The 56,981-nt window shown below is 57.5% G+C and carries 56 protein-coding genes (1 of these 56 running past the window's edge); 27 read left to right on the top strand and 29 right to left on the bottom strand.

Translation table 11 applies throughout. From position 1 onward, the window contains the following. A protein-coding gene (locus tag BLU89_RS00285; protein ID WP_074733521.1) for a pyridoxal phosphate-dependent aminotransferase crosses the window boundary here: on the top strand, positions 1-469 show its end. 641 nt of this gene lie to the left of the window's left edge; 469 of the gene's 1,110 nt are visible here — the last part of the coding sequence; its start codon lies beyond the left edge, outside the window; the stop codon is at positions 467-469. 79 nt (positions 470-548) lie between these two features. Here the strand turns inward: BLU89_RS00285 and BLU89_RS00280 are convergent, their stop codons facing one another. The 6 genes from BLU89_RS00280 to BLU89_RS00255 form a co-directional block, all read right to left on the bottom strand. Further along, complete coding sequence (locus tag BLU89_RS00280) at positions 549-1,739, bottom strand: pyridoxal-phosphate-dependent aminotransferase family protein (RefSeq protein ID WP_074733519.1); 1,191 nt, start codon at positions 1,737-1,739, stop codon at positions 549-551. A 51-nt stretch (positions 1,740-1,790) separates the two neighbouring features. After that, on the bottom strand, positions 1,791-2,423 hold the full coding sequence (locus BLU89_RS00275) for a bifunctional 4-hydroxy-2-oxoglutarate aldolase/2-dehydro-3-deoxy-phosphogluconate aldolase (protein ID WP_074733517.1): 633 nt from the start codon (positions 2,421-2,423) through the stop codon (positions 1,791-1,793). Between the two features lie 4 nt (positions 2,424-2,427). Continuing rightward, entirely contained in the window at positions 2,428-4,233 is a 1,806-nt protein-coding gene (gene edd, locus BLU89_RS00270; RefSeq protein WP_176797640.1) for a phosphogluconate dehydratase, read from the bottom strand. A gap of 2 nt (positions 4,234-4,235) precedes the next feature. Beyond that, on the bottom strand, positions 4,236-5,681 hold the full coding sequence (zwf, locus tag BLU89_RS00265) for a glucose-6-phosphate dehydrogenase (protein ID WP_074733515.1): 1,446 nt from the start codon (positions 5,679-5,681) through the stop codon (positions 4,236-4,238). Between the two features lie 248 nt (positions 5,682-5,929). Further along, positions 5,930-8,173: a phosphoenolpyruvate--protein phosphotransferase gene (ptsP, locus tag BLU89_RS00260; RefSeq protein WP_074733513.1), complete on the bottom strand. Its 2,244-nt coding sequence runs from the start codon at positions 8,171-8,173 to the stop codon at positions 5,930-5,932. Between the two features lie 45 nt (positions 8,174-8,218). Then, on the bottom strand, positions 8,219-9,457 hold the full coding sequence (locus tag BLU89_RS00255; protein ID WP_074733511.1) for an aspartate kinase: 1,239 nt from the start codon (positions 9,455-9,457) through the stop codon (positions 8,219-8,221). Positions 9,458-9,611: 154 nt separating this feature from the next. On the opposite strand from BLU89_RS00255, the gene BLU89_RS00250 reads away from it, so the two are divergent. Next, positions 9,612-9,968 carry a hypothetical protein gene (locus BLU89_RS00250; RefSeq protein WP_074733509.1) on the top strand — a complete coding sequence of 119 codons (357 nt, stop codon included), beginning with the start codon at positions 9,612-9,614 and terminating at the stop codon, positions 9,966-9,968. Here the strand turns inward: BLU89_RS00250 and BLU89_RS00245 are convergent. From BLU89_RS00245 to BLU89_RS00225, 5 genes are all read right to left on the bottom strand, one after another. Further along, positions 9,962-10,600: an SDR family NAD(P)-dependent oxidoreductase gene (locus BLU89_RS00245; RefSeq protein WP_074733507.1), complete on the bottom strand. Its 639-nt coding sequence runs from the start codon at positions 10,598-10,600 to the stop codon at positions 9,962-9,964. The two genes, BLU89_RS00250 and BLU89_RS00245, sit on opposite strands and share 7 nt — an antisense overlap. A gap of 3 nt (positions 10,601-10,603) precedes the next feature. Beyond that, a complete protein-coding gene (locus tag BLU89_RS00240) occupies positions 10,604-11,059 on the bottom strand; it encodes a DUF1178 family protein (protein ID WP_074733505.1) in 456 nt (151 codons plus the stop codon). Positions 11,060-11,130: 71 nt separating this feature from the next. After that, entirely contained in the window at positions 11,131-11,565 is a 435-nt protein-coding gene (locus BLU89_RS00235; protein WP_074733503.1) for an NUDIX hydrolase, read from the bottom strand. Between the two features lie 132 nt (positions 11,566-11,697). Further along, positions 11,698-12,453, bottom strand: a complete 756-nt coding sequence (locus tag BLU89_RS00230) for an EcsC family protein (RefSeq protein ID WP_074733501.1) — start codon at positions 12,451-12,453, stop codon at positions 11,698-11,700. 53 nt (positions 12,454-12,506) lie between these two features. Continuing rightward, positions 12,507-13,001 (bottom strand): GNAT family N-acetyltransferase, encoded by a 495-nt coding sequence (locus tag BLU89_RS00225; RefSeq protein WP_074733499.1) that lies wholly within the window; start codon positions 12,999-13,001, stop codon positions 12,507-12,509. A gap of 72 nt (positions 13,002-13,073) precedes the next feature. Here BLU89_RS00225 and BLU89_RS00220 point away from each other — a divergent pair, with 72 nt between their 5' ends. After that, positions 13,074-13,679: a flavin reductase family protein gene (locus tag BLU89_RS00220; RefSeq protein ID WP_074733497.1), complete on the top strand. Its 606-nt coding sequence runs from the start codon at positions 13,074-13,076 to the stop codon at positions 13,677-13,679. Positions 13,680-13,820: 141 nt separating this feature from the next. Here the strand turns inward: BLU89_RS00220 and BLU89_RS00215 are convergent, their stop codons facing one another. Beyond that, the gene (locus tag BLU89_RS00215) at positions 13,821-15,485 is read right to left on the bottom strand and encodes a SulP family inorganic anion transporter (protein WP_074733495.1); all 1,665 of its coding nucleotides are present in this window, start codon (positions 15,483-15,485) and stop codon (positions 13,821-13,823) included. Between the two features lie 205 nt (positions 15,486-15,690). Here BLU89_RS00215 and BLU89_RS00210 point away from each other — a divergent pair, with 205 nt between their 5' ends. Then, a complete protein-coding gene (locus BLU89_RS00210; RefSeq protein ID WP_074733493.1) occupies positions 15,691-16,563 on the top strand; it encodes an S-methyl-5'-thioadenosine phosphorylase in 873 nt (290 codons plus the stop codon). A gap of 2 nt (positions 16,564-16,565) precedes the next feature. Here the strand turns inward: BLU89_RS00210 and BLU89_RS00205 are convergent, their stop codons facing one another. Then, positions 16,566-17,423 (bottom strand): alpha/beta hydrolase, encoded by an 858-nt coding sequence (locus BLU89_RS00205; protein WP_074736234.1) that lies wholly within the window; start codon positions 17,421-17,423, stop codon positions 16,566-16,568. Between the two features lie 223 nt (positions 17,424-17,646). On the opposite strand from BLU89_RS00205, the gene BLU89_RS00200 reads away from it, so the two are divergent. Then, positions 17,647-18,663 (top strand): DUF418 domain-containing protein, encoded by a 1,017-nt coding sequence (locus tag BLU89_RS00200; RefSeq protein WP_083347653.1) that lies wholly within the window; start codon positions 17,647-17,649, stop codon positions 18,661-18,663. Positions 18,664-18,715: 52 nt separating this feature from the next. Next, positions 18,716-19,345: a LysE family translocator gene (locus tag BLU89_RS00195; protein ID WP_074733489.1), complete on the top strand. Its 630-nt coding sequence runs from the start codon at positions 18,716-18,718 to the stop codon at positions 19,343-19,345. Between the two features lie 2 nt (positions 19,346-19,347). Here BLU89_RS00195 and BLU89_RS21465 read toward each other — a convergent pair whose 3' ends face one another. Then, positions 19,348-19,521 (bottom strand): hypothetical protein, encoded by a 174-nt coding sequence (locus BLU89_RS21465; RefSeq protein WP_176797639.1) that lies wholly within the window; start codon positions 19,519-19,521, stop codon positions 19,348-19,350. A 294-nt stretch (positions 19,522-19,815) separates the two neighbouring features. Between BLU89_RS21465 and BLU89_RS00185 the strand changes: the two genes are divergently transcribed. Both BLU89_RS00185 and BLU89_RS00180 read left to right on the top strand, forming a co-directional pair. Continuing rightward, the gene (locus BLU89_RS00185; protein ID WP_074736232.1) at positions 19,816-20,355 is read left to right on the top strand and encodes an adenine phosphoribosyltransferase; all 540 of its coding nucleotides are present in this window, start codon (positions 19,816-19,818) and stop codon (positions 20,353-20,355) included. Between the two features lie 172 nt (positions 20,356-20,527). Further along, entirely contained in the window at positions 20,528-21,010 is a 483-nt protein-coding gene (locus tag BLU89_RS00180; protein ID WP_074733486.1) for a fasciclin domain-containing protein, read from the top strand. Positions 21,011-21,046: 36 nt separating this feature from the next. On the opposite strand, the gene BLU89_RS00175 is transcribed toward BLU89_RS00180, so the two are convergent. The 11 genes from BLU89_RS00175 to coxB form a co-directional block, all read right to left on the bottom strand. Then, positions 21,047-22,462 carry an FAD-binding oxidoreductase gene (locus BLU89_RS00175; protein WP_074733484.1) on the bottom strand — a complete coding sequence of 472 codons (1,416 nt, stop codon included), beginning with the start codon at positions 22,460-22,462 and terminating at the stop codon, positions 21,047-21,049. A gap of 38 nt (positions 22,463-22,500) precedes the next feature. After that, positions 22,501-23,319, bottom strand: a complete 819-nt coding sequence (locus tag BLU89_RS00170) for an MBL fold metallo-hydrolase (RefSeq protein ID WP_074733482.1) — start codon at positions 23,317-23,319, stop codon at positions 22,501-22,503. 155 nt (positions 23,320-23,474) lie between these two features. Beyond that, the gene (locus BLU89_RS00165) at positions 23,475-24,059 is read right to left on the bottom strand and encodes a GNAT family N-acetyltransferase (RefSeq protein WP_074733480.1); all 585 of its coding nucleotides are present in this window, start codon (positions 24,057-24,059) and stop codon (positions 23,475-23,477) included. Further along, positions 24,059-25,321, bottom strand: a complete 1,263-nt coding sequence (locus tag BLU89_RS00160; protein ID WP_074733478.1) for a M16 family metallopeptidase — start codon at positions 25,319-25,321, stop codon at positions 24,059-24,061. The genes BLU89_RS00165 and BLU89_RS00160 overlap by 1 nt, the downstream gene beginning before the upstream one ends. Beyond that, positions 25,318-26,706, bottom strand: a complete 1,389-nt coding sequence (gene thrC, locus BLU89_RS00155) for a threonine synthase (RefSeq protein ID WP_074733477.1) — start codon at positions 26,704-26,706, stop codon at positions 25,318-25,320. The genes BLU89_RS00160 and thrC overlap by 4 nt, the downstream gene beginning before the upstream one ends. Next, positions 26,703-27,380 carry an SURF1 family protein gene (locus BLU89_RS00150; protein WP_074733475.1) on the bottom strand — a complete coding sequence of 226 codons (678 nt, stop codon included), beginning with the start codon at positions 27,378-27,380 and terminating at the stop codon, positions 26,703-26,705. Before BLU89_RS00150 ends, thrC begins: the two co-directional genes overlap by 4 nt. A gap of 166 nt (positions 27,381-27,546) precedes the next feature. Further along, positions 27,547-28,362: a cytochrome c oxidase subunit 3 gene (locus BLU89_RS00145; protein ID WP_074733473.1), complete on the bottom strand. Its 816-nt coding sequence runs from the start codon at positions 28,360-28,362 to the stop codon at positions 27,547-27,549. 22 nt (positions 28,363-28,384) lie between these two features. After that, positions 28,385-28,960 (bottom strand): cytochrome c oxidase assembly protein, encoded by a 576-nt coding sequence (locus BLU89_RS00140; RefSeq protein WP_074733472.1) that lies wholly within the window; start codon positions 28,958-28,960, stop codon positions 28,385-28,387. Continuing rightward, the gene (locus tag BLU89_RS21460; RefSeq protein ID WP_010441671.1) at positions 28,960-29,121 is read right to left on the bottom strand and encodes a hypothetical protein; all 162 of its coding nucleotides are present in this window, start codon (positions 29,119-29,121) and stop codon (positions 28,960-28,962) included. Before BLU89_RS21460 ends, BLU89_RS00140 begins: the two co-directional genes overlap by 1 nt. Next, positions 29,118-30,074 carry a heme o synthase gene (cyoE, locus tag BLU89_RS00135; RefSeq protein WP_074733470.1) on the bottom strand — a complete coding sequence of 319 codons (957 nt, stop codon included), beginning with the start codon at positions 30,072-30,074 and terminating at the stop codon, positions 29,118-29,120. Before cyoE ends, BLU89_RS21460 begins: the two co-directional genes overlap by 4 nt. A 73-nt stretch (positions 30,075-30,147) precedes the next feature. Continuing rightward, positions 30,148-31,059 (bottom strand): cytochrome c oxidase subunit II, encoded by a 912-nt coding sequence (gene coxB, locus BLU89_RS00130; RefSeq protein ID WP_074736230.1) that lies wholly within the window; start codon positions 31,057-31,059, stop codon positions 30,148-30,150. A 176-nt stretch (positions 31,060-31,235) separates the two neighbouring features. Between coxB and tldD the strand changes: the two genes are divergently transcribed. The 5 genes from tldD (at position 31,236) to BLU89_RS00105 (ending at position 38,225) form a co-directional block, all read left to right on the top strand. Then, a complete protein-coding gene (tldD, locus tag BLU89_RS00125) occupies positions 31,236-32,657 on the top strand; it encodes a metalloprotease TldD (protein ID WP_074736229.1) in 1,422 nt (473 codons plus the stop codon). Positions 32,658-32,895: 238 nt separating this feature from the next. Then, positions 32,896-34,020, top strand: coding sequence for a DNA-processing protein DprA (dprA, locus tag BLU89_RS00120; RefSeq protein WP_074733469.1), 1,125 nt, complete (start codon positions 32,896-32,898; stop codon positions 34,018-34,020). A gap of 169 nt (positions 34,021-34,189) precedes the next feature. Beyond that, positions 34,190-36,802 (top strand): type I DNA topoisomerase, encoded by a 2,613-nt coding sequence (topA, locus tag BLU89_RS00115; protein ID WP_074733467.1) that lies wholly within the window; start codon positions 34,190-34,192, stop codon positions 36,800-36,802. A 92-nt stretch (positions 36,803-36,894) separates the two neighbouring features. After that, complete coding sequence (locus BLU89_RS00110; protein ID WP_074733466.1) at positions 36,895-37,599, top strand: CoA transferase subunit A; 705 nt, start codon at positions 36,895-36,897, stop codon at positions 37,597-37,599. Then, a complete protein-coding gene (locus BLU89_RS00105; RefSeq protein ID WP_074733464.1) occupies positions 37,599-38,225 on the top strand; it encodes a 3-oxoacid CoA-transferase subunit B in 627 nt (208 codons plus the stop codon). The genes BLU89_RS00110 and BLU89_RS00105 overlap by 1 nt, the downstream gene beginning before the upstream one ends. A 44-nt stretch (positions 38,226-38,269) precedes the next feature. On the opposite strand, the gene BLU89_RS00100 is transcribed toward BLU89_RS00105, so the two are convergent. Beyond that, positions 38,270-39,136, bottom strand: coding sequence for a lytic transglycosylase domain-containing protein (locus tag BLU89_RS00100; RefSeq protein WP_074733462.1), 867 nt, complete (start codon positions 39,134-39,136; stop codon positions 38,270-38,272). A gap of 353 nt (positions 39,137-39,489) precedes the next feature. Here BLU89_RS00100 and BLU89_RS00095 point away from each other — a divergent pair, with 353 nt between their 5' ends. The 14 genes from BLU89_RS00095 (at position 39,490) to pdeM (ending at position 54,735) form a co-directional block, all read left to right on the top strand. After that, entirely contained in the window at positions 39,490-39,684 is a 195-nt protein-coding gene (locus tag BLU89_RS00095; RefSeq protein WP_074733461.1) for a hypothetical protein, read from the top strand. A gap of 454 nt (positions 39,685-40,138) precedes the next feature. Then, positions 40,139-41,020, top strand: a complete 882-nt coding sequence (gene cpaB / locus BLU89_RS00085) for a Flp pilus assembly protein CpaB (RefSeq protein WP_074733459.1) — start codon at positions 40,139-40,141, stop codon at positions 41,018-41,020. Positions 41,021-41,215: 195 nt separating this feature from the next. Beyond that, positions 41,216-42,622 (top strand): type II and III secretion system protein family protein, encoded by a 1,407-nt coding sequence (locus BLU89_RS00075; protein WP_074733456.1) that lies wholly within the window; start codon positions 41,216-41,218, stop codon positions 42,620-42,622. A 16-nt stretch (positions 42,623-42,638) separates the two neighbouring features. After that, positions 42,639-43,262 (top strand): OmpA family protein, encoded by a 624-nt coding sequence (locus BLU89_RS00070; RefSeq protein ID WP_074733455.1) that lies wholly within the window; start codon positions 42,639-42,641, stop codon positions 43,260-43,262. Positions 43,263-43,463: 201 nt separating this feature from the next. Next, complete coding sequence (locus BLU89_RS00065; protein ID WP_074733453.1) at positions 43,464-44,696, top strand: CpaE/TadZ family protein; 1,233 nt, start codon at positions 43,464-43,466, stop codon at positions 44,694-44,696. A 17-nt stretch (positions 44,697-44,713) separates the two neighbouring features. After that, positions 44,714-46,153, top strand: a complete 1,440-nt coding sequence (locus BLU89_RS00060) for a TadA family conjugal transfer-associated ATPase (RefSeq protein WP_074733452.1) — start codon at positions 44,714-44,716, stop codon at positions 46,151-46,153. 12 nt (positions 46,154-46,165) lie between these two features. Continuing rightward, positions 46,166-47,134, top strand: a complete 969-nt coding sequence (locus BLU89_RS00055; RefSeq protein WP_074733450.1) for a type II secretion system F family protein — start codon at positions 46,166-46,168, stop codon at positions 47,132-47,134. A 10-nt stretch (positions 47,135-47,144) separates the two neighbouring features. Then, positions 47,145-48,122 (top strand): type II secretion system F family protein, encoded by a 978-nt coding sequence (locus BLU89_RS00050; RefSeq protein ID WP_074733449.1) that lies wholly within the window; start codon positions 47,145-47,147, stop codon positions 48,120-48,122. Positions 48,123-48,192: 70 nt separating this feature from the next. After that, a complete protein-coding gene (locus BLU89_RS00045) occupies positions 48,193-48,720 on the top strand; it encodes a tetratricopeptide repeat protein (RefSeq protein ID WP_074733447.1) in 528 nt (175 codons plus the stop codon). Between the two features lie 25 nt (positions 48,721-48,745). Further along, positions 48,746-49,597, top strand: a complete 852-nt coding sequence (locus tag BLU89_RS00040; RefSeq protein WP_074733446.1) for a tetratricopeptide repeat protein — start codon at positions 48,746-48,748, stop codon at positions 49,595-49,597. 3 nt (positions 49,598-49,600) lie between these two features. Further along, complete coding sequence (locus BLU89_RS00035; protein ID WP_074733444.1) at positions 49,601-50,146, top strand: prepilin peptidase; 546 nt, start codon at positions 49,601-49,603, stop codon at positions 50,144-50,146. A 116-nt stretch (positions 50,147-50,262) separates the two neighbouring features. Further along, positions 50,263-51,570 carry an ATPase gene (locus tag BLU89_RS00030; RefSeq protein WP_074733443.1) on the top strand — a complete coding sequence of 436 codons (1,308 nt, stop codon included), beginning with the start codon at positions 50,263-50,265 and terminating at the stop codon, positions 51,568-51,570. 49 nt (positions 51,571-51,619) lie between these two features. After that, positions 51,620-54,031 (top strand): ligase-associated DNA damage response DEXH box helicase, encoded by a 2,412-nt coding sequence (locus BLU89_RS00025; protein WP_074733441.1) that lies wholly within the window; start codon positions 51,620-51,622, stop codon positions 54,029-54,031. 41 nt (positions 54,032-54,072) lie between these two features. Further along, the gene (gene pdeM, locus BLU89_RS00020; protein WP_074736226.1) at positions 54,073-54,735 is read left to right on the top strand and encodes a ligase-associated DNA damage response endonuclease PdeM; all 663 of its coding nucleotides are present in this window, start codon (positions 54,073-54,075) and stop codon (positions 54,733-54,735) included. Between the two features lie 3 nt (positions 54,736-54,738). Here the strand turns inward: pdeM and BLU89_RS00015 are convergent, their stop codons facing one another. From BLU89_RS00015 to BLU89_RS00005, 3 genes are all read right to left on the bottom strand, one after another. Continuing rightward, the gene (locus BLU89_RS00015; protein ID WP_074733440.1) at positions 54,739-55,476 is read right to left on the bottom strand and encodes a LytTR family DNA-binding domain-containing protein; all 738 of its coding nucleotides are present in this window, start codon (positions 55,474-55,476) and stop codon (positions 54,739-54,741) included. 228 nt (positions 55,477-55,704) lie between these two features. After that, positions 55,705-56,595 carry a bifunctional methylenetetrahydrofolate dehydrogenase/methenyltetrahydrofolate cyclohydrolase FolD gene (gene folD, locus BLU89_RS00010; RefSeq protein WP_074733438.1) on the bottom strand — a complete coding sequence of 297 codons (891 nt, stop codon included), beginning with the start codon at positions 56,593-56,595 and terminating at the stop codon, positions 55,705-55,707. A gap of 50 nt (positions 56,596-56,645) precedes the next feature. After that, the gene (locus BLU89_RS00005) at positions 56,646-56,951 is read right to left on the bottom strand and encodes a chorismate mutase (RefSeq protein WP_143030495.1); all 306 of its coding nucleotides are present in this window, start codon (positions 56,949-56,951) and stop codon (positions 56,646-56,648) included. Positions 56,952-56,981: the final 30 nt, after the last annotated feature.

Below are 56,981 nucleotides of genomic sequence, written 5' to 3'. Positions count from 1 at the left end.
ACTGGTTCGGATGCGGACATTTTCCAAGGGGTATGGCATGGCCGGGGCCAGAGTCGGCTATGCGATTGGTGCCCCGGACCTGATCCTGGCCTTCAACAAGGTGCGCAACCATTTCGGTATGAACCGGGTCGCACAGGCCGGTGCACTGGCCGCATTGAAGGATCAGGAATGGCTGGCACTGGTGCAGCAGCGGATCATTGAGGCGCGCGCCCGGATCAACAGGACTGCACGCGAGAATGGATTGATCCCCCTGCCCTCGGCCAGTAATTTCGTGACCATTGATTGCGGACGCGACGGCGCGTTCGCCAAGGCCGTTCTGGGCTCGCTGGTTGAACAGGGCGTGTTTGTGAGGATGCCGTTTGCCACCCCGCAAAACCGGTGTGTCCGGGTAAGTTGTGGGGGAGAGGTGGAGATGGCAGCCTTTGAGGCCGCTTTGCCCAAGGCTTTGGCAAAGGCGAGGGCCGTTTAGGGGGCTGTCTGCCCCCCATCGCGCCAAAGCGCGATTCCCCCCGAAGGTATTTTTTGCCAGATGAAGCGGCGGATCTGGATCAGGTGATCAGAGTCGCGGCGGCGGCTTCCAGCGCACCACGGCCACGGGGGATGTCGAGAGCGGCCATGGCTGTTTCGACGCCGCCCAGCATGGCCATGACCATCTGCGCATTGACGTGGCCCATGTGGCCCAGGCGGAAACAGCTGTCCCAGTCCTCCATCCCCAGACCAATGCCAAGGGTCAGGCCGAGCTGAGATTCGGTGAATTGACGCAGGGGAGTGCCGCGGCCTTCGGTCAGACGCAAGGCTGTGACGGCATGGCTTCGGTGGGCGCGATCGGCAACGTTGAATTGGAGCGCCTGACCTTCTGACCAGACCTCGCACGCAGCCCAGATGGCATTGGCAAGGCATTCATGGCGCGCCCAGACATGCTCGATCCCTTCAGCGTGGATCAGGTCCAGCGCAGCGCGCAGGCCGTAAAGGTGGTGGGTCGGCGCAGTGCCGTTGAAATACTGATAGAACAGTTCGGGGTTGGCGCGCGGCTGCCAATCCCAGTATTGCGAGCCCCGGGGCATCGTTGCGCGTTTGGCCTGCGCTTTTTCGTTGAAGAAGACAAAGCCCATCCCCGCCGGGGTCATCAGCCCTTTCTGGCAGGCAGTGACCGTAACGTCGACGCCCCATGCATCCATCTCGAACCGATCGCAGCCAAGTGAGGCGATGCAATCAGCCATCAAAAGCGCGGGGTGATCCAGATCATCGAGCAGCGCGCGCAGAGCCGGAACATCGTTTCTGATCGAAGTGGAGGTGTCCACATGAACGGCGAGGATAGCCTTGATTCTGTGGCTTGTATCGGCGCGCAAAGTGTCTGCGATACGCTCGATATCCCAAGGTGAGGACATGCCAAAGTCGATCACTTCGACCTTTGCACCGATCCCTTCGGCCATCTCCGCCCAGCCATGGGTGAAGCGGCCCGACGCTGGCGCCAGAACCGTTTCACCGGGGGCGATAACGTTGGACAGGGCGGCCTCCCATGTGCCGTGACCGTTGGCGATGTAAATGGCGACACTGTGGTCGGTGCGCGCCACGCGACGCAGGTCCTGCAGCAGCGCAGGCATCATCTCGATCAACTCACCGTCATAGATGTTGGGCGACGGGCGATGCATCGCCTGCAGCACCGCATCCGGCATCACCGAGGGGCCGGGAATGGCCAGATACTCGCGTCCCTGCGCAAGTGATAGTTGGTTTGTCATGAGGGCAACCTGTTTGAATTGAGGCCTACCCTAGCGTCTTGCCCTGCGGCGTCAATCCATCAGGCTGGCGGCCTCACGGGCGAGTGTTTCGATCCCGGACCAATCGCCGTTTTGCACCATCTGCTTGGGCGCGACCCAGCTGCCACCGGCGCAGATCACATTCGAGAGCGACAGATAATCGCGCGCGTTTGTTGGCGACACACCACCCGTGGGACAGAAGGTGATCTGAGGCAAGGGCGCGCCGATGGCTTTCAGGGCGGGTGCGCCGCCCGAGGCCTCGGCAGGGAAGAACTTCAGCATGTCATAGCCCTTTTCAAGCAAGGCCATCGCTTCGCTGGCAGTTGCAGCGCCGGGCAGCAGAGGCAGGTTTTCAGCCTCGCAGGCGGCGATCAGCGCGTCAGTCGCGCCGGGAGAGACGCCAAACTGTGCGCCCGCCGCTTTGGCTGCGCGGACATCTTCGGGAGTGACCAGCGTACCAGCGCCGACAACACCGCCGGGGACCTCGGCCATAGCGCGGATAGCGTCCAGCGCGGCGGGTGTGCGCAGGGTGACTTCCAGCGCCGGAAGACCACCGGCGACCAGAGCTTCGGCCAGCGGGCGGGCCTGCGAGGCGTCATCGACAACCAGAACCGGAACGATGGGGGCCAGCGCGCAAATCTCGCGGGTGCGTTGGGATTCAGACATAGGCTTACACTCCGAAAATACTGGCGCCGGTGTCCGCTGAACCGACATTCTGGCGGAACGCACCGAAGAGGTCTCGGCCGACGCCGTGTTGATTTGCCGTCAGGTCAGTGGTGACCGGAGAGCGGTCGAGAACACCGGATGTGAGGATTTCGAGCTCGCCTTTGACCGCATCGACGCGCAGCAGGTCTCCATCCTTAAGATATGCGATGGGGCCGCCGTCAAGCGCCTCGGGGCAGATATGGATGGCAGCGGGAACCTTACCTGACGCACCGGACATGCGGCCATCAGTTACCAGTGCAACCTTCTGACCCCTGCCTTGCAGGATCGAGAGGATCGGCGTCAGCGAATGCAGTTCGGGCATACCATTGGCCTTGGGGCCCTGGAAGCGGACGACAACGATGACGTCATCCGTGAACTCTCCGGCCTTAAATGCCGCTTTCACATCGCCCTGATCGTGGAATACACGAACTGGGGCTTCGACCACCTGATGCTCGGGTGCGACGGCTGAGACCTTCATGACGCCAGTGCCCAGATTACCGGACAGACGCGACAGACCACCGGTGGGTTGGAACGGGTTTTTGGCGGGGCGCACGATCTTTTCGTTCAGGCTGCGGCCAGCGCCTTTTTCCCAGACCAATTCACCATTTTTCAGCTTGGGTTCTTTAGTATAGTTGTGCAGGCCCTGCCCCGCGACGGTCAGCGTATCAGGGTGCAGCAGACCTTCGTCCAGCAGTGTACCAATAGCAAAGCCCAAGCCGCCTGCGGCGTGGAAATGGTTCACATCGGCCAGTCCGTTGGGATAGACCCGCGCGACTAACGGGACCACGGCGGAGATGTCAGAAAAATCCTGCCAATCCAGCACGATACCACCTGCGCGTGCCATGGCGATGAGGTGGATCAGCAGATTGGTAGAGCCGCCCGTGGCCATCAGGCCGACGATACCGTTGACGAAGGCGCGTTCGTCCAACACCTGACAGACCGGAGTGTAATGATTGCCCAACGCGCTGAGCGACAGAGCACGGCGCGCGCCCTCTTCAGTCAGCGCGTCACGCAGGGGCGTGTTGGGGTTGACAAAACTTGAGCCCGGAAGGTGCAGACCCATGAACTCCATCAGCATCTGGTTGGTGTTGGCGGTGCCGTAGAAGGTGCAGGTACCGGGGCCGTGATAGGCGGCCATCTCCGCCTTCATCAGCTCTTCGCGACCGACTTCTCCTGCTACGAATTTCTGGCGGATCTTGGCTTTCTCGTCATTCGGCAGGCCGCTGGTCATGGGACCGGCGGGCAGGAACACAGCGGGCAAATGACCAAAGGCCTGAGCGCCGATGATCAGACCGGGCACGATCTTGTCACAAACGCCAAGGAACACGGCGGCATCATAGGTGTTGTGGCTGAGCGCCACGCCGGTGGCCAGCGCGATCACGTCGCGCGAGAACAAAGAAAGCTCCATCCCCGCCTCGCCTTGCGTAACCCCGTCACACATGGCGGGAACACCGCCCGCAACCTGAGCAGTACCGCCTGCAGTACGGATCGCCTGACGGATCAGTTCGGGATAGCGTTCGAATGGTTGGTGGGCGGACAGCATATCATTGTAGGCGGTAACAATCCCGAGGTTCCCGGCAGTCCCGGTTGCCATGTATTGCTGATCTTCACCCGCCCCCGCATAGGCATGGGCCTGACCGCTGCAGGACAAATGCGCGCGGGCGGGACCTTTGGAGCGGGCCTGCTCCATCCGCTCCAGATGCGGTCCGCGCAGATCGGCGCTGCGGTCGATGATACGTTGGGTTACGTTGGTGATCTCTGAATGAACCATGATTAACCTCCGATCTGGCGCCAGCGGCGGCCATCGCGATGCATCAGCATCAGGGCTTCTTCGGGGCCTGAGCTGCCCTGATCGTATTTCGCGGGCCGGTCGCCGCGCTCTTCCCAACCGTGAATAATGGGATCGACCCAGGCCCAGGCGGCCTCGGCCTCATCCCCGCGCATGAACAGGGTCTGGTCGCCGCGGATCACATCCATGATCAGGCGTTCATAAGCATCCGGAGATTGTGAATCGTCACCCAGCGCATCAGCAAAGCTCATATCCAGCGCAACATCGGAAAGGCGGAAACCACCTTGTCCGGGCTCTTTTATCGTGGTGCGCAGGGTGATGCCTTCGTCCGGTTGCAGGCGTATCACCAGCACGTTGCCGTGCAACGGGCCGACATTGGGAAAGATCGTATGGGGCGGGTCGCGGAAGAACACGGCGATTTCGGATTCGCGGGCGCGCAGGCGCTTACCCGTGCGCAGATAGAACGGCACCCCGGCCCAGCGCCAATTGCCAATATGGGCCTTTAGCGCAATGAAGCTTTCGGTGCGGCTGGCGGGGTTGCCAACGTGATCGAGATACCCGTCACCACCCTTGTCGGTGCGGTACTGGCCGCGGGCGATATCAGTTGATGCAATGGGTTCTAGTGCTTCTATCACTTTTACCTTTTCATCGCGCACTGCATTGGGGGCAAATTTGGAAGGCGGTTCCATTGCGGTCAGGCAGAGCAGTTGCACCAGATGGTTTTGGATCATGTCCCGTATCGCACCGGACTGATCATAATAGGCGCCGCGCCCCTCGACGCCCACGGTCTCGGCAACGGTGATCTGAACATGATCGATATGGGTGGCGTTCCACAGCGGCTCGAACAGAGAATTGGCAAAGCGCAGCGCCATCAGGTTCTGCACGGTTTCCTTGCCCAGATAGTGATCGATCCGATAGATTTGATGTTCTTCGAAACAGGCGCGCAGACCTTCGTTCAGCGCCTTGGCCGAGGCCAGATCATGGCCGAATGGTTTTTCGACAACGATACGGCTGTCCGGCGTGGCGAGCCCATGATCGTTCAGCCGTTGCGCTATGCCCGAGAATAGGCTCGGTCCGACAGACAGGTAAAAGGCGCGCACAACGTCAGGGCGCAGCGCTTTGGCCAAATCGGACCAGCCCGCATCACCCAGCGCATCAACCGGCACATATTCTATACGGGACAGAAAGCGATTCAGCGTGTCTTTCTTGAATTGCGGCGCGAACTTCTGCATCGAGGCGCGCAGTTGGTCGCGAAACCCGTCGCTGTCCATGTCAGAGCGCGCCGTGCCAATAATCCGAGCGTCGTCCGGCATCTGACCCATTTCGAAACGGTGATAGAGCCCGGGCAGGATTTTGCGCTGCGCCAAATCACCGGTCGCACCGAACAGCACGAGGTCGAATGGGGCCACCGGAATTACGCGTGAGACCATGGCGAGGCTCCTTGTCGGGGTCCCCGCCGGTTTAGCAGGGTGTAACCCGGATTTGTAATATAAAGGCTGCGCGATAAGTGTTATCGCTAACATTCATCGTGTGGATAAGAAAGTTGGATGTAAAAATCAAGACCGGAATCGAGAACAATCATGCGCGCGGACCATCACGACAAGCAATTCCCCCAAACCGGGCCGGACCTTAAGAGAGCGGCGCAAGCGGTTTCTTTGACAGTTTCAGGGGTCGGCGCTCAGGTCTGTGTTCGCAGCCAATCCATCACGGCCGGGCGTACGGACTGTTCGCCGCGATGACGGGCATCAGCGATGATCTTGCGCACCTCCTGAAGGTTCGACCTCAGCAATAGGCTTTTGACTGGTCCGATCGAGGCCGGACGCATCGAAAGCGAGCGGATACCCATGGCGGCAAGGCACAGCGCCTCAACCGGGCGACCAGCATCTTCACCACAGAAGCTGAGCGGTGTGTCCGAGATCGCGCACCGTTCCACGATACGTTCGATGAAACTCAGAAAGCTGACATTCAGCGTGTCATATCGACGGCGCACCAGTTCATTCTCGCGGTCGGCAGCGAAGAAGAACTGTTTCAGGTCATTGCCCCCGATCGAGATAAAGCCCACCTCGTCAAAGAATTTTTGCGGCGCAAAACCCAGCGAGGGCGTTTCCAGCATCGCGCCAACTTCAAGCGTTTCAGGCAGGACATGGCCTAACCGCCGTTCACGTTCGATGGTTTTCTTGACTTCCCAGCGCGCTTCGCGGAATTCATCCGCCTGCGCGACAAAGGGGAACATGACGGTCAGCGGGCGACCCTCAGCGGCGCGGATCAATGCCTGCAACTGCATCCGCATAACGCCGCGTTTGTCCAGACCAACGCGGATCGCCCGCCAACCCAACGCCGGGTTCGGCTCTTCCACGTGTTTCATGTAGGGCAGAACCTTGTCTGACCCGATGTCCAGCGTCCGGAACACCACGCGTTTTTCGCCCGCTGCGTCCAGTACCCGCTTGTATTGCGTCACAAGCTCGGATCGTTTCGGCATCTTGTTACGGATCAGGAATTGCAGTTCGGTGCGGAAAAGCCCCACACCCTCAGCGCCCGAGTTGTGCAGCGATGGCAGATCGGCCATCAGACCCGCGTTCATGACCATGTTTATGCGCGCGCCATCTTGCGTGACTGTGGGCGTTTCACGGATCGAGGCGTAGCGTTCCTGCGCCTTGGCCTCCATCGCTATCTTGTCGCGAAATGCGCTGACAACGGTGTCTTCGGGGCGCAGATGCACGACCCCATTATCGCCATCGACCAGAATGTGGTCGCCGTTCAGCGCTTCGGTGGTGATCCGGCCCACATGCACCACCAACGGGATCGCCAATGCGCGCGCCACGATGGTGGCATGGCTACCGACCGAGCCCTCTTCCAGTATGATACCTTTGATCGAGCGACCGTATTCAAGCAGATCACCGGGGCCAATATTGCGCGCAACCAAAATCGGATCGGGTGGCAGGTCGGCCCCATTGCCATTCCCCTGACCGGTCAGAATTCGCAGCAGCCGATTGCTGAGGTCATCCAGATCGGCCAGCCGTTCGCGTAAGTACGGATCGGTGACCTGCCCCATCCGCGCGCGCGCCTGAGACTGTTCTTTTTCGACCGCCGCCTCGGCGCTGAGGCCCAGAGCGATGTCTTCCTCCATCCGGCGCATCCAACCCTTGGAGTTGGCAAACATCCGGTAGGCTTCCAGAACCTGAAGCTGCTCTTTGTCACCGCCTTGTGAAATCTCGAGCATCTTGTCGACACCGACGCGCAGCTCTTCAACCGCTTCATTCAGCCGCTCACGCTCGCGATGCGGGTCTTCGGCAATTGGATTGGTGACGACGACGCGGGGCTCGTGCAACCAGACATGACCTTCGGCAGATCCTTCCTGCGCCGGACCACCCGTCAGCTGCACAGATTGCTGGTGCAAAGGCGACAGGGCCGCCCCTTCGCCCACGAACGCCCCAAGTTCGGCCATTTCGGCCAGCACCATGGCGACAACTTCCAGCGCATAGACCTCATCTGCAGAAAATTCGCGCGCCTCGCGGGATTGCACCACGAGAACGCCCAGCTTTTCCCCCAGACGCTGCACCGGCACACCCAGGAACGACGAATACCGTTCCTCGCCGGTTTCCGGCATATAGCGAAAGCCTTTGGCCGAAGGCGCATCAGCGGTGTTGACCACCTTACCGTATTTGGCGACGCGGCCCACAAGACCCTCGCCCATACGCATCCGGGTTTGGTGCACGGCTTCGGGTGACAGACCTTCGGTGGCACAAAGCTCAAGCGTCTCTTCATCCCGAAACAGATAGATCGAGCACACCTCGCGCCCTGTACTGTCCGCAATCAGATGCGTGATCCGGTCAAGACGTTCCTGACCGGCGGCTTCGCTTGCCATTTCCTCGCGCAGCCGCCCCAGCAGCTTACGGGATTCTGTTTCCGTGCCTTCTGCCATGGCCCACCCACGTTACGGTTTCAGACGGGACACGTGGCTGAATGCTCAGGCCGCCTTGTCCAGCTCAAACGCATCATGCAGTGCCTGAACCGCAAGTTCCATGTATTTCCTGTCGATCAGGACGGAAATTTTAATCTCGGAAGTTGTAATGACCTTGATGTTGATACCCTCATCCGAGAGAATCTTGAACATCTTGGCCGCAACACCGGATTGCGAACGCATACCGATGCCCACAACCGAAACCTTGCAAACGTCTTCGTCGGCAACCAGTTCGGCATAGTTCAGTTCACCCTGCTCTTTGATCGCAAGCAGCGCCTTTTCTGCGCGGGTGACCTGATTGGTAGGGCACGAGAAGGTCATATCCGTGCGACCTTCGTCCGAGATGTTCTGGACGATCATGTCGACATTGACGCCTTCATCGCTGAGCGCGGTAAAGATGATCGAGGCGATGCCGGGTCGGTCCGCCACCGAAACAACAGTCATCTTGGCTTCGTCGCGGGAATAGGCCACACCGGCCACAACATTGGATTCCATGATATCCTCCTCATGGCAGACCAGAGTACCGGCCTCGTCGGATTGTTCCTCAAAGCTTGAGAGAACGCGCAGTTTCACTTTGTAGCGCATCGCCAGCTCGACCGAGCGGGTCTGCAGCACCTTTGCCCCCAAAGATGCCAGTTCGAGCATTTCCTCGAACGAAATTCTGTTCAGCTTGCGCGCCTTTTTACAGATGCGCGGGTCAGTGGTATAGACGCCATCCACATCCGTATAAATGTCGCAGCGCTCGGCCTCGAACGCCGCGGCGAAAGCCACCGCCGTAGTATCCGATCCACCGCGACCCAGTGTGGTAATGCGTCCTTCGGGGCTGATGCCCTGAAAACCCGCGACAACCGCAACGCGCATCCCTTCGCCAAATTTCTGAGTGATATTCTCAGGCGGGATGTCTTCAATCCGGGCAGCAGAATGCGCGCCATTGGTGATCAAAGGTACTTGCCAGCCTTGCCAACTGCGTGCGGGGATGTCCATTTCCTGCAAGGTCAGCGCCATCAGACCGGCAGTGACATTCTCACCCGATGAGACAACCGCATCGTATTCGCGGGCGTCATAAAGCGGAGAGGTTTCATCAACCCAACCGACCAGCTCGTTGGTCTTACCCGACATGGCCGAGACGATGACGATGACGTCATAGCCCTTTGCGACCTCGACTCCGACTCGCTTGGCAGCTCGGCGGATGCGGTCCAGATTGGCGACCGACGTGCCGCCGAATTTCATCACGAGTACGGGCATGAGGCCAAAGTCTCCGCGCCTTGAATTTCTGATCCCGTGCCTCTTATGCGAGGGGGGGCGCAAGGGCAAGGGCGCAAAGACGACGCGGCGGTGCTTTACTTTGGTCGCGCGTGGTGTAAGCGTGCGGTCAACATCTTATTCCAAGAGGATTTCCATGTTTCGCTTTGCCCTTGCCCTTACCCTGATTTCAACCGCTGCCAATGCGCAGGTCGCTACGCTATCAGGAACGGATGGCCAGAACTCTTTGGGTACGGTCCCCTGTGCCGCACTTGCGGGCGAACCGTTAGACAGTTGCCCCGCGGAACTGCGCAAGCGCGAAGACGGCACGGCAACGCTGGCCGTGCAACTGAACACGGGCGAAGTGCGCCGCGTCTATTTCACCAAAGGCGTGCCGGATTCCAGCAGCTCGACCTCGAAACTGACTTATGAGACGCGCGGCGATATCATGGTGATCTTCATTGAACCCGGCGAGGTCTACGAAATCCCCAAGGCGGCCCTGAACACTCAGTAAGGGTGCGCACGACCATCCCAGGTTTCAAAACACCCGGTCGTGTCCAATGACAGAGCCTCAAATCGTTCAATCAAGCCCTGCGCGGCCTGATCGACGGTGATCTCCGCCGTTGTTCCGCCCATATCGGTCTGCACCCAGCCCGGGTGATAGATACCAACCGCGATACCATCAGCCCGCAGATCCGTTGCCAGATTGCGCCCCAGGTTCAGCGCCGCCGCCTTCGACGCCCGGTAGATATAGCTGCCGCCGGGTGCGCGGGTATGCGACGCCATCTGAGATGAGACGATCGCAACTCTGCCCCGCGCGGCACGCAGGTTCGGTAGCAGAGACTGAACCGTCAGAAAGACACCGGTCACGTTGGTGGCAAAGCTCTGCGCCCACATCGCGGTCGGATAGCCGCTGATGTCATGACCTTTGTCGAGATAGACGCCTGCATTGCAGATCAGCAGATCAACCGGACGGCCCTGCAATTTCCTGGCCATCGCTGCGTGTTGCGCCGGATCCGTGACATCCAGCATGATTTCCGCGCTGCCATCGCGCGCCGTTCCCGTTACCTCATGACCTGCGGCCCGGTACTGATCTGAAATCGTTTTTCCGATCCCCCGGTTGACGCCGGTGATTACGACATGCATCGGTCAGTTAGTCTTGCGGCTGGGAACAAACGGCAGTGGTGCCACCGGCACACCATCTTCGACCAGCGACCGCGCCTCTTCGGGCTTGGCTTCGCCGTAAATCGCGCGCTCAGGCGCATCGCCCAGATGGATTTTACGCGCCTCGCTGGCGAAATCCTTACCAACATAGTCCGAGTTCTCTTCGACCTTGCGGCGCAGTTCGCCAATGACATCTTCGATCTCGGGCGACTGCGTAGTCATGCTGATCTGATCCGCAGATGCCTGCGCTGGCACGGCCTCGGCCACCGCCTTGCGCGCAGGCCGGACCCGAGGTGTCATGACCGCCTTTTCCACATGATCGCAACCGCAGATCGCACAGGTTACCATCCCGGCCGTCGACAGTTTGTCGAACGCGGCTGCGGATTGAAACCAACTATCAAAGCTGTGGCCTTTGCTGCATTTCAGTGCGTATTGAATCATATCAAGTCCAGAATCTGGTTGCCGAATAGATACCGAGCAAGATGGCAAGATCAAGTCTTGATCTTGGCCCACTATTGCCTTTGAAGCCCGAATCCAGCCAATAACGCACCGAGATCTGGCGATGACACTTTCGACGACGCCACTTGGGGCGAAACCCATTTGCGCCTGCGTTCACCCGCTTCGGGAAAATGCGCGACCATGCGCTGCACATGCAGCGGAAACACATCGACCAGACATAACGCCGACGCCTTGCCGGGGCGGTTTTTGACATAGGCAAACCGCCCGAGACTATCGGTACCGCACGGCCCCAGAACACCGGCTTCTTCCCAAGCTTCGCGAGCGGCTGATTCAGATGGAGTCAGCCCGTTGATCAACCAACCCTTGGGAATGATCCAGCGCCGCGCCCGGCGGGTGGTGACCAACAAAATCTCGGGTCCGCCCTTGCTGGTGCGATAGCACAAAGCGGCGGATTGGGCGTATACTGGAAGCGCCCCGGAAAGGGACATACTCTGTGCCGAAAGCCCGGCCTCTGCCACGCTTCTGCGCCCGTCAAACACGGTTCATACCTAACTGCTCGCTCCGCTTATGTTGCGGTTTATAAAGCGAGATTTATCACATCATGCGGAATTTTCCAAGCCCTACGACAAAGACCCCATCCGCCCGGACAGGCGCCGCACCAGTTCGTCATGAGGAATATCGGCATCAATCGCCAGCCGACGCAGCCCAAAATGCACCTGTGCAATTTGCTGATAGTAGCGGATGTAGACAAAGTTCGTTCCACCCCCGGCAAGTGCGCCGAGCAGCGGTACAGATTGCGCCGCCAGCTTCTGGCCCAATACAACCGACAGACGCGGTGCAACCACTGCGATCAGGCGTTGCATGGTTGGCCCCGTCAGGGTCAGGCGCATCGAGAAGAATCCCAGATCGGCCCCGTCGTCATCTGCCAGCGGTCCGGCGGCAGAGAGCACCCGGATCGAGTCGAATTTCACGTTCTCAGCCGTCGGATCAAACCCCTCCCGCGCTGCGGCACCTTGAATGGCGCGCAGCATCATGGCGGTGGTCGCGGGCAATTCTACCAGCGCTGTGGACACTCCGCCCAGGCCCCCGGCTGCCCCCATGGCGGTGGTCAACGCCGTATTGACCCATGGTTTTTGGTCCGGCACCGCGCGGCGCGTACTTTCGGCGGCATACATGGCCACCCAAAGCGCATGTTCAGTCGCTTCGGTCAGGCCTTCTCGCACCGGTTTTGGCAGTTGATCCAGCAAGGATTCCGCGGAGCCACCCAGCTTGTTCAGCAGATTCACCCCCGCGCCGCCCGCCGAGTTGTAGAGCTGCGCCAGCCGATCAAGTTCGGCCTCGGGATCGAGTTTTTCGACAAGAACAACGTCCTGCATTTGTGCCCTCCTGTCTTTAAAACATCGGCACTTTGCGACGGGTTTTCAATGGGTCAGCGCGTCCAACGCGTGACAAGCCCCTGAATTCCGGTCCAAACACCAGGGGTCAGTTCCAAGCCCAGAATACGGTCAGGGTTGGTTGGGGGCGGCATTTCAACCCCCGACAGCGGAACGAAACCGAACCGCGCGTAATAGGGCGCGTCGCCAACAAGCATGACGCGCTTCCAGCCTTTGGTGCGCCCGGCCTCGACCCCATGATGGATCAGATAACGGCCCAGCCCTTCGCCCTGATGGGTCGGATGCACGGCGACAGGGCCCAATAATAGCGCGTCATGATCGCCCACATGCACCGGCCAGAACCGAATAGCACCGGCCAGTATGCCCTGCCCATCGCGCGCGACCAATGACAACCCGGCAACGGGTGGCACGTCATCGCGCAGGCGATAGGAAGAAAGCGCCTCGCGCCCAGGGGCAAAGCAAAGGTCATAAAGCGCCTCGACCTCCCACCAGTCCTCCGACTCTTCCGGCCTGATCCCGAATTGCTGCACGCACGTCCTCTTTTACTTGCTGGAAATCGCCCTAGCACTTCGGTACGCCTTGGGCAAACGCTTGGAGTCCAAATGTTCTATCGCCCTGAAGACGGCCATGGCCTGCCGCACAACCCGTTCAATGCCATCATCACGCCGCGACCAATCGGCTGGATTTCAACGCGAGATGCAGAGGGGGTCAACAACCTGGCCCCCTATTCCTTTTTCAACGGCGTCGCCTACACACCGCCTCAGGTAATGTTTGCCACAACCGGCACGAAACACGATCAGGATGGCGGCAAGGACAGCATCGCCAATATCGAAACAACCGGGGTGTTCTGCGTCAACGTGGTAGCCCATGCCCACCGCGACGCAATGAATGCCAGTTCAGAAGGCCTGGGAAAGCACATCGACGAATTTGATCATGCTGGCCTGAATCCGATTGAATGCGAGACAATAAATTGCGCAAGGGTCTCAGGGGCGCCCGCAGCGTTGGAATGTCGGCTAACCCAGATCGTGACACTTCCAGGTGAAGCCAATCGGGTAGTGTTCGGAGAGGTCACCGGCGTACATTTGCACGACGATCACATCCGCGACGGCAAGTTTGACGTGACCTCGTTCAACCCTCTCGCGCGGCTGGGTTACCGGGACTACTCAGTGGTGACCGAGTTGTTCTCACTCAATCGTCCTGACGATTAATAGGTTAGAAATGGGGGCTCTGCCCCCGCCGCCCTTCGGGTGACTCCCCCGAGGTATTTTGGCCAGATGAAGCGGTGGACCCGGATCTATTTCTGGTCGAGATCACGACGGAGCGCACGGCAGAGCCTGGTAAAGGTATCGTCAATGCCCGCCCAGAATTCCGGTTCGGACCGAGTAATCCACGGCCAGTTCGTAATCGGGGTCATCGTCGCTGTCGACCATCAGGTGGCCCGCTTTGTTCAGAAGCTTATGACAGTCACGGCTCAGGTGTCGCAGCATGACGCGCTTGCCGGCAGCCTCGTACTTGCCGGCAATATTCTCGATGGCTTGCAGCGCGGATTGGTCCACCACGCGGCTGGCCGCAAAGTCAATGATGACGGTTTCAGAGTCATTTGACACGTCGAACAGTTCCACGAACCCTTCGGACGACCCAAAGAACAGCGGGCCTTGTATTTCGTAGACCTTTGCGCCCTCTTCCGTTTCTGATTCACGCGTGACCGCGTGGATGCGTTTGGCGTTGTTCCAGGCGTATGCCAATGCCGAGACGATCACGCCGACCACAACGGCCACCGCGAGGTCTTCCATCACTGTCACTGCTGTAACCAGCACGATGACGAACGCATCCGTCATAGGTACTTTGCGCAGGATATTCAGCGAGTTCCAGGCGAAGGTACCAATCACCACCATGAACATCACACCCACCAGCGCCGCCAGCGGAATCTGTTCTATCAGCGCTGGAATCGAAACGGTACCGAATGGCGTGTCGAAATCGAGAACAATGAACACCAGCAAGAACAGGGCAGCCGCGATCCCGGCAATTCGGGTCCGACCGCCGGATTTCACGTTGATCATTGACTGACCGATCATTGCGCACCCGCCCATACCGCCAAAAAACCCAGTGGTCACATTGGCGACGCCTTGCGCGATACATTCCTGCGAGGCCCCACCGCGTTTACCGGTGATTTCGCCTACAAGGTTGAGGGTCAACAGAGATTCAATCAAGCCAATAGCAGCCAGTATGCCAGCATAGGGCAGAATGATCGTGAAGGTTTCCCAGTTTAACGGCACCATTGGGATGTGGAAGGTGGGCAGCCCGCCCTCAATCGAAGCCAGATCACCAACGCGCGGTACGTTCAGACCAAAGCCAATGACCAGCGCCGCGACAACGACGATCCCGGCCAGTGGGGCGGGAATAATCCGTGTGACACGCGGCATGACCCAGATCACAGCCATGGTCAGTGCGACCAGACCCAGCATCGTATAAAGCTGCATACCCGAAAGCCATTCACCCCCGCTCATGCCGTGGCCGGTGTTTTCCATGGTTCCGGGAACCTTGAACTGACCCATCTGGGCCAGAAAGATCACAATCGCAAGCCCGTTCACAAAGCCCAGCATTACCGGATGCGGTACAAGTCGAATGAAACGGCCCCAGTGCATTGCACCCGCGATAATCTGCATGATCCCCATCAAAACAACCGTCGCGAACAGGTATTCGACCCCGTGTTGCGCGACCAGAGCGACCATCACCACGGCCAACGCCCCGGTTGCACCCGAAATCATGCCTGGACGCCCCCCGATCAGCGCAGTGATCAGACCAACCAGAAACGCAGCATAGAGCCCGACCAGCGGATGCACCCCTGCGACAAAGGCAAATGCCACAGCTTCGGGCACCAGCGCCAAGGCAACAGTGAGACCTGACAGCAACTCGATCCGCAGACGCGTAAAGGTCAACCCTTCATCCGGGACCCAACGAAGATCGGGTCTAGCTATACGATTGGCAAAGCTTGCCAGCATGGCTCGGGGCATGGGATGGTCCTGACGGTCTGTTTTGTTCGCGCGAAAGGGGTCTTTTACTCGTCCTGCCTCGCCAGAGATACCGCGCTGGACGGGACCCTGATATGCGCAAGACGCATGGCTCTCAGGAAAAATACACAAACCGTTGAAGCCACTTGTCAAAAAGGGTCGCGGCCCGCAGAACTCATTCAACAGGAACTTTCAGCGGAGAGCGCACGTGACCCAAACTAAAATCGCCGTCATCGGAGGATCGGGCATTTATGACATTGACGGTCTGGAAAGTGCTGAATGGGTTACGGTGGAAACACCGTGGGGTGCGCCGTCGGATCAGATCCTGACCGGATCGCTGGACGGGGTGGGGATGGCGTTTCTGCCAAGACATGGGCGCGGTCACGTGCACTCGCCGACCGAAGTGCCCTATCGGGCCAATATCGACGCGCTGAAACGGCTCGGCGTTACGGATGTGATCTCGGTTTCCGCCTGCGGGTCGTTCCGCGAAAATATGGCGCCTGGCGATTTCGTGATCGTGGATCAGTTCATCGACCGAACCTTTGCCCGCGAGAAGAGTTTCTTCGGAACCGGATGTGTTGCCCATGTCAGCGTGGCACATCCCACCTGCCCGCGACTATCGGATGCATGTGAAACGGCTGGCAAAGCCGCTGGCATCACGGTTCACCGGGGCGGCACCTATCTGGCAATGGAAGGGCCGCAATTCTCATCATTGGCGGAATCCAAGATGTATCGCGAGCATTGGGGCTGTGACGTGATCGGCATGACCAATATGCCCGAGGCGAAGCTCGCCCGCGAGGCCGAGCTCTGCTATGCATCGGTCGCCATGGTTACCGACTATGACAGCTGGCACCCGGATCATGGAGAGGTGGACGTGACCTCCATCATCGCCACCTTGACAGGAAATGCCGAAAAGGGCCGGTCATTGGTCAAAGGCCTGCCTGCTCTGTTAGGGGCCGAGCGTGCGCCCTGCCCGCATGGCTGCGACCGGGCGTTGGAATTTGCCATTCTGACCGCGCCCGATAAGCGCGACCCGGCGTTGTTGGCAAAGCTGGACGCGGTGGCTGCTCGGGTGCTCTGAGATCAGTTTTTCTGTAGTTGCTGGTGCACGTCGTCCCACAATCCATACGACCAGAGGTCGTTGTGGGTGCCATTCGGGATCACATAAAGCTGCGCAGAGTCTGACATCTCGGCCAGCGCCTGACCGTGATGCAGGGGGATGGTTTGATCCTCGGTCCCGTGGAAGATTAGTGTCGGCACCGTGATGCGTTCGATCAGTTCGCGCGTAGCGAACTGATCTTTCATCAAGGCAGTGACCGGCAGAAACGGATAACGTTCCGCAGCGACATCCACGGTCGCGGTGAACGGGGCCTCAAGCACCAGAAGCTCTGCATCGGGGCGCTCGGCTGCAACAGCGGCCGCAATGCCGGTTCCAAGGCTCTGGCCGTGCAGAACAACGGTTTCACCTTCGCCAGATAGCTTGTCAAATAGCTGAACCCCGTCTGAGATCAGGGCCAGTTCCGAAGGCTCACCCTCGCTGCCCGGAAATCCGCGATAGCTGGGCGCAAGCAACCCGTAGCCCGAATTGAGGATCTCGCGCAGACGGTCGGCGCGATCCCCCAGATTGCCGCTTTGACCGTGAAAGAACAAAACAGTCGGCGCATCCGGGATTGCGGCGGGCGCGGACCAGGCCGTCAGAACCGCACCATCGGCCATCGGCAGAGACAGAACATCGACATCCGCCAGACCCACGCTGGCCGGATCGGGAAGTTCTCCATCGGGCTGATAAAGCAGGGATTGCTGGTTTAAAAACATGTAACCGACGATGCCCGCATAAATGACAGCTCCGGCCAACAGAAGGCCCACCAACACGCTTTTTGCGCGATCCATTGCGGTATGGATAGTATCCGCATCGGTATTGGCATGTTGGGTCTGAACCATCGGCCCCTCCTTGGGTTGATATGCAAGAGTGGGGGCTGCTGCGGGCGATTCAAGAAGCATTAGTCAAGCTTCATCCAATCTTAAACCTGTTGCCGCAAAGCCAGAACCCGTTGCTATTGAGATCGGCACCGGTTGAAAAGCCCGAATGCCCCGCCATGTTGATGCAAATTATTGATGAAAAGGCATACACTTAGCCAACTCACATAGAACTATGAGAGACCCTATGAAACGATTGGATGCGCTGGATGCTGCCCGTTTTTTAGCCTTTTGCGGCATGGTTTTGGTTAACTTCCGCATCGCGGCTGAGGTCGCACCGGGTACGGATTGGGCCTCTGTTTTGATCGGTTCACTCGAAGGGCGTGCGGCGGCTTTGTTTGTCGTACTCGCCGGGGTCGGTATTGGATTGTCACGCATCTCAGCCGGGTTGTTGCTGCGCCGCGCTGCTTTTTTGTTTGTGATCGGCCTAATCAACATGACCGTATTTGACGCCGACATCCTGCATTTTTACGCGCTGTATTTTGTCGTTGGGGTCGTGTTTCTGACAGCTTCTCGGCGCGGTCTGTGGCTGGGCGCGTTGGCGATCATTGTCCTTTCCGTAACCGCCAATCTGATCCTGAATTATGATCAGGGTTGGGATTGGGACGCGCTGGCTTATACCGACCTCTGGACCCTGCCCGGGTTTTTGCGCAACGCGTTGTTCAACGGCTGGCATCCGGTGTTCCCGTGGGCGGCATTTCTGCTGATCGGGATGGCGATTGGTCGATCCGGGCTTCATACACTTTGTGTTCAGCACCGGTTGATCATGTGGGGATTTGGTGCGGCGGTGCTGGCGCAGTTTCCACAGATGATGGCATCGGACCCGGAATTGGTGGCCTATCTGGGGACTGAATCCATTCCGCCGGGGCCATTTTATATCATGGCAGGAGCCGGCACGGCCAGCGTGGTGATTGGATTGCTGTTGAAGTTCTGGCCGACGATCGAGCGCATCCGAATGGCACCGTTTCTAACCGCACCCGGACGGCAGAGCCTGACGCTCTATGTGGCGCATATCCTGATCGGCATGGGCCTGCTAGAGGAGCTCGGGTTACTGGATGGATCACTGAACGCGCCGCAGATTGCGATGTACGCGTTGTCGTTCTGTGTTGCTTGTTCGCTGTGTGCGCTGCTTTGGTTCCGCAAGTTCAAACGCGGCCCGCTGGAGGCGATCATGCGACGCGTGACCGAAGGCGTAAAAGCTTGACCTTGCCGTCGTACCGGGGCTTGGTGTGGGAAACTCATCCGTAGGATTTCCCATGTCGCCTGAACTCTGGCTGGCCTTTGTAGCCGCATCCACCGCCCTGCTGCTGATCCCGGGGCCCACCGTTCTACTGGTGCTCAGTTACGCGCTGTCGAAAGGGCGCAGCGTCGCCGTCGCCTCGGCCACCGGGGTGGCCATGGGCGATCTGGTGGCCATGACGGCCTCGCTGTTGGGATTGGGCGCGCTGGTGTTGGCCTCGGCCACTCTGTTTTCGGTTCTGAAATGGGTGGGGGCGGCCTATCTGGTCTGGTTGGGCATCAAGCTGCTGCGCAGCGCACCCTCGAGCGGGTTGCAGGCGGTCGAGACCGGGCGTGACGTGACCGCCCGCAGTGTCTTTGGCCACGCCGCGGCCGTAACCGCATTGAACCCGAAATCCATCGCATTCTTCATCGCCTTTGTTCCGCAGTTTCTACGCCCTGCAGAACCGTTGGGCCCGCAATTTGCCATCCTGATCGCCACATTTGTGGGCCTCGCGTGGCTGAACGCACTGGCTTATGCGCTGCTCGCGGACAGGTTGCGCCAGATGATCGGTCGCCCGGGTGTCATCACGTCGATCACGCGGTTCGGAGGCCTGACCCTGATCGGGATGGGCGTCGCGACGGCAGTGCTGCGCCGTCCGGCGTGAATTCAGCTTTCAGCGTTTTCTTTCATGAAGCCCCGGATAAACCGGCGGATTTCACGTGCAGCAGATGTGTCGAGCTCTTTGCACAGCCCGACAAAAGCGTCTCGCTCATCCTTATCGAGGCGCAACACCAACTGGCTGTTTTTCTTTGTCGATATCTTTCCGTCTTTCCCAACCAAGCACTCCGCCCCCCGTTCAGACACCGGTTTCACCCGAAGATGCATCGTATATACATCGCATATAGATTGTAGATATCGCGCACATACCGAAAAACCGGGATAAGGGCAATGTACCCTGGTGGGTCACCGGCATTTGTTTTGCGCGCTCAGCGCATTTGGTGCAAACCGCACCTGTTGTGATGACCCGGCGCAATGCGTGGCCGCCGCAAGTCGCCGCAGGCAACAAACTTTCCTTGCATGACCGCCGCCGATGGGCCAAACACCCCCGGGTGTTCGATGCCAAAGGGGTGGCCTATGTCCAGAAACAAAACGGTCAAGGATTACATTCGGACCATCGTCGATTTCCCGCACGAGGGGATCATGTTCCGCGATGTGACCACTTTGTTCGCCGATCCGCGCGGGTTTCGCATGGCGATCGACCAGATGCTGCATCCTTACGCAGGTGAGCAGATCGATAAAGTCGTTGGCCTAGAAGCGCGCGGCTTCATTCTGGGCGGCGCCATCGCCCACCAACTGAGCGTTGGGTTCGTGCCTATCCGCAAGAAAGGCAAGCTGCCGGGCACCACGATCAGTCAAGACTACAAACTGGAATACGGCGAAGCCATAGTTGAAATCCATGATGATGCGATCCAGCCGGGTGAGAAGATTCTGGTCGTAGACGACCTGCTGGCCACCGGCGGCACCGCTGCGGCAGGGATCAAGCTGATCGAGCGCTTGGGCGGCGAAATCATATCCTGCTCTTTCATTATCGATCTGCCCGAACTGGGCGGGCGCAAGATGCTGGAAGATATGGACATGGATGTGCACGTGCTGTGCGAGTTCGAAGGCCTCTGAACGTCCTGCCCGATCACAAAACCATGATTGGACTTTTGTAATGCGCGAGGCTTAGCGCGGTTGACTGGTCTGTCAATGGCAGGTTTCGTTCAATCTCAGTGATCTTTTTGCGATGCACTCCCGTACTCCTGTTGATGCCACTTCAGGCATTCTCAACAAGGGAAATCACGTCATGTTTCGCAAATTCGCTGTTACTGGAGTTGCAAGTTTTCTGTTGACCACCTCTGCCCTGGCCGATGGGCACGCCAAGGATATCGTCGACACTGCTGTCGGCGCGGGGAGTTTTGAAACACTCGTCGCGGCCGTCCAGGCCGCCGAATTGGTCGACACCCTGAAAGGCGAAGGACCGTTCACCGTTTTTGCACCCACGGATGAGGCTTTCGCAGCTCTGCCCGAGGGCACTGTCGAAAACCTGCTGAAACCGGAAAACAAGGATCAGCTGGTCGCGATCCTGACCTATCACGTGGTGCCGGGCAAAGTGATGTCGGGCGATCTGACTGATGACATGACCGCAGCGACAGTGCAGGGTGGCGATATCACAATCGATCTGGACAATGGCGTGATGGTCAATGATGCCAATGTCGTTCAGGCCGATATCGAGGCCGAGAACGGAGTGATCCACGTGATCGACAAGGTTATTCTGCCTGCATCGTAACGCAACGGCGCGATCCGGATTCTGACCGGGTTGCGTCTAACGTGCCAGCACCGCTCCGGGGTTCATGATCCCCTGCGGGTCGAGCGCTGCCTTGATGGCGCGCATCGCCTGCAATCTGACCGGATCGCCATAACGCTCGATATCGCCCGTTTTGAGCCGACCGACACCATGTTCAGCGCTGACCGATCCGCCGAATTCGTGCACTAGATCATGTACGGCGCGTTTGACTGCCCCTCTCTGGCCTACAAACTCTGCCTTGTCCCGGCCCTTGGGCGGAAATACGTTGTAGTGCAGGTTCCCATCACCCAGATGGCCAAAGCAGTTCACCCGAAACGGCCCCTGCGCGGCGACCACATCCGTCCCCCGCCGAATGAATTCGGGAATACGGGAAATCGGGACCGAGATATCATGACTTGAGACCGACCCGATCAGCCGGTTCGCCTCGGGAATGTTTTCCCTTACGGTCCAGAGCTCGGACCTCTGCGCTTCACTCTGAGCGATGATCGCGTCACTGACTAGGCCGCGTTCTTCGGCGGCAACATAAATCGCCCCCATCATGTCCGACGGGTCCTGCCGCTCTGAAAGGCCTAACTCGATCAGGACGCTCCACTTTGGCGGGTTGGGGAAGGATTGCCGTACCTCAGGCAATACTTCGGTCAGGAATTGCAGGCCCTGCCCATGGATCAGTTCAAATGCGCTGACCGCCTCGCCAGCCTGATCCCGCGCCAAAGACAACAGATCAATGGCGGCTTCTGGTGAGGCGACCTGGAACATCGCCGTACCCACCGATTTCGGCCTTGGGAACAACTTCAAGGCCGCTGCTGTTATAATCCCCAGCGTCCCTTCGGACCCGATCATGAGATTTCGCAGGTCATACCCGGTATTGTCTTTGCGCAAGCGGCTGAGCCCATGCCAGATCTTACCGTCGGGTAGTACTACCTCAAGCCCCAGACACAGATCGCGCGCATTGCCATAGCGCAGCACATTCACGCCACCCGCATTGGTGGCCAGATTGCCCCCGATCCGGCAGGAGCCCTGCGCCGCCAGAGACAGCGGAAACAGCCGGCCAGCGCCCTCGGCCGCGGCCTGTACATCGGCCAGAATGGCACCGGCTTCGGCCACAAGAATGTTCTCGGTCGGGTAAACGGCGCGGATCGCCGCCATCCGTTCCAGCGATATGATCAGCGGTGCAGGGCCATCCGGCACAACCTGCCCACCCACCAGTCCGGTGCCGCCACCGTAAGGAACAACCGGCACACAGGCTTCCGCAGCCATTCGCACCAGCGCCGAAACCTCTTCCGCATCGCGCGGCAACGCCAGCACCCCGGGTTGCCCCACGAACCGCTGGCGCGGCTCTTCCAGATACCGTTCAGCAATCGGTCGCAGAACATCATCGCCCAGCTGGGCACTTATCGTTTTGGCAAAGCGGTCATCGGCAGGATTCAATGTCATATCCCTTCCCTGCCAAAGGCCACGGTCAGCGACAAGCCCTATTCCTGCTCAATCAGGTATTGAGGCTCCAACACCACGACCGTCGGTCGATCCGGCAATGTCCGCAGTGAGACGACGAGTTCTGATTTTCCATCCCGTTCAACCAGAAACTCATCTCGGATATCGACCAGAAACCGCTCAAGCGAGAAGTCTGAAAACCAGTGCATCGGAATGATGATCGAACTTTTCAACCGTTTCAAAACCTCGATCATCTCGGGCAGCGGCATGGTCGTTCCGCCATCTACTGGCGCCATGACCACATCAAGACGACCCAGTGCGGCGAATTGTTCGTCCGACGGGATGTGATGCAGATGCCCCAGATGGCCGATGCACAACCCTTCTACCTCGAACACAAAAATCGAATTGCCGCGCTCTTCTACCCCACCATAGACCGAGCGAATATCGGTCGGCACGTTGCGCACCAGCATCTCGCCCAGATCGAGATGGTGCTCGATGCCTTCTCCGAACTCGCCCCAGCCCGGCAGCACATGTGGAATCGCTGGATCAGGATGAGCGGTCCAGTGGGTGCTGTGGGCATGATTCATAGTCACGATGTCTGGGATCACCGCAGCGCTGCCGACAAAGCCGGTAAAATCGGTCACCGCATTCAGCCCGCCCCGTGTCTGGATCAGAAACGACGCATGGGCGATATAGCTGATCCTGGCTGAAAACTCTGGAACCGGGTCCTGCCATGCCGTCCTGTGGAAATATTCAATCCCCGGTGCGGCATCCGCAATGGCGATGCAATGGCTCGGCCTCCGCTCCTGCGCCACGGCCTCGCCAGCGATCAACATCAGTCCCGCAATAATCCACCGCATAACGCAAGTGTAGCGTGGAATGCCGCCAAGTCATGTTCTTTGATCATATATATCCAAAGAGAATGAAACCGATGCCCGGTTTGGTGTGGCATCCTTGTTCATCTGGTCAAATAAAACCGGAGAGGCGCCGCTTGCCCCGGTGGGGGCAGAACTCCCTACCCCGCATCCGTCTTGCCACGTCGGTCAGATCGCAGGCTGGCAAACAGAACATGCGTCCGCCAACGTCCGTTGATCTGCAAATAGGATTGCGCCACGCCTTCGTACTTGAATCCAGAGCTCTCCAACAACCCACGCGAGGCCTCGTTTTCCGGCAAACAGGCGGCCTCGATCCGGCTCAAATCAAGCCGGGTAAAGGCGTGATGAACCACCGCGCCAATCGCTTCGCGCATGAAGCCCTGACGCGCAAAGGACTGTCCGGTCCAATATCCCAGTGTTCCGGCCTGTGCCGGTCCACGGCGGATATTATCCAGCGTGATGGCCCCCAGCAGGACGTTATCCGTACGGCGAAACAGAAATAGCGGAATCGCCGTACCACCGGCAACCGATCGCTGCGCCCAGTAGACCCGGTTGGTGAAGGACTTGCGGCTTAAGTGATCCTTGGCCCAGATCGGCTCCCATGGGGTCAGGTAGTCTCTTGAGGCCCGACGCAAAGCGGCCCAATCGTTGAAATCGGAATGCACGGGCGGGCGCAGGCTCAGGCGCTCGGTTTCGAGTTTCAGCTTGCGTCTGCCCAACAGCATCACGCCGCACGCCTCTCCTGCAGCTCGGCCAGCGTGGGCGCGCCCGAAACCGGCCCATAAAGCGCCAGCGCGGCCGGAGCCTGCACCGCCATGCTTTCAGCAAAAGCGCGTACCTCTTCGGTGCTGACCGCATCGATTTTGGCAACCGTATCCTCAAGCGAAGGCACACTGCCCCAGATTTGCACCAGACGCGCCAGACGTTCCGCACGGTTCGAGGGGCTTTCCAGCCCCATCAGCATCCCGGCCTTCATCTGCGCGCGGGCACGGGCGACTTCTTCTGCACTCATGTCCTCGGCAGCGCGCTTCATTTCATCAATTGTAATCGTGGCAAGCTCCGCGACCTGATCGGCTGAGGTGCCTGCGTAGATCGTGGTCGTACCGGTATCGGCATAGGCCCCGGTCTGGGCAAAGATCGTATAGCAAAGCCCGCGCGTCTCGCGCACCTCCTGAAACAGGCGCGAGGACATGCCCCCACCCAGCGCTGTCGAATAGATCTGCGCGGTATAGATCGCATCATCACGGTAACCCGGACTTTCCATTGCCAGCGCAAAATGAGCCTGTTCCAGCTCTTTTTCCTGCCGCGCCTCACCGCCGGTAAATCGCGCCGCTTCGGGGATCAGACCTTTGCGCGGTTGCAGATGGCCAAACATCTCTTCGGCTAGTTTCATCAACGCATCGTGATCCACAGCACCCGCCGCAGACAGGATCATCTGTTCCGGCCCGTAATGTTCGGTCACAAAGCCCGACAAATCCTCGCGTGAGAACGCGCTGACTCGCTCAGTTGGGCCCAGAATGGTCCGGCCCAGCGGCTGATCGTGATAGCTCTGCTCTTGCAACCAGTCAAAGATTACATCGTCGGGCGTGTCATAGGCTTGACCGATCTCTTGCAGGATCACTCCACGCTCGACCTCGATCTCGCGCGGATCAAAGACGGGGTACAGAACGATGTCGCCGATGACATCCATCGCCAGCGCCACGTCATCCTTGAGGACGCGCGCGTAATAAGCCGTCACCTCGCGCGAGGTATAGGCGTTGATGTATCCGCCCACATCCTCGATTGCCTCAGCGATTTGCAGCGCGGAACGCCGCTCGGTTCCCTTGAACGCCATATGCTCAAGGAAATGCGCAATGCCGTTCTGTTCGATCCGCTCATGCCGCCCGCCGGCGGTCACCCAGATGCCGATGGCCGCAGATTGCAGCCCCGGCATGTGTTCACTGACGATACGAAAGCCGTTCTTCAGTTGGTCTTGTCTGACAGTCACTCAGCAATATGCCTTCTGATATGATCCTCAAGGGTGCCCAAATCGTTGGCAATGCGGGTCACCCGTTCCGGACGTTCATACAGATCAGACATGCGGGATGGAAGAGGCGGATGTTCGCCGCTTGCTTTCTCGACCGCTGCCGGAAATTTCGCCGGATGCGCGGTGGCCAAAGTGATCATCGGCACATCTGCTGCACGATACTCTTCGGCGACCTTGATGCCAACGGCCGTGTGCGGGCAAACCAGTTCCACGTTGCGGGCCAACGTGTGCTTGATCGTCTCTAGCGTCTCGTCCTCGGACACGCGGCCCGAATCGAAGCTCTCGCGCAGGGCTTCCATCGCGCCCTGACTGACATTGAAGCCACCATTCCCGAGCTCGTCCATCAACTGAGCGACGGCACTGCCATCCTCGCCATAGGCGTAGTACAGCGCACGTTCAAAGTTCGAGCTGACCTGAATATCCATCGACGGGCTGATCGACGGGATCGTATCACCTTTGAAATACCCCTCACCCGACAGGCAGCGATGCAGGATGTCATTCTGATTGGTCGCCACCACCAGCCGGTCGATGGGCAATCCCATACGTTTGGCCAGGTAGCCCGCGAAGATGTCGCCGAAGTTACCAGTTGGCACGGTAAAACTGATCTTGCGATGCGGCGCGCCAAGGCTGACGGCGGCCGAGAAGTAATAGACGATCTGTGCCAGAACCCGGGCAAAGTTGATCGAGTTCACCCCGGCCAGTTTCACGCCGTCGCGGAACTCGAAATCGTTGAACATATCCTTCAGCACGGCCTGACAATCGTCGAAATCTCCGTCAACGGCCAAGGCATGCACATTGCTGTGCGCAGGCGTGGTCATCTGGCGGCGCTGCACCTCGGATACGCGACCATGCGGGTACAGGATGAATACATCCACCGCATCCAATCCACGAAACGCCTCGATCGCGGCGGAACCGGTGTCGCCGCTGGTTGCACCCACGATGGTCACGCGGTCGCCGCGCCGTTTCAAGGCCACCTGGAACAGCTGACCGATCAGCTGCATGGCAAAGTCCTTAAAGGCCAGCGTCGGACCGTGAAACAGTTCCAGCAGGAAGTGGTTTTCGTTCAGTTGTTTCAGGGGCGCTCGGGCATCGTGACCAAACCCTTCATAGGCCCGGGCGATGATCGCCTTGAACTCATCCTCGGCAAACGAGCCGCTGACATAGGGCCACATCACGCGGAACGCGATTTCCTCATAAGACAGACCGGCCAGAGCGGCGATTTCGTCCTGCGACATCACCGGGATTTCAGCGGGCAAGTACAGGCCGCCGTCGCGGGCCAGCCCGGTCAGCATGGCCTCTTCAAAACTCAGTTCCGGCGCTTGGCCACGGGTCGAGACATATTTCATTGCTCTTCACTCTCAGAAGGGGCGCGACTGCGCCACAGGAAGTATCCGGTCATCGCGGCCCAGACCAGAGCCAGACCAAACCATGTGATTGCATATTGCAAGTGATCGTTCGGGATGCCCGCCGTGTCCACGGGCAGAGGTGTCACGCCCGGGTCGGTCTTGGATCGGGCTATCAGCAGCACGGGTTCGGCCCCCAACGCTGCCGCCAAGTTTGGCACATCACGGGCGAACCAGATGTTGGCGTCGATATCCGGCTCAGGCGTGTAGCTGTCAATCTCATCCGGCCAGTGCAGATTGCCGGTGACCTCCATCGGGCCGATCAGACGTTTGGCCCCCTTGGCAGTCGTCGGAACAAAGCCACGATCCACCAAAATGGTACGGTCTTCGGTGCTGAAGGACTGAATGATCCGATACCCGGCACCAACTTGCTTGACCGAGACCAGAACGTGGATTTCCCCAGGCTCCATCTCTCCTGCTAGCGTGACAGGAAGATACTTGTGATCTACATCCGCCACAGTCTCGGGCAGGTCCACCGGATCAGCTGCGACACGCGTTTCGATCTCGGCCAGAATACCCTGTTTCCAAACCAGCCGCTGCATCTGCCAGATTCCCAGCGATACCAGCACGCCCAGACCGGTGAGGCCGAAGATCAACAGGAATAGGATGCGGTGCATATAGGGTGCCGTTGGATGTTGCTTCAGGATGTTAGGACCGGCGCCTTGTTAAGGGCTGCGCAGGCGCAATTGCAACCGCGCAATTGTATCGGGCGCAATCTTGCGCCCTGATCGAGAAAAAGCCGCCCTTTGGGGCGGCTTTTGCAATTGGATCACCTGATCGGCGTCACATCAGCGGGGCTTGGCCCCAGATGTAGACGGCGAAAAACAGGAACAGCCAAACAACGTCAACAAAGTGCCAGTACCAGGCTGCGGCCTCAAAACCCACATGCTTCTCGGGCGTGAAATCGCCTTTGAGTGCGCGGATCAGGCAAACCGACAGGAAAATGGTCCCGATGATGACGTGGAAACCGTGGAAACCGGTGGCCATGAAGAAGTTCGAATAGAACTGGTCATCCCCGAATTTCCAGCCCTCGTGGGCCAGCAGCTCGTAATACTCAAAGCCCTGCAGCGCAGTAAACGCAATGCCCAGCGCGATACCGATAGCCAGACCGTTAATCAGCGCCTTCCGGTCATTGTTATGCACCAGTGCGTGGTGCGCCCAGGTGATCGCGCAGCCCGATAGCAACAAAACGAGAGTGTTGATCAGCGGCAGATGGAACGGATCAACTGCATGGATATCCGGCTGAATGTATTCCGTACCGGCATAGTCGTACATCGGGTACATGCGATGTTTGAAGAACGACCAGAACCAGGCAAAGAAGAACATCACTTCGGACATCACGAACAGGATAAATCCGTAGCGCAGGCCGATACGCACAACCGGCGTATGGTCACCCTGGCGGCTTTCGACCACCACCTCGGACCACCAGGCGAACATGGTATACAGAACGCCGATCAGGCCCATCCAAAAGATCCACGGGGTGACCCCGTGCATCCATAGAACAGCTCCGAACAGCATCACAAACCCACTGACAGCGCCGATCAGCGGCCAGATCGAGGGGTTCAGAATGTGGTAGTCATGGTCTTTAGCGTGTGCCATCAGCGTCCCTCACCTACAGGCGTTAGTTCTTGTTTGTATCAGCCTGCACATCAAGGGCGGCATAGCCCTCGGGCAGGTCAATTTCGTAGAATGTATACGACAGAGTGATCGTATGCACATACTTGGCTTCCAGATCTTCGATCATCTCGGGATCGACGAAGAAAGTGACCGGCATCTCAACGCGCTCACCTGGTTGCAGAACCTGTTCTTCAAAGCAGAAACAGGCGATCTTTTCAAAGTACCCCCCGGCCGAGTAAGGCGTCACGTTGTATGACGCTTGCCCGGCAATTGGCTTGTCGGTCGGGTTATATGCCTCATAGAAGGCCAGACCGGTCTCGCCAATGCGGATTTCCATCTCGCGTTCGACCGGTTTGAACTCCCACGGCATGTCTTTCGCCTTGGAGGCGTCAAAGCGCACAGTGATAGTGCGATCCAGAATCTCGTCAGGCGCGACATCTGCCACGCCGGTGGTCCCACCAAATCCGGTGACGCGGCAGAACCAGTCATAAAACGGCACGGACGCCCAGGCCAGGCTGCCCATCAGGACAACCACGCCAACCGTTTGCGCAACGGTTTTCTGAGGTCCCGTCAGCGCCATCAGTTCTGCACCTCTTGCGGTGCCATGTTGAAATCGGTGCCCGAGACCTTAACGATCGTCAGCCCGAAAATGATCACGATGAACGCAGCCAGCGTCAGGCCTACGCCCAGATTGCGGCTGAAACGGCGCTGATGCAGTTCGTGGCTTTTGCGCAGGCTCATGACCAGCCCCCCAGCCCGTAGGGCTTCAGCAGGGCCTCAGCCAAGATCGCCCCGAAATGCAAGAAGAGATAAAGCAGCGACAGCTTGAAGAATCTGCGCTCAACCTTGAAGTTGTCGGTTTCTGCATCGTCTTCATTCCGACGAGAGATTTGCCAAGCGCCCCGCAGGAACAAGGCGTTCAACACCAGAGCTACAACCAGATAGATCGGGCCGCCGATATCTGAGAACGCAGTGCCGACTGCCAGAATCGCCAGAAGCGCGGTATAGACCAGAATATGCCAGCGCGTCGCGCGGCGTCCGTGGGTGACAGTCAGCATGGGTACGCCCGCATCGTCGTAATCCGTCCGCATGAACAGCGCTAGCGCCCAGAAATGTGGAGGGGTCCACATGAAGGTCAGGGCGAACATCAACCATGGCTCCAGCGTCATCGAACCTGTGGCCGCGACCCAGCCGATGACCGGCGGGAATGCCCCAGCTGCGCCACCGATGACGATGTTCTGCGGCGTCGAGCGCTTCAGCCACATTGTATAGACGGCGACATAGAAGAAGATGGTGAAAGCAAGAAACGCACCAGCGAACCAGTTGGTCGCCAGACCCAGCATGATCACGGACAGGCCGGATAGGGCCAGACCCAGCGCCAGCGCTTCGCCTTCTTCAACTTTGCCGGAAGGGATCGGACGCCCCTTGGTGCGCTTCATCACGCGGTCGATGTCCGCGTCCCACCACATATTCAGCGCGCCGGATGCCCCGCCGCCGATTGCGATGAACAGGATGGCGCAGAATCCAACAAACGGATGCACCGGAACCGGCGCAGCAAGCAGTCCGACCAAAGCCGTGAACACGACCAAAGACATCACACGCGGCTTCAGCAGGGCAAAGTAATCGCCAAAGCTGGCCTCGTCCGCACGGGCATGTGCGGCTACGGTGCTGGCGTTGAAGCTTGCGTCGCTCATGTTTGGTCCTTTTGGGGCAAAAGCTGCGCGTAAGCCGCGCAGCCTGCATGTGTTTACCTAGGCCGCGAAGGGCTTAGTTCGAAGCCACCTGATAGGAAACAGGCTGACCCGCATATTCCTCAAGCGCGCCTTGCAGCCACTGCTCATAAGCCGCTTCGCTGACCACTTTGACGGTGATCGGCATATAGGCATGATCCTTACCGCATAGTTCCGAGCACTGACCAAAATAGATGCCTTCCTTGTCAGCTTGGAACCATAGCTCGGCCAAACGCCCCGGCACACCGTCCTGCTTCACGCCGAACGAAGGAATCGTCCATGAGTGGATCACGTCCGAGGCGGTGACCTGCATGACAACGATCTTGCCAACCGGAACAACGACTGCCGTGTCCGTAGCCAACAGCCATTCATCTTCGCTGTAGCCCGCATCGGTCAGCTTGGCGCGCATCGCATCATCCAGAACAAATGGCGTCACATCTGCATCCGCAGGGCGCGCGCCCTCATCCAGAGTGGCCGGGTGACCCAGCAAATAGCTGTCGAAGGCGAAATCATGATCGACATATTCGTAGGTCCAATACCACTGGTTCCCCACGACTTTGATGGTGATATCACCTTCGGGGATTTCCTGTTGCTTGAACAGAACCGGCAGCGAGAACGCCCCGATAAAAACCAGAACCAGGATCGGTCCCAACGTCCATGCGATCTCAACCGGAGTATAATGCGAGAATCGTGCAGGTTTGGGATTAACGCGCTGATTGTAGCGCACGATGCAATAGAGCAGCAGACCCGCAACAAACAAACAGATCACGGTGATGATCACCAAAATCATACTATCCAGTCGCTGAATTCCCTCGGCAAGGCCGGTCGCCGCAGGTTGGAACCCCATGCCACCAGCGACCGGCTTGCCAATAATCTCAAGCTCCTGAGCCATAGCGGGAAGGCTGGAGAGGGCCGTTGCAAGCCCGGAAAGCATCAAAGCATTCTTCATTTTCTGTCCTGATCGTTTGATCTTTGCTTCTCTCGCGAAAAGGTGTGAATCGGTCGCACCTCTCCCGTTGTCTTTGGCCGCGTTAAAAACCATATTCCTTCGGGTAGATAAAGCAAAATGCTTGCGTCAAACAGACGCTATTTTTGATCTGGATCAAACCCGAAAGGTCACAACCGATGACTCAGGCCCCGTTTCGCCCTTTTGAAAGCACTCTCCCGAAGGATGAGGCGCTTGCTGTGTTGCAGTCCGCAACCGATGGCGCCGAGGATGGAGAGCTGTTCGTGGAACGGCGGAAATCCGAGTCTCTGGTCTTCGATGACGGGCGTTTGCGCACGGCCTCTTATGATGCGTCCGAGGGATTCGGCTTGCGCGCGGTGCAGGGCGAGGTCGCCGGATACGCGCACTCGACGGATGTTTCGATTCCCTCCCTGAAACGGGCGGCTGAAACGGCACGGTTGGCCGTTGGCGATGGTGGTGGATCCTTGGCAGGGGCACCACAGGCAACCAACACGCGCCTTTATACCGATGAAGACCCGATCGAATCCGCCAGCTTTCCCGTCAAGATCGAAACCTTGCGCGAAATCGACGCTTTTACCCGAGATCTGGATCCCCGGGTTGTGCAGGTCAGCGCCACCATTGCAGCAACAGTGCAGGAAGTTGAAATTCTGCGCCCGGATGGCATTCAGGTGCGCGATGTCCGCCCGATGACCCGATTGAACATCTCGGTCATAGTCGACCAGAATGGCAGGCGCGAAAGCGGATCGGCCGGCGGTGGCGGTCGTGTTGGACTGGATGGTCTGATTGATCCCTCTGACTGGCAAGCAAAGGCCCGCGAAGCACTGCGGATTGCGTTGGTCAATCTGGACGCCATCCCTGCCCCCGCAGGCGTGATGGAGGTCGCGCTAGGCCCCGGCTGGCCCGGTATTCTGCTGCACGAAGCCATAGGCCACGGGCTGGAAGGTGATTTCAATCGCAAAGGCAGTTCCGCCTTTGCCGGACTGATGGGGCAACAAATCGCCTCAAAAGGCGTGACGGTGGTTGATGATGGCACGATTGCGGACCGGCGCGGCTCAATTTCGGTGGATGACGAAGGCACGCCAAGTTCTCGCACGGTTCTGATCGAGGATGGCGTCCTCACCGGCTATATGCAGGATCGTCAGAACGCACGATTGATGGGTGTTGCCCCCACCGGAAACGGGCGACGACAGAGCTATGCGCATAAACCGATGCCGCGTATGACCAACACGATCATGTTGGGCGGTGATGCCGATCCGGCTTCGCTGGTGGCAGACATCAAGGATGGCATCTGGGCCGTCGGATTTGGCGGTGGTCAAGTGGACATCACCAACGGCAAGTTTGTTTTCTCTTGCACCGAAGCCTACCGGGTAGAAAACGGCAAGATCGGCGCACCGGTCAAAGGAGCAACGCTGATCGGTGACGGCCCATCAGCCCTGAAACACATTCGCGGGTTGGGTAATGACATGGCCCTTGATCCCGGCATGGGCACTTGCGGAAAAGACGGGCAATGGGTGCCGGTGGGGGTCGGTCAGCCCACTGTTCTGATGGATGGGCTAACGATAGGAGGCTCGGCAGCCTGAGTCGAAATCAGGGCTGCGCCTGGGGGTTCAGGGTTAATCTCTGAGCCCTTTCAAAAAACTAAACGTGACCCGCGACGGGGTGGGACCAGGAAAATTCGTACGAGTTTTCTCTTTTTTTCTGCAGGATAGCGCTGCATTTGATGAGATATTCCAAATAATACACATCTAATTTTCCGAGATTCACAAGCTGTTAACCGGCTACACCGTAAACCAGTTTTGCAATCAGGCGGAGCATCGGATGACCGAAGAGCAGCTTTCTTCCAATCACCCCCCACTCCCACCCACCACGGAAGAGGATCGGTTTTCGTGGCTCCGTCTGTTGCGCTCGCGCAAGGTTGGTCCGGCAACGTTCCGGCGCCTGCTGCGCGAACACGGCTCAGCGCAGAACGCGCTGGTCGCGCTGCCGGAAATGGCGCGCGCTGCCGGGATCGAGCGGTATGAAACCTGTCCTCCCGGCGTGATTGAGGCAGAGCTCAAGGCCGCAAAGGCTGCCAAAGCGCGGCTTTTGTGCCTTGGGGCTGCCGATTATCCCGATGCGTTACACGATATCCCTGATGCGCCACCAATGCTGTGGGCAATCGGTGATCCCGCCATTCTACAACGCCAGTCGATTGCCATGGTCGGGGCACGGAACTGTTCTTCGTTGGGCAGCCGCATGGCGCGTGCGTTGGCGACCGATCTGGGTAAACAGGATTATGTCGTAGTTTCGGGCCTTGCGCGGGGCATTGATACTGCAGCTCATCTTGCCACATTGGCCACTGGCACCGTGGCGGTGATGGCCGGTGGGGTCGATGTTATCTACCCAGCCGAAAACGCCGATCTGGCGCGCAAAATCGCAGAGACCGGCCTTCGCCTGTCGGAACAGCCGATGGGCACAACACCGCAGGCACGACATTTTCCGCGCCGAAACCGTATTATATCTGGCCTTGCACTGGCTGTGGTGGTTGTCGAGGCTGCAGCAAAATCCGGCAGTCTGATCACTGCGCGGGATGCGCTGGATCAGGGGCGAGAGGTTCTGGCCGTTCCCGGTCACCCTTTCGACGCGCGGGCCGCAGGGTGCAATCTGCTGATCCGGGATGGCGCTACACTGGTGCGCTCTGCCGAAGATGTGATTGAAGCGTTGCCGCAGCACCACATCGATGTCCAGCCGCCCCTGCCCTTTAGACAGGACGCTGCGACAACTGCACCCCGCGCCCTGCATGAGGCGATTCTGACCCGTCTTGGCCCGTCTCCGATCGCCGAAGATCAGTTGATCCGGGATATCGCCGCATCCGCTGGCGAAATAGGTCCCATACTGGTTGATCTTGAATTGGACGGAAAAATTCAACGGCAACCGGGCGGATTGCTGTCTCTTTGTGCCTAAAACATGGGTCCGACCCTGGTGCTGGGTGCGCGGAGGAAACGGTCGAATCTGGCTAGCAATTCAGTCCCAATTGGCAATGAAAAGGAACGCATTGACAATTCGATCTTGCCCCACACATTTTGCACGGTCATACAAAGCGCAAAATCCGTCGAGCGAGGATTCCTCTTAAATGCCCGTAGTTGTTGTAGAATCTCCGGCTAAAGCCAAAACGATCAACAAGTATCTTGGCCCCAACTACACCGTTTTGGCCTCATACGGCCATGTGCGGGACCTGCCGCCAAAGGATGGATCGGTCGATCCCGAGCATGAATTCTCGATGAAATGGGAGGTGGGCAACGACAGTCGCAAGCATGTCAAAGCGATTGCCGACGCGCTAAAAGAGGACAACGCGCTGATCCTCGCCACCGACCCCGATCGTGAAGGTGAGGCGATCAGCTGGCACCTGCAGGAGGCGCTGACCAAACGCCGTTCGATCAAGAAGGACACACCGGTCAGCCGCGTGACCTTCAACGCGATCACCAAGGACGCCGTGACCGAAGCGATGCAGAACCCGCGCCAGGTGGATATGCCACTGGTCGAAGCCTATCTGGCCCGACGCGCGCTGGACTATCTGGTCGGTTTCAATTTGTCGCCTGTATTGTGGCGCAAACTACCGGGCGCAAAATCTGCTGGGCGCGTTCAGTCGGTCTGCCTGCGCCTGATCGTTGAACGCGAAATGGAAATCGAGGCGTTCAAACCGGTGGAATACTGGTCAGTTCGGGCGCTATTCGAAACACCGCGCGGTCAGACCTATGAGGCGCGTCTGGTCACGCTGGCCGGAAAAAAGCTGGACAAGCACGACCTGTCCAACGCCACGCAGGCCGAACTGGCGGTGCAGGCGATCACCAGCCGCGCGCTGAGTGTCACCTCGGTCGAGGCCAAGCCGGCCGCGCGCAACCCCAGCGCGCCTTTCATGACTTCGACCTTGCAACAGGAAGCCAGCCGCAAGTTTGGCATGGGCGCGAGACATTCAATGCAAGTGGCACAACGGCTGTATGAGGCCGGCTACATTACCTATATGCGGACCGACGGCATCGACATGGCGCCAGAAGCCGTAACCGCCACACGCGACGCTATCGCGGACCGGTATGGTGCAGAATACGTGCCGGACAGCCCGCGCATCTACAAAAACAAGGCCAAGAACGCGCAGGAAGCGCACGAATGTATCCGCCCGACAGATATGGCGCGCGATGCCAAAGCACTGAAGGTCACGGATGAAGACCAGCGCAAGCTGTACGATCTGATCTGGAAACGCACCATTGCCTGCCAGATGGCGGCCGCCCGGTTAGAGCGAACTACCGTCGAAATCAGCAGTGACGACGGTCAGGTCGGCTTGCGCGCCACCGGTCAGGTGATGCTGTTCGACGGTTTCATGCGCGTCTACGAAGAAGGCCGCGATGATGTTGTCGATGATGACGACAAGCGCCTGCCGCAGATCATGCAGGGAGATCCCGCGCGCTTTGCTAAAACCTCACTGAAAGATCAGTCTGCGAAAGCAGAGGACAGAGCTGCGGTCTTATCCGACAATGAGGCCGTTCTGGCGCTGCAACACCATACTCAACCACCGCCCCGTTATACTGAGGCCACGCTGGTCAAGCGGATGGAAGAGCTGGGGATCGGACGTCCGTCCACCTACGCCTCGGTCGTAACCACGATTCAGGACCGCGAATATGTCCGAAAGGACAAGAATCGGCTAATCCCCGAGGAGAAGGGTCGGATCGTTACGATCTTCCTACTGAACTTCTTCCGGCAATATGTGGGCTATGAGTTTACGGCCAATCTGGAAGAGCAATTGGACGACGTCAGCGCCGGTGATCGCGATTACAAGGACCTGCTGAGCAAGTTCTGGCGCGACTTCTCAGCGGCGATTGGCGAGACCTCCGAACTGCGTATCTCGGAAGTGCTCGACAAGCTGGACGAAGCGCTGGCGCCGCAACTCTATCCGCCGCGCGAAGATGGCTCTGACCCTCGTATCTGCCCGAAATGCGGCGCCGGGCAGTTGCATCTGAAAACCTCGCGCACCGGCGGGTTTGTAGGCTGTGGCAACTATCCCGAATGTACTTATACCCGCCCAATAGCTGGCGAAGGTGCAGAAGGCGAAGAACGGCTGCTGGGCGAAGATGCAGGCGACGATATCTGGCTGAAATCCGGTCGCTTCGGACCTTACGTCCAACGCGGAGAACCCACGCCCGAGAACAAGAAACCTCCACGTGCCTCTCTACCCCGTGGCTGGGACAAGGACGACATGGATCTGGAGAAGGCCCTGACCTTGCTCAGTTTGCCGCGCCAGATCGGTGAGCATCCCGAAGGCGGCATGATCACCTCGAACTTTGGCCGCTTTGGCCCCTACCTGATGCATCAACTGGCAGATGAAGCTAAGCCGGTTTATGCCAACCTCAAAGATCCGAACGACGTGTTCGAAATCGGCATGAACCGCGCCGTCGAGCTGTTGGCCGAAAAACGAGCCAATCCAGGGCGGCGTGGGCAGGCCGCAAAAGCGCTCAAAGAACTGGGCGAGCACCCCGATGGCGGCCCGATGCAGGTTCTGGACGGGCGCTATGGGCCATACGTGAAATGGGAAAAGGTCAACGCGACCATCCCCAAGGATATCAAGCCCGAGGACGTGACGCAGGAAATGGCCATCGAGCTGGTCAATGAGCGCGCGACCAAGAAAGGCACAAAGAAAAAAGCGGCACCCAAGAAGAAAGCTGCCGCCAAGAAAACAACCAAGAAGGCGGGTTAGGTAGAAATACCACCTGCCCCCTGGATTCGTTGACTTCCTCGTGACGTGACTGCACAACTCGGCCCAACACCATGTCATTGGGGGAGTTTTCCATGAAGAAAATCTATGCCAATGCCTCCGCTGCGCTCGATGGGGTGCTGTCGGATGGCATGTTGATCGCGGCAGGCGGCTTTGGCCTGTGCGGTATTCCGGAACTGCTGCTTGAGGCGATCAAGGAATCGGGCGTCAAGGACTTGAGCTTTGCCTCGAACAATGCCGGCGTGGACGATTTCGGCATAGGTATCCTGCTGCAGACCAAGCAGGTCAAAAAGATGATCAGTTCTTATGTTGGCGAAAACGCGGAGTTCATGCGTCAGTACCTGAGCGGAGAACTGGAGCTGGAGTTCAATCCGCAGGGCACTTTGGCCGAGCGTATGCGCGCTGGCGGTGCGGGCATTCCCGGCTTCTATACCAAAACCGGTGTAGGAACGGTCATCGCAGATGGCAAAGAGCACAAAGACTTTAACGGCGAAACCTACATTATGGAGGAAGGCATCTTCGCCGACCTCGCCATCGTGAAGGCGTGGAAAGCTGACGACACCGGAAACCTTGTGTTCCGTAAGACCGCTCGCAATTTCAACGTTCCCGCCGCGACCTGCGGTAAAATCTGCATTGCCGAGGTTGAAGAGATCGTTCCGCGCGGATCGCTTGACCCCGACAGCATCCATCTGCCCGGCATCTATGTGCACCGCATCATTCAAGGCAGCCACGAAAAGCGCATCGAACAACGCACCACCCGCAAGAAGGAGGACGCATAATGCCCTGGGACCGCAATCAGATGGCCGCACGCGCGGCTGAAGAGCTGGAAGATGGCATGTATGTGAACCTCGGCATCGGGATTCCGACGCTGGTGGCGAACTATGTGGGTGACAAAGACATTACCCTGCAGTCCGAAAACGGAATGCTGGGCATGGGCCCCTTCCCATTTGAAGGTGAAGAAGACGCTGATCTGATCAATGCGGGCAAGCAAACGATTACTGAATTGTCGCGCACCTCGTATTTTGACAGTGCGACATCGTTCGCCATGATCCGGGGCGGCAAGATTGCTGCTGCAATTCTGGGTGCGATGGAAGTGGATGAGAAAGGCGATCTGGCCAACTGGATGATCCCCGGAAAGCTGGTCAAAGGCATGGGTGGCGCCATGGATCTGGTGGCCGGAGTAGGTCGCGTGATCGTGGTTATGGATCACACCAACAAGCACGGCGATTCCAAAGTGCTTAAAGAATGTACCCTGCCACTGACCGGACAAGGCGTAGTTGATCTTATCATTACAAATCTAGGCGTGCTGGATGTTGTCGAAGGCGGTCTGAAGATCGTTGAATTGGCAGAGGGTGTCAGCGATGCTGATATGAGAGCTGCAACTCAGGCAACGATCGTCGATTAAACTTTAACCAATGAAACAAATGGCCCGCTGCAACGCGGGCCTTTTTAGTTCGAAGTCTGAAAGATGCAGGGGTCCGAGACGAACTGGGGCGTCGTCGTACATAACGCACTTGCGACCTGAAACGCTGCAAGAACCTTGGGCACGTAATCTCTGGTTTCAGCATAGGGCGGCACGCCACTGTGTTTACGTACGGCCCCCTCGCCTGCATTGTAGCCTGCGAGAACAAGGATTGGGTCGTTATCAAATTCCTTCATCAGCCAATGCAGGTATTTGACCCCACCTTCGATGTTCTGTTCCGGCTTCAGGCTGTCCTTAACCCCAAAACGTTCGGCTGTGGCCGGCATCAACTGCATTAGCCCCTGCGCGCCAGCCGAACTGATTGCTTCGGTCCGCCCGGCTGATTCTACCGAGATGACGGCCAATACAAGTGCGGGTGAAACACTGGTGCCTACGGTCGAGCGCAGAATGTCTATTCCGCGCGTGTCAGCGATGTTCTGAAGCGTTTGCAGACGCGGAGACGGAACACCCGTTGCGGACAACGCCTGCACGGCTTCACCGAGCCGATCAGCATTCGCCTGCGCCTGATCCGGTGACACCCGGCTCCAGAACGCCGTGTATGCGCCCTCTGGTTTGGGCACCCCAGCAATCTTCGGCGGGGTTGATGGCAGCACTTTTGCTGGGGTCGTAATCTCGGGCACCTCCAGCGTGACGCCCGTACTGGGCGCAGACGGTGAAGTTGCATGTTGTTCGGGCGTGATCTGAATCGTCACCCGCGGACGTGTGCCCGGTTTGGGCGCTTTGATACGCTTGTATACCCCGCGCGGTTCGATCTCGGTCGCCGAGACCGGAATCGCCCCCGACAACAGAAACGCCGCCGCACCGGCGCATAGAACTGCGTCCCGGAAATACATCTGCCTGCCTCGATTTCTTATCTTTTGAAGTATTTTGAACAACATAACGGCCCGCAACACCAGAAAAACAAAGTGAAATGGGGCAATTTTGCCTCATTTGCAGCTATTTTACATCGCCCGCGCGTTATGGATAAAAAAATGACTCTGATTTTTTTATTTATTTTCATACCGTTATCAAAATCACCAACAAAAAATTAAGCTTTGAACAAAAAAATATTGGTTTGGCCCAATTCCTGCCATGCACAGCGGTCAAACATATATCCATACCGAGACGATCGGGAGCGGACTGAGAGAGAAAGCTCTGAAAGACGCCGAGGTTAATTACTGATTTGATCCTTTAGGAGGGACGTAACATGATCAAGTTCTTCAAGAACTTCCGCAAAGACGAAGACGGCGCCGTAACAGTAGACTGGGTCGTTCTGACCGCAGCCGTTGTTGCTCTGGCCGCAATTGCATACAACCAGGTCCGCAGCGGCGCCAGCGAACTGGCCGGCAACATCGAAGACGCGCTGGGCTCGGTCACTGTGACTACACCGAATACCAACTAATTTCTGCCAGATTCTGGTATCTATAGTGGGGGCCACGTCTTTTCCTGAGACGTGGCCCCTTTTTCAAAGATTTCTTAGCCCGGTAAAATATGATGTTCAGCACAATCAAAGAAATTGTGTCCGATGAAGATGGAGCCGTGACAGTGGATTGGGTTGTATTGACCGCCGCGGTCGTTGGCTTTGGGGGGTTGATGTACGTGCTCCTGAATGAAGGTCTCCGTAGTCTCGACGAGAAGAGCGGTCAGGCCCTCGCAGATACTGAAGTTCAAAGTATTAGTTTTGACTAGAGCGCACGCTCCAATGGCGGGCCATACGCCAAGTTGATCTGCCCCAAGATCAGAAATATATCTGAGATTGTCCCATTTTTGGACACAATTACCCCATAGGGTGATCCTTGAACCATCGCGGTGAATGATGCCGCGTGACCAATTCAAAGAAACACTACGAGGCACAAATGCGAGCTGTTTTTGGACTTGTTCTTATCATCGGGGTCGCTCTGGCCGGTGGTGCTGTCTATATGGCACGCGAATATATCACTGATAACCAGGCTAAACTTGCGAAGGAACGCAAGCTGCGCGAAGAAGCGTTGGCCAACGCAAAGGCGGGTCAGGTTCCAACCATAGGTGTTCTGGTATCGAATCGCTCAATGAAATATGGCGAACGCCTTAATCAAGAAGATGTTCGCATCGTTCAATGGCCTGAAAATGCAATCCCGGAAGGGACCTTCCTCGACATTGCGGTTCTATTCCCGGATATCAAAAACAATGAACGCTTTGTTCTCCGCGCGATGGAGAAAGACGAAGCGATTATGGAAATCAAAATCACCGATCCGGGTGAGACGGCGGGCCTCAGATCGCAGTTGCCAAAAGGTATGCGCGCATTTGCAATCAGCGTCGACGTGGCGTCAGGCGTGTCGGGCTTCCTGCGCCCTGGTGACACTGTGGATGTCTATTGGACGGGCTCCTTGCGTGGAACCAGCGAATCTGGTCGAGGCGAGATTACGCGTCTTGTACTCACCAATATCGAGCTGGTCGCTGTTGATCAGACAGCAGGTACCGACGTGACCGGCACGACAATCGCTCGGACAGTTACGGTTGCAGCAACGTCTCAGCAAATCGCCGCTTTGGCACAAGCTCAAAATACCGGACGCATGTCGCTGGCACTGGTCGGCGCTCAGGACGACAAAGTGGCTGAGGTGGTCGAGGTGGATCAACAATCTCTTTTAGGAATTGAAGAAAGAGCCCCTGCCCCTGTCGCAGAACAGAAAAAGGTGTGTACAATCCGAACACGCCGAGGCGGCGAGACTGTAGAGACGCCTATTCCTTGCACAAACTAACGCTAATTCAGACCTTTACGAGAAAAAGACCGCGCAATGAGCGCGGTCTTTTTCATTGTGTTGTTGCGAATAATCCACATAAGGAAAATTCCAGAAACCATTGATTATTGCAATAAATCTGGTTTTGGCGCAGGGTTTCAAAACATAGGGCATAAGACCCAAAAAAATCGAGTGGTGATCGGAGAGGCAGGTCACATGACAATACGTTCCTGGATCAGCGCAACCCTGCTGGGGTTGACGCTAGTTGTGGGCCCAACCGGCGATGCCGCTTGGGCTGAAAATCTTCGCGTGGTTAAAAAGGGGACAGCAGAATCGCTGGAAGTCCCGGTAAACCGCGCAATCGTGGTAGAAAGCGAAGAGCCGTTTGCCGACATCAGTATTGCCAACGCTGGCATTGCAGATATCTCGACATTATCTGACCGGACGATCTACGTACTTGGTCGGGCTCCCGGTACAACCACGCTGACCATGTTCGACGGCGCAGGTAATCTGATTACCAACGTGCGCGTACGGGTCTCGCCGGATGTTTCCGAATTCAAAGAGCGGTTGCGCCAGATTCTGCCCAACGAGCGAATCGAAGTGCGGACTGCCAATGACGGCATCGTTTTATCTGGCACCGTTTCGAGCAGCACTAAACTTGCGCGCGCACTCGAATTGGCTGAGCGGTATGCGCCAGAACGCGTATCGAATCTGATGAGCGTCGGCGGAGTGCAGCAAGTCATGCTGAAAGTCCGCTTTGCTGAAATGAACCGCTCGGTTGCCAAGAACTTGTCGGCATCTCTGGGATTTGGTGGCGGAGACACCACCGCAGGTTTCAACACCTTGAATACCAACGGTGCCCTGAACAACGCTTTGGGAAACAACATCCCACTTGTTCAAACAAACACGGGCGCTATCTTGTTCGGCTTCGGTGCGGGTTCTACACAGGTTCGCCTGCTGCTGGAAGCGCTTGAAACCAAAGGTCTTGTCCGCAGTTTGGCCGAACCGAATCTTTCGGCCCTGTCCGGGCAGGAGGCCGAGTTCCTGGCTGGCGGCGAGGTACCAATTCCTGTTCCGCAGGGTGATGGCGTTGTTGCCATCGAATATCGGGCCTTCGGTGTACAACTGTTGTTCGTGCCACGCGTCGTGGACGGCGATCGTATCAATCTGGAAATGGGCGCATCGGTGTCGACCATCGATCCGAACTCCGATTTCTCGATCAACGGTGACAATGTTCCAAGCTTTATTTCGCGAACCACGCGGACCACGATCGAGTTAAACGACGGTGAGAGTTTTGCGATTGCTGGCTTGATCCAAGATGACTTTACCGATCTGAACAGTCAGGTCCCGTGGCTGGGTGATGTACCGGTTCTTGGTGCCCTTTTCCGCAGCGCGGAATACCGGCGCCAGCAAAGCGAACTGATCATCATCGTCACTGCACATCTGGTTTCGCCCACGCGTGGTGAAGCACTTGCACTGCCGACAGATCGGGTCAAACCGCCCAGCGAGTTCGATCTTTTCCTGAATGGTAAGATCGCCCGCACCCAACGCGCCGGAAGCGGTGCTGCCTCGGAAGTGGCCAAGCAGAACTTTGGCGCATCCTATGGCTATGTTTTGGACTGATAGGAGGATAGGACCAATGGAAAAGTGGATCATCACACTGGGCCTTTCGGTTGCTGTCGCCGGCTGTACTCGTGAAGCAGGGTATGAGATTGATCAGGGCACGTTCGGAAACGCGACACTGAACAATATTCAGGTCATGAACGGCGAATTGACATATGGCCAGATCCTGGCACAGCGATTCGCCGCCGAGGTTCCGACACAGATCAACTTTGCGTTCGATAGCGTTCAATTGGACGCGTCGGCTCAACGTATTCTGCTGCAGCAAGCCGCATGGATCAAAAACTTCCCCGAAGCGCGGTTCCGTGTGTACGGTCATACTGACGCTGTAGGTTCAACTGCGTATAATAATCGCCTGGGTCAACGCCGCGCTAACGCAGCGGTGGCCTTCCTGACACGGCAAGGTATCTCACGTTCACGGCTTGAAGCTGTTGTTTCATATGGGAAATCCCGGCCGCTGGTAGCCACTTCAGATCGGGATCGCCGTAACCGCCGCACGGTGACCGAAGTATCAGGCTTTGTTGATCGCCACCCGAATATTTTGGATGGAAAGTACGCTAACGTGATATACCGAGAGTATATCTCAAGCGCCGCACCCGTCAGCTACATCCAGATCGGTGAAAGCGATTCTGGCGGCGAATAATAACTGAGGATTGGGCGGCATTGTCGCCCATTTCCCTACAATTGGTTCTTTTGCGCCCAATTCTCGCCCAACTTCCAAGCGACGCTGTGAACAATTGGGTGACCTGCGGCCAAAATTGACCGCATCGGGCGACAGCATACCAGAACTGACCCTTAAACCGTTCAAATGGTCTGCTCAGCCCTCTCGACGAGGATTGTGTTAATGACGAGCGCGACGCCGCAAGACGAAAACAACGCCATTCTGGCTTGTACCATCAGCAGGGATGTCCAGAACTTCGATCTGTTGATTGAGGATATGGAAGCAGCGCTGGGTGAAAGGTGGGGTGATCTTGGATTTGCCGAAGCCCTTGCGTTCTTCAGCCAACCCGAGGCTAATTCGCTGCAATTTGTAGCTCTGGCGCTGGATGGCGATGACGAGGACAACCTGACGCTTATGGGTGAGATCATCACTCAGGCCAAGGAAAAGGGCATCAAGGTCGTCCTGATCGCCGAAGACGTCACACCGGCCTCTCTGCACCAGTTGCTGCGTAAGGGCGCCGATGAGTTTGTCCCCTACCCGCTACCCGAAAAAGAACTGCAGGAAGCCATTGACCGGATCAGTCGACCCGACCCGGTTGTGGCGCCTCAGGCAGCACCGACTTTACCCAACGGCGCCTCGAAGGAAGGGGCGCTTTTTGTTGTTCAAGGTTTGGCAGGTGGCGTCGGTTCAACCACAATGGCCGTAAATCTGGCGTGGGAGCTTGCCACCGTATCCGCCAAAGAAGCACCAAAAGTGTGTCTGATCGATCTGGATCTGCAATATGGCACCGTCTCGACCTATCTGGATTTGCCGCGACATGAGGCAGTGTTCGAGATGCTGTCGGACACCGATTCCATGGACGAAGAATCCTTTGGTCAGGCCCTTCAGAACTTTGAGGAGAAGCTGCAGGTTCTGACGGCGCCGTCCGATATGGTGCCTTTGGATATTATTACCCCCGAGGACATCCAGCGTGTGATCGACACCGCGCGTGCAAGTTTCGACTATGTCGTTGTCGATATGCCAAAAACACTTGTTCACTGGTCCGAGACGGTTTTGCAGGCCGCGCATGTCTATTTTGCGATGATTGAACTGGACATGCGTTCAGCCCAGAATGCACTGCGCCTGAAGCGGGCGCTGCAAGCTGAAGAGTTGCCTTTCAACAAACTGCGTTTCGCCATGAACAGAGCGCCGAAGTTTACCGATCTGAATGGTAAAGGCCGGGTCAAGCGCATGGGCGAAAGCCTGGGTATCTCGATTGATCTGCTTCTGCCTGATGGTGGCAAAGCGGTCATGCAAAGCGGTGATCACGGCCTGCCACTCGCCAACTCGGCGGCCAAAAACCCGCTACGCCGGGAAATCGCCAAACTGGCTCAGTCGCTTCACATCCTTGGAAGCAACGACGCTGAAGCCGCTTAATTCAAAGGAAAGCTGCCGTGTTCTCAAGATACAAGAAATCATCTTCGGCACAGCCGGTCGAGACCAAAGCGCTGAAAGAAGCGCCTGTGGCAACGCCCGCGGCAGCCCCGTCCGCGACCGCGGTAGCACGCAAACCGATCAAGAAAAAATCTGGCGAAGTCGTAGGCACCGATAAGGAACGCAAGCGCAAGGAACGATTGGGTGAGATCAAGCTTGAGCTGCACCGCGAACTGCTTGAAAACTTGAACCTCGCTGCCCTTGAAAAGGCGGAAGAGTCCGATTTGCGGACCGAAATCAGCGCTATTTCCAGTGAAGTTTTGGAATCGCGCAATATCGTTCTGAACCGTGAAGACCGCACCCAGCTCAACAAAGAGCTTTATGACGAGGTGACTGGTCTTGGCCCGTTGGAGACCCTGCTGCAAGACGACTCGGTCAACGATATTCTGGTCAACGGGCCGCAACAGATTTTTGTCGAACGTTCCGGTAAGCTGGAAATAAGCGACATCACGTTCAAAGACGAAAAGCACTTGATGCGGATCATCGACAAGATCGTGTCTGCCGTAGGTCGTCGTGTTGACGAGTCCAATCCTTACGTTGACGCCCGTCTGGCAGATGGTTCGCGTTTCAACGCAATGGTACCCCCGATTGCGGTCGATGGCTCGCTGGTCTCCATTCGTAAGTTCAAGAAAGACAAGCTGGGTATCGACGATCTGGTCAATTTCGGAGCCTTCACGGAAGAGATGGCCGCCTATCTTCAGGCCGCTGTGTCGACACGCCTGAATATCATCGTTTCGGGTGGTACGGGTTCCGGTAAAACGACGACGCTGAATGCCTTGTCCAGCTTTATCGACGATGCCGAACGTATCCTGACCATCGAGGATACGGCGGAACTTCAACTGCAGCAGACCCATGTAGGTCGAATGGAAAGCCGCCCACCCAACGTGGAAGGCAAAGGTGAAGTCAGCCCTCGTGACTGTCTGAAAAACGCCCTGCGTATGCGCCCTGACCGTATCATCGTCGGTGAGACGCGTGGCGCCGAGGTTATCGACATGCTGCAGGCCATGAACACCGGCCACGACGGATCAATGACGACGATCCACGCCAACTCAGCCCGAGATGGCATCTCGCGTCTGGAGAATATGATTGCGATGGCCGGGATCGAAATGCCGATCAAGGCGGTCCGCAGCCAGATTTCATCAGCTGTAAACCTGATCGTTCAGGCCAGTCGACTGCAGGATGGTTCGCGCCGGATGACATCAATCACCGAGATCACCGGCATGGAAGGTGATGTGATTTCCATGCAAGAACTTTTTAAATTTCAACGTGTTGGCCTGACACCCGACAACAAGATCATCGGTCATTTCACGGCAACGGGCGTGCGCAGCCACTACTCTGAGCGCTTCCGTCTGTGGGGCTTCGACTTGCCCGCCTCGATCTACGACCCGACGACGATGTAGGAGAATAGAACTATGCAACTGCCGGTCGAGGCGCTCATCTATATCGTGATTTTCGTCGGGGTTTTTGCCCTGGTTGAAGGTATCTATCTAGTCGCCTTCGGAAAATCGATCAGCTTAAACAGCCGCGTCAATCGCAGGCTGGATATGATCGACAAGGGTGTCGGTCGCGAACAGGTACTTGAGCAGCTGCGCAAAGAAATGCAGCAGCACATGAAGTCTCAGAGCATCCCGCTCTACTCGCTTCTGGCTGACAAGGCGCAAAAAGCCGCGATCGCCTTCTCGCCCAGGCAGTTGATCCTGATTATGGTGCTGGTGTCTGGTTTGGTTTTCGCCGCCCTTAGCGTGGCGACAGGAACCGAGCTAGTGCTTCGGATCGCGTTATCTGGCGCTATTGGAATCGGCGCTGTCTATACCTGGGTGAACAATAAAGCCAAGAAACGCATGGCTTTGATCGAAGAACAGCTTCCTGATGCGGTCGAACTCATGGTGCGATCACTTCGCGTTGGTAACCCGTTTGTATCCTCGATCCAGATCGTTGCGAATGAGGTTGAAGACCCACTTGCCACCGAATTTGGCATCATCTCGGATGAATCTGCATATGGACGCGATGTTGGCGAAGCGCTCAAGGATATGGCGGAACGGCTGGATATGCAGGATTTGCGGTTCCTAGCGGTTGCGGTTTCCATTCAGCAACAATCGGGGGGTAACCTTGCCGATATTCTTGCAGGCCTCGCAAAAGTGATCCGGGCCCGGTTCCGCCTGTTCCGACGGGTAAATGCCATTACCGCTGAGGCAAAGTGGTCAGGCAAGTTTCTGTCCGGGTTTCCGGTGGCATGTCTCTTATTCATCCTGGTCAACGATCCGCACTACTACGATTCAGTGATGGACCACCCGTTTTTCATCCCCGCATGTTTCTTTGTTGGCATCATGCTGACTTTGAACCTGATCGTCATGAAAATCCTGACCGACATTAAGGTTTAAAGGTGCTGATATGGAAATTCTAAGCCAGATCAACGAGTTGTTGAAATCGCACCTGGGCGAGTTCGGCCCCCTGATTATCGTGGGTGCTCTGGGGTTGATCATGATCCTTGTCACGATCCCACTGATGCTGAATCAGCCGGAAGATCCCCTGAAAAAGCTGCAGCGTTCAAACTCAGCGCCCAAGGGGAACAAGAAAGAAAAGAAAGAGCGCCTGAGAAACGCAAGCCGCAACGAGCAGCTTGAAAAGTTTGCCAACTTCCTCGAACCCAAAAACGCAGAGGAATACACGGCCGTACAGCTAAAGCTGCGTCAGGCAGGCTATCAGTCCAAGGACGCGGTTCGTTTCTACCACTTTGCTCAGTTTGCGTTGGGGATTGTCGGAATCCTGATCGGAATTTCGCTGGTAACAGTATTTGCAGGCGATCAGGAGTTTGACTCGACGCAGCTTCTCCTTCGCGTTCTGGGCCCTGGGATCGCCGGATATTTTATCCCAAAATACTGGATTACGCGGCGCGTCGCTGAGCGAGAGGAAGCAATTATCAACGGCTTTCCGGACACGCTGGATTTGATGCTGGTTTGTGTCGAGGCCGGACAATCGCTTGATCAGGCCATCGTTCGAGTGGCACGTGAAATGAAGGCGTCCTATCCCGATATCGCACTGGAATTCGAAGTGGTTGCCTATGAGATGAAGGCCGGTAAAGAAAGAGATATCGTCCTGCGCGATTTTGCAACCCGTTGCGGCGTTCAGGACGTGAGCGCCTTTGTGACCGTGATGATCCAGTCAGCCGCCTTTGGTACATCAATTGCAGAGGCTTTGCGGGTTTATGCCGATGAAATGCGTGACAAGCGTGTGATGCGCGCGGAAGAAGCCGCTAATAAGTTGCCAACGAAAATGACACTCGCCACAATGATGCTGACCGTCCCCCCCCTTCTGGTCATTCTTGTTGGTCCCTCGGCAAAAGGTATCATGGAGTTTGGAAGCCAATAACGCCCACGCCCTGTCAAACAGGGCGGTCAGACCCAAAGGTTTGTGCCTCCGCAGATTAGTTCAGGCCATCATGGTACTTGCCATGGTGGCCTCGTGCACTGAAACAAGTTCAACAGATGATCCGTTTGCACCCGGCCTCGACCCCGATGGACCTACGGTCGATGAGGTCGCCGTCGGCAACCGTTTGATGGCGGCTGGCGAGTACGAGCTTGCGCTTGAATCCTTTACCCGTGCTGCTTTGCAACAGGGAATGACACCACAGATCCTGACTTCGCTTGGTACGGCAAATCTTGGGCTCAGACGGATCGGGCAAGCCGAACCCCTGCTGCGTCGCGCGATCGAGGATGATCCGGAGTGGCCTGTGGCGTGGAATAACCTGGGTGTCTTCCTGGTAGAAACGGGTGAGTATTCCGAAGCAGCGCAGATGTTCCGCCGTGCCTATGCGTTGGACAATGGCGAAAGTGACGCAATCCGCGACAATCTGCGGTTAGCACTCGCAAAAATGGAAAATCCTGTTAATAATACTCCACAAGAACAAGAATTTGAGCTGGAGCAGCGTGGCAACGGAGAATTCGTTCTGCGCAAAACCCGGCAATAGAGGCAGAGCAGTAAAGGACGCAAAAATGCGCCAACCCTTCTTGATTCCGACGATAATTGCGTGCGGGCTGGTTCTGACCGCCTGCGCAAAAGAAAGCGAAGAGGAAAAGGTCGAGCGTACATTTCAGGAAGTGAACGTCATTGACGAGACCAACCTGAATGACGTGATGCTGAACGCGGCCGACCCTAATGAGGCGGTGACCTATTTCCAAAGTGCAGCCGCCAAGAATCCCGACCGGATCGACCTGCAGCGCGGCCTTGCAATCACTCTGAACCGCGCCAAACGCAGCACTGAAGCCGCTGCCGCGTGGAAACGAGTGCTGGGCATGAAAGGCGCAAACAATGCGGATCGCATTGAGTATGCGGATGCTCAGATCCGTAGCGGTAACTGGGATGGTGCGAAGGCGACGCTGGACAAAATTCCACCGACCTTCGAAACTTTCAAACGGTATCGGCTTGAGGCACTGGTTGCGGATTCCCGAAAGGATTGGAAGCGCGCCGACCACTATTACGAGACCGCGGTTGGTCTGACGACGCGCCCGGCGGGGGTGATGAACAATTGGGGCTATTCGAAACTGACCCGTGGGCAATATGAGGAGGCCGAACGCCTGTTTACCGACGCTATTCGGCAGGACAATTCACTGTTCACCGCTAAGAACAACCTGGTTCTGGCGCGCAGCGCACAGGGCAACTACAATATTCCGGTTGTCCCCATGACGCAGATCGAACGGGCCCGCTTGTTGAATACAATGGCAATTTCGGCGGTAAAACAGGGCGATGTAAACGTCGCCAAAAACCTTTATCGCGAGGCGATCTCAACCCATCCGCAACATTATGATGAGGCGGTCCGTTCGCTCCGCGCGCTTGAGGAAGCCTAGTTTATGTACATACCTTCGGCAGCGGCAGCGTGGTTCCTACCCTTTGTTCTGCCGATCTGTTTCTACGTCGCTTTCACGGATATGCGTGAGATGCGGATAAAGAACCACGCCGTCGTTGCGCTGGGGGTTGTTTACCTTATCGTTGGGCTCATTGCCCTGCCGCCTTGGAGTGGACCGTGGAGTCCCGGCGACCTTGGCCCAATATCCCTGACTCTGCCCATTTACGGCTGGCAACTGCTTCACATGATCGTCGTCCTGATAATTGGCATCGCACTGAACGCCGCCGGAGTGATGGGGGCCGGAGACGCCAAATTCTGTGCTGTCGCTGCGGCCTTTGTATGGTTCGGTGATCTGATGCTGGTTATGATCATCCTTACGGCAACGCTTCTTGGAGCGTTCTCTGCCCATCGACTGGCGAAATACACCCAGCTGCGCCAGATCGCGCCACATTGGGAAAGCTGGGATCGTGGCAAGCAGTTCCCAATGGGCCTGACGCTGGCAGGCAGCCTGGCTGTTTATCTGATTTTCGGCATAGTTCGCGGATCGTAAACAATCATCAGCGCGCCTTGCCCACGCCATGGTCCTGCCACAAATCCGCGCCAAATTCCTTTGAACCGGCCTCGCAAGGGCCTTTGGTGTGATTTTTGGATGAACGAGCCCCGCTCATGAATATGCAGACCTCTTCTGTGATTGCCCCCCCTGCCCCCAAAGGCCTGGGTGAAATGCAACTTCCGCTGGTGATGATGCGGGACATTTTGCTAAAGACTATCTTTCGCAAAAACGTCGATACGGTCAGTGAAATCGCCGGAGCCATCTGCCTGCCCGGTTCTGTGACACAGGAAATCGTCGACATTGCACGTGAACAGAAACTGCTGGAAGCGACCGGTACGCTGAATGCAAACTCTGGCAATGAAATGGGATATCAGCTGACCGATGCGGGAAAAGCCCGCGCGCTGGATGCGCTCAGCCAGTCCGAGTATTTCGGTGCCATGCCGGTGCCGTTGGACGTGTATCGCGAGCAGGTTAAGCGCCAGTCGATCCGCAACATTCAGGTCACCCGTGACCAGCTGACCGGTGCGATGGGCCATCTGGTTCTGCCCGACAGTCTGCTGGATCATCTGGGCCCCGCTGTCAGCGCGGGCCGGTCGATCCTGATGTATGGTCCCCCGGGAAACGGCAAATCATCAATCTCGAACGGTATTCGCGATGCGTTGGGGGATAATGTCTATGTTCCGCGCGCTATCGAATATGCCGGTCAGGTGATCACGGTCTACGACCCGATTGTGCACAACGCAATCGAGCAGGAAGAGGACGACCCCAACAGCCTGCGTCGCCGCAAACGGTTCGATACGCGTTATGTGCAATGCGAACGCCCGACCGTGGTGACCGGCGGTGAACTATCGCTCAGCATGTTGGACCTGGTATACAACCCCACCGCGCGGACCTATCAGGCGCCTTTGCAGCTGAAATCGACTGGCGGCATCTTCATCGTGGACGACCTTGGGCGTCAGGCCGAACCCCCTCAGGCCCTGATCAACCGCTGGATTGTTCCGCTGGAAGAAAGCAAGGATATCCTTGGCCTGCAATCTGGTGAGAAGTTCGAAGTACCCTTCGACACGCTGGTCATCTTCTCGACCAACTTTCACCCGAATGAAATCTTTGACCAAGCGGCCCTGCGCCGGATCTTCTTCAAGATCAAGATCGATGGCCCGAACCAAGAGAACTTCCTGAAAATCTTCGCCATGGTGGCGCGCAAGCGCGGGATGCCGCTGGACGAAGCCGCTCTGGTGCATCTGTTGAAGGTCAAATACCCGACGATCAACAATATCTATGCCAACTATCAGCCGATCTTCCTGATCGACCAGATGATTTCGATCTGCGAGTTTGAGGGCATTCCCTATCAAATGAACCCGGACCTGATCGACCGCGCATGGGCGAACATGTTCGTGAAGGAAGAAAAGATCATTCACTGATCCCCGGGTCACGGTTTTCATGGCTGGAGGCGTGCGATAGGTTTGCCGGATGGTGCAGATTCCTCCGGCAATCCATAACTGGTTTTCGAACAAAGGCTGGGCGATCCATCCGCATCAGCAAGAAATGTTCAACCGGGCAGCAGACCCCGCGACCCTTCTCATTGCTCCGACCGGAGGCGGCAAAACCATGGCTGGTTTTCTGCCCTCTTTGGCCGAACTGGCTGAGGGGCAGCATGACGGTCTGCACACGCTGTACGTCTCACCGCTCAAGGCGCTGGCGGCGGATATCCGGCGCAACCTGCGTGTTCCAGTGGAACAAATCGGACTGGCCATCCGGATTGAGGATCGCACTGGTGACACTTCGGCCACGCAAAAAAAGCGTCAGCGCGCTGACCCACCACATATCTTACTGACAACACCAGAGAGCCTTGCGCTGCTGACATCGTACGAAGATGCGCCCAGGATGTTTGAGAACGTCCAGCGCATCATCGTTGATGAGATACATGCGCTGGCAGAAAGCAAGCGTGGGGATCAGTTGATGTTGGCGCTGGCGCGTTTGCAGTCGCTGTGCCCCAACCTGCGTCGTGTTGGCCTGTCGGCCACAGTCGAAGACCCCGAAGCCATCGCGCGATTTCTGGCCCGCCACCCTGATCCTTGCAGGATCATACAGGCCGATCCCGGACCCGACCCTGACATCTTAATGCTAAAAACGCATGAAATGCCCCCATGGTCAGGCGGAGGCGCAGCCTATGCGATCCCGGCGGTGATGGAACAGATCAAGCAGCACAAAACGACACTTATCTTTCATAATACCCGGGCGCAGGCTGAGATTTTCTTTCACAACCTCTGGCTCGCCAACGAGGAGGGCCTACCCATTGGTGTCCACCACGGCAGTCTGGATCGGCAACAGCGCGAGCGGGTCGAGGCAGCGATGGTCCGCGGTGATCTGCGGGCGATTGTCTGCACCGGTAGCCTCGATCTGGGCATCGACTGGGGCGATGTTGATCTGGTGATCCAGATCGGCGCGCCAAAGAACGTCAAACGGTTGGTGCAGCGAATTGGTCGCGCGAACCATCAGTACAACGCTCCGTCGAAGGCGATCCTTGTACCCGCCAACCGGTTCGAGGTGGTCGAATGCGTTGCGGCGCTTGAAGCAGTGGGTGCCCATGATCTGGATGGCGACCCGCGCGGGCCCGGCCCTCGGGACGTTCTGTGCCAACATATCCTGATCGCCGCTGCAGCCGGGCCGTTCGACGCAGATGCGCTCTATGCCGAGATGACAGCTGCCGGGCCCTATGCGCAGGTCACCCGCGCCGATTTCGACGCCTGTTTGGAGTTCTGCGCCACTGGTGGCTATGCCCTGCGCGCCTATGATCGGTGGCAACGTTTGCAGCAACAACTTGATGGAACATGGCGATTGCGCGATCCCAGGGCGGTGCAGCGTATCCGTATGAATCTGGGTACTATTCAAGACACAGATACGCTGAAGGTTCGGCTGCGACGCAATCGTGGTGGCAAACCTCTGGGCGAGGTCGAAGAGGGGTTCGCGGCCTCACTAACCCCGGGTGATACATTTCTGATCGGAGGTCAGATTGTCCGCTATGAAGGCCTGCGAGAAATGGTGGTCGAGGTCAGCCGCCGCGCCGACCGCAAGCCCAAGATCGCGACATTCTCGGGCACCAAATTCGCCACATCCACACAGTTGAGCGACCGGATATTGAGGATGTTCGCACAGCCGGATTGGCCTCAACTCCCCCGTCACACTGCCGATTGGCTGGGGTTGCAGCGCGAAATCTCACGCCTACCACAACGAGACCGATTGCTGATCGAAAGCTTTCCCGACAATGGGCGCGAGCATCTTTGCGTCTACGGCTTTGCCGGTCGCAATGCGCAACAGACATTGGGGCTACTGTTGACCAAGCGCATGGAAGAGATCGGCCTTGCCCCGTTGGGCTTTGTGGCAACCGATTATGCAACCCTGATCTGGGGTTTGGACGCGGTAACCGACCCGCGCCCGCTGTTCCAACCGGACGCGCTGCGCAACGGTTTGGAGACCTGGCTGGCTGGCAACGCGGTGATGAAACGCACCTTTCGCGCATCGGCGACAATCGCGGGACTGATCGAGCGTAACACAGGCGGCCAGCGCAAGAGCGGTCGGCAGGCGACATTCTCGTCAGATATCCTCTATGACACGTTGCTAAAGTACGACCCGGATCATCTGCTGATGCAGATCACCCGCGAGGAAGCCATGCGCGGCCTGGTCGATTTTGGACGAATCGAATCCATGATCGCCCGGATCGGAGACCGGATCGACCTGCTGCGGCTTGATCGTGTTTCTCCGTTGGCGGCACCGTTGTTCCTTGAGGTTGGAAAAGTCCCTGTCAAGGGCGAGGCCGAGGAACGCCTGCTGGCAGAAGAAAGCGCCCGGTTACTGCAGACAGCTGGGTTAGAGCCTGCGTGAATACCCTTGCGTCGCCTGCAGAATCGAACGAAGAACGGATCATGAACGGGATTGATTTCACCTTTGCGGGCCAACGTCTGACCGCGCTGGGGTCTGGTGCGTTGTGGTGCGCGGCTCACGCCTTGCTTTGCGTCTCGGATTTGCATCTGGGCAAATCAGAACGGATCGTCCGCCGGGGTGGTCCTGCCCTCCCCCCCTATGACAGCCGCGAGACACTGACCCGATTGGCGCGTGATCTGGCCCATACGGCTGCCAACACGGTTATCTGTCTGGGCGACAGCTTTGACGATCTGGATGCCTCGGACGCGCTGGCAAGCGAGGACAAGTCGCAGATCGTGACCCTGCAGGCCGGGCGGCGCTGGATCTGGATTGAGGGGAACCACGACCCGGGTCCGGTCGAAATGGGCGGTATGCATCTGTCGGACTGGGTGTGCGGCAACCTTATCTTTCGCCACATCGCCCGGACTGACGGGCGGGGAGAGATATCGGGCCACTACCACCCCAAAGTCTGTTTGAATGCCAAAGGACGCTCGATCACGCGCGCTGCTTTTCTGCTGGATGACACCCGCCTGATCCTGCCCGCCTACGGCGCCTATACCGGAGGGCTACACAGTACCGACAAGGCCCTGACCGACATCATGGCGCCGGATGCTCGTGCTATTCTTACTGGAGCACAACCTCGACTAATCCCGATGCCGAGATAGCTGCTAAAGCAACCCGTCATCCACAAGCTGCTGCTTGTACTTTCGACTGACCGGAACCTGATCACCATTGCTGAGGCACAGGTGGGGTTTGCCTCCCTCTTTCGCGACCCCAACAATCGCCGCGTCCACGACCCAGTGTGACCGATGCGTGCAATGGCCGGGAACCGGCTCCATCTCGGCAATGGCGTCAGTAAAGCGCGAGCGGATGGTGAACGTCCCTTCAGAGGTGACCACTTCGACATAGTGATCACGTACGGTCAACCGACAAACCTGCCCCTGAAACGTTGCGGGTAATCGATTGTAGAGGCGCGGCCGCTGTGTTCCCTCGGGCTCAGTATCGTCTTCCCTTTGGCGCACCAGCAATAGTCCGGTGGCAAATAAAAGGCCATAAGGGATGACCATCAACAAGCCGGGCGCCATCAGCCCGTTCAACGTGAAGACGATCCAACTCAGCAGCCAAAGAGATGGGGTAAAAAGGGCCAGAATCAACAAAGCAAAAGCAAGATCCCGGATCAGCAATCCCGAAAGATTTAGCCATTCGCGAACCAGCCTTCCAGCCGACCAGGTGGCCGCTATCGCCAGCAGCATGACACCTGCCCAGAACAGCAATCGCTGTGAAAACGGCAAAGTCACATCCCGGAAGGGCGCGAACGAATAAGCCAGCAATGGGATGAAAACGAGGCCCGCCAGGATACGTTGGAGACCACAAATTGAGATGATCGGGCTCAGTTTCGACATCATACCAAGTAACAGACCCCCAACGGCCAAACCAGAAAATATAAAGACAGAGGGTATTTTAACTCTGTAAACATCTGGAATAGAAGGCTTATCACCAGAGGACGTGAGGTCAAGTTAATACGCGCCTGTATCTGCAACCCTTTACTGGGGTGCAAAAAAGCCGAAGAGCTTATTCGCTCTCCGGCCAATCGGTCTTTGTAGACTGCGCCCGGACTTACCTCCGGTATCGAGTTACGCGGTCAGTCCTTCAGGCTCTGGCAAGCCATTCGCGCGACACGCAGCCGTCAGCGTATTCGCGAGGAGGCAGGCGATGGTCATCGGCCCCACACCTCCCGGAACCGGGGTGATGGCACCAGCACGCTCGACAGCGGTGGCATAGTCGACATCACCGACCAGTTTGTTCTTGCCGTCCCGCTCGATCCGGTTGATGCCCACGTCGATCACGGTTGCGCCTTCCTTGATCCAGTCGCCCGGCACCATTTCAGGGCGACCAACTGCGGCGATGACGATATCAGCGCGACGGACCACATCAGGCAGATCCTTGGTGCGGCTATGCGCGATGGTCACCGTGCAGCTGTCGCGAACCAACAGTTGCGCCATCGGTTTGCCCACAAGGTTCGAGCGCCCAACAACGACAGCATCCAAGCCGGACAGGGACCCTAAGTGATCGCGCAACAACATAAGGCAGCCCAGCGGTGTGCAGGACACCATCGCCTTCTGACCCGATGCCAACAGGCCCGCATTGACGACATGCAGGCCATCAACATCCTTGCCAGGATCGATCTGCGACACGATCTCAGTTTCGCTCAAATGATCGGGCACAGGGAATTGAACCAGAATGCCGTGAACAGCCGGATCGTTGTTCAGCTTGTCGATCAGCGCATAAAGCTCATCCTTGGATACGTCCGCAGGCAGCTTATGCTCGTATGAGTTCATGCCCACTTCGATTGTCTGCTGCCCCTTGGAGCGGACATAGACCTGGCTGGCCGGGTCTTCGCCCACCAGAACCACAGCCAGACCGGGGGTGATACCAGTTTTTTCCTTCAGCTTTGCAACCTGATCGGCCACCTGTGCGCGCACTTTGGCGGCAAATGCCCGGCCATCGATGATTTGAGCAGTCATCCTTTGATCCCTTCTTTCAAAAGCCCTATGGGTGCTTGCGCGCCTGGTCTTTACTCGGGGCCGAGCACACGTTCCTCACGCGCAATCGACCAGTCAATCAATATGCGCCACAACCGCTCGGCCAAATTTGGGTCCAACCCGACCTCGGCCGAACCGGAGCGCACCTTTTGCACCACCTCTTCGACTCGATCCGGAATACGAGCAGGCAAACCCTCGCCCGGTTTCAACTCGGATGCGCGATCAATATATTCTGCGCGCATCACAAGCATGTCGATCAACTGGCGATCCAGCTTGTCGATCTGAACCCGCAAGTCCTGCATTGTATGGCAGTCTTTTGGCGATGTCAGAGTGGGCATGTTCATCTCCTCATGGCCCGGGAATTTCCC

Source organism: Ruegeria halocynthiae (assembly GCF_900106805.1).
Lineage (GTDB): Bacteria > Pseudomonadota > Alphaproteobacteria > Rhodobacterales > Rhodobacteraceae > Ruegeria > Ruegeria halocynthiae.
The sequence above is the reverse complement of the archived record's forward strand: the minus strand, read 5'-3'. Positions and strand labels throughout refer to the sequence as shown.

What these genes read in the sequence shown, in the direction of transcription:
- BLU89_RS00280 (WP_074733519.1), bottom strand. Translation starts at nt 1,739, where the DNA reads ATGACAAACCAACTATCACTTGCGCAGGGACGCGAGTATCTGGCCATT.
- BLU89_RS00275 (WP_074733517.1), bottom strand. Translation starts at nt 2,423, where the DNA reads ATGTCTGAATCCCAACGCACCCGCGAGATTTGCGCGCTGGCCCCCATC.
- edd (WP_176797640.1), bottom strand. Translation starts at nt 4,233, where the DNA reads ATGGTTCATTCAGAGATCACCAACGTAACCCAACGTATCATCGACCGC.
- zwf (WP_074733515.1), bottom strand. Translation starts at nt 5,681, where the DNA reads ATGGTCTCACGCGTAATTCCGGTGGCCCCATTCGACCTCGTGCTGTTC.
- ptsP (WP_074733513.1), bottom strand. Translation starts at nt 8,173, where the DNA reads ATGGCAGAAGGCACGGAAACAGAATCCCGTAAGCTGCTGGGGCGGCTG.
- BLU89_RS00255 (WP_074733511.1), bottom strand. Translation starts at nt 9,457, where the DNA reads ATGCCCGTACTCGTGATGAAATTCGGCGGCACGTCGGTCGCCAATCTG.
- BLU89_RS00250 (WP_074733509.1), top strand. Translation starts at nt 9,612, where the DNA reads ATGTTTCGCTTTGCCCTTGCCCTTACCCTGATTTCAACCGCTGCCAAT.
- BLU89_RS00245 (WP_074733507.1), bottom strand. Translation starts at nt 10,600, where the DNA reads ATGCATGTCGTAATCACCGGCGTCAACCGGGGGATCGGAAAAACGATT.
- BLU89_RS00240 (WP_074733505.1), bottom strand. Translation starts at nt 11,059, where the DNA reads ATGATTCAATACGCACTGAAATGCAGCAAAGGCCACAGCTTTGATAGT.
- BLU89_RS00235 (WP_074733503.1), bottom strand. Translation starts at nt 11,565, where the DNA reads ATGTCCCTTTCCGGGGCGCTTCCAGTATACGCCCAATCCGCCGCTTTG.
- BLU89_RS00230 (WP_074733501.1), bottom strand. Translation starts at nt 12,453, where the DNA reads ATGCAGGACGTTGTTCTTGTCGAAAAACTCGATCCCGAGGCCGAACTT.
- BLU89_RS00220 (WP_074733497.1), top strand. Translation starts at nt 13,074, where the DNA reads ATGTTCTATCGCCCTGAAGACGGCCATGGCCTGCCGCACAACCCGTTC.
- BLU89_RS00215 (WP_074733495.1), bottom strand. Translation starts at nt 15,485, where the DNA reads ATGCCCCGAGCCATGCTGGCAAGCTTTGCCAATCGTATAGCTAGACCC.
- BLU89_RS00205 (WP_074736234.1), bottom strand. Translation starts at nt 17,423, where the DNA reads ATGGTTCAGACCCAACATGCCAATACCGATGCGGATACTATCCATACC.
- BLU89_RS00200 (WP_083347653.1), top strand. Translation starts at nt 17,647, where the DNA reads ATGAAACGATTGGATGCGCTGGATGCTGCCCGTTTTTTAGCCTTTTGC.
- BLU89_RS00195 (WP_074733489.1), top strand. Translation starts at nt 18,716, where the DNA reads ATGTCGCCTGAACTCTGGCTGGCCTTTGTAGCCGCATCCACCGCCCTG.
- BLU89_RS00185 (WP_074736232.1), top strand. Translation starts at nt 19,816, where the DNA reads ATGTCCAGAAACAAAACGGTCAAGGATTACATTCGGACCATCGTCGAT.
- BLU89_RS00180 (WP_074733486.1), top strand. Translation starts at nt 20,528, where the DNA reads ATGTTTCGCAAATTCGCTGTTACTGGAGTTGCAAGTTTTCTGTTGACC.
- BLU89_RS00175 (WP_074733484.1), bottom strand. Translation starts at nt 22,462, where the DNA reads ATGACATTGAATCCTGCCGATGACCGCTTTGCCAAAACGATAAGTGCC.
- BLU89_RS00170 (WP_074733482.1), bottom strand. Translation starts at nt 23,319, where the DNA reads ATGCGGTGGATTATTGCGGGACTGATGTTGATCGCTGGCGAGGCCGTG.
- BLU89_RS00165 (WP_074733480.1), bottom strand. Translation starts at nt 24,059, where the DNA reads ATGCTGTTGGGCAGACGCAAGCTGAAACTCGAAACCGAGCGCCTGAGC.
- thrC (WP_074733477.1), bottom strand. Translation starts at nt 26,706, where the DNA reads ATGAAATATGTCTCGACCCGTGGCCAAGCGCCGGAACTGAGTTTTGAA.
- BLU89_RS00150 (WP_074733475.1), bottom strand. Translation starts at nt 27,380, where the DNA reads ATGCACCGCATCCTATTCCTGTTGATCTTCGGCCTCACCGGTCTGGGC.
- BLU89_RS00145 (WP_074733473.1), bottom strand. Translation starts at nt 28,362, where the DNA reads ATGGCACACGCTAAAGACCATGACTACCACATTCTGAACCCCTCGATC.
- BLU89_RS00140 (WP_074733472.1), bottom strand. Translation starts at nt 28,960, where the DNA reads ATGGCGCTGACGGGACCTCAGAAAACCGTTGCGCAAACGGTTGGCGTG.
- BLU89_RS21460 (WP_010441671.1), bottom strand. Translation starts at nt 29,121, where the DNA reads ATGAGCCTGCGCAAAAGCCACGAACTGCATCAGCGCCGTTTCAGCCGC.
- cyoE (WP_074733470.1), bottom strand. Translation starts at nt 30,074, where the DNA reads ATGAGCGACGCAAGCTTCAACGCCAGCACCGTAGCCGCACATGCCCGT.
- coxB (WP_074736230.1), bottom strand. Translation starts at nt 31,059, where the DNA reads ATGAAGAATGCTTTGATGCTTTCCGGGCTTGCAACGGCCCTCTCCAGC.
- tldD (WP_074736229.1), top strand. Translation starts at nt 31,236, where the DNA reads ATGACTCAGGCCCCGTTTCGCCCTTTTGAAAGCACTCTCCCGAAGGAT.
- dprA (WP_074733469.1), top strand. Translation starts at nt 32,896, where the DNA reads ATGACCGAAGAGCAGCTTTCTTCCAATCACCCCCCACTCCCACCCACC.
- topA (WP_074733467.1), top strand. Translation starts at nt 34,190, where the DNA reads ATGCCCGTAGTTGTTGTAGAATCTCCGGCTAAAGCCAAAACGATCAAC.
- BLU89_RS00110 (WP_074733466.1), top strand. Translation starts at nt 36,895, where the DNA reads ATGAAGAAAATCTATGCCAATGCCTCCGCTGCGCTCGATGGGGTGCTG.
- BLU89_RS00105 (WP_074733464.1), top strand. Translation starts at nt 37,599, where the DNA reads ATGCCCTGGGACCGCAATCAGATGGCCGCACGCGCGGCTGAAGAGCTG.
- BLU89_RS00100 (WP_074733462.1), bottom strand. Translation starts at nt 39,136, where the DNA reads ATGTATTTCCGGGACGCAGTTCTATGCGCCGGTGCGGCGGCGTTTCTG.
- BLU89_RS00095 (WP_074733461.1), top strand. Translation starts at nt 39,490, where the DNA reads ATGATCAAGTTCTTCAAGAACTTCCGCAAAGACGAAGACGGCGCCGTA.
- cpaB (WP_074733459.1), top strand. Translation starts at nt 40,139, where the DNA reads ATGCGAGCTGTTTTTGGACTTGTTCTTATCATCGGGGTCGCTCTGGCC.
- BLU89_RS00075 (WP_074733456.1), top strand. Translation starts at nt 41,216, where the DNA reads ATGACAATACGTTCCTGGATCAGCGCAACCCTGCTGGGGTTGACGCTA.
- BLU89_RS00070 (WP_074733455.1), top strand. Translation starts at nt 42,639, where the DNA reads ATGGAAAAGTGGATCATCACACTGGGCCTTTCGGTTGCTGTCGCCGGC.
- BLU89_RS00065 (WP_074733453.1), top strand. Translation starts at nt 43,464, where the DNA reads ATGACGAGCGCGACGCCGCAAGACGAAAACAACGCCATTCTGGCTTGT.
- BLU89_RS00055 (WP_074733450.1), top strand. Translation starts at nt 46,166, where the DNA reads ATGCAACTGCCGGTCGAGGCGCTCATCTATATCGTGATTTTCGTCGGG.
- BLU89_RS00050 (WP_074733449.1), top strand. Translation starts at nt 47,145, where the DNA reads ATGGAAATTCTAAGCCAGATCAACGAGTTGTTGAAATCGCACCTGGGC.
- BLU89_RS00045 (WP_074733447.1), top strand. Translation starts at nt 48,193, where the DNA reads ATGGTACTTGCCATGGTGGCCTCGTGCACTGAAACAAGTTCAACAGAT.
- BLU89_RS00040 (WP_074733446.1), top strand. Translation starts at nt 48,746, where the DNA reads ATGCGCCAACCCTTCTTGATTCCGACGATAATTGCGTGCGGGCTGGTT.
- BLU89_RS00035 (WP_074733444.1), top strand. Translation starts at nt 49,601, where the DNA reads ATGTACATACCTTCGGCAGCGGCAGCGTGGTTCCTACCCTTTGTTCTG.
- BLU89_RS00030 (WP_074733443.1), top strand. Translation starts at nt 50,263, where the DNA reads ATGAATATGCAGACCTCTTCTGTGATTGCCCCCCCTGCCCCCAAAGGC.
- BLU89_RS00025 (WP_074733441.1), top strand. Translation starts at nt 51,620, where the DNA reads ATGGTGCAGATTCCTCCGGCAATCCATAACTGGTTTTCGAACAAAGGC.
- pdeM (WP_074736226.1), top strand. Translation starts at nt 54,073, where the DNA reads ATGAACGGGATTGATTTCACCTTTGCGGGCCAACGTCTGACCGCGCTG.
- BLU89_RS00015 (WP_074733440.1), bottom strand. Translation starts at nt 55,476, where the DNA reads ATGATGTCGAAACTGAGCCCGATCATCTCAATTTGTGGTCTCCAACGT.
- folD (WP_074733438.1), bottom strand. Translation starts at nt 56,595, where the DNA reads ATGACTGCTCAAATCATCGATGGCCGGGCATTTGCCGCCAAAGTGCGC.
- BLU89_RS00005 (WP_143030495.1), bottom strand. Translation starts at nt 56,951, where the DNA reads ATGCCCACTCTGACATCGCCAAAAGACTGCCATACAATGCAGGACTTG.